This window comes from Herbaspirillum sp. Her3 (genome assembly GCF_057961275.1).
In genome coordinates this window covers 57,672-115,342 of record NZ_CM176328.1, presented here as the reverse complement: position 1 = coordinate 115,342, position 57,671 = coordinate 57,672, and the positions used below count along the sequence as shown (strand labels likewise).

The 57,671-nt window shown below is 61.5% G+C and carries 44 protein-coding genes and 1 pseudogene (2 of these 45 cut by a window edge); 17 read left to right on the top strand and 28 right to left on the bottom strand.

From position 1 onward, the window contains the following. Both ACVC5H_RS00495 and ACVC5H_RS00490 read right to left on the bottom strand, forming a co-directional pair. A protein-coding gene (locus tag ACVC5H_RS00495) for a D-amino acid aminotransferase (RefSeq protein WP_489620485.1) crosses the window boundary here: on the bottom strand, nucleotides 1–169 show its start. 680 nt of this gene lie to the left of the window's left edge; the window shows 169 of its 849 coding nt (coding positions 1–169); its start codon is at nucleotides 167–169; its stop codon lies off the left edge, out of view. A gap of 117 nt (nucleotides 170–286) precedes the next feature. Further along, nucleotides 287–2,074: an ABC transporter ATP-binding protein/permease gene (locus tag ACVC5H_RS00490; protein ID WP_489620484.1), complete on the bottom strand. Its 1,788-nt coding sequence runs from the start codon at nucleotides 2,072–2,074 to the stop codon at nucleotides 287–289. Between the two features lie 274 nt (nucleotides 2,075–2,348). On the opposite strand from ACVC5H_RS00490, the gene ACVC5H_RS00485 reads away from it, so the two are divergent. After that, nucleotides 2,349–4,028: a methyl-accepting chemotaxis protein gene (locus tag ACVC5H_RS00485; RefSeq protein ID WP_489620483.1), complete on the top strand. Its 1,680-nt coding sequence runs from the start codon at nucleotides 2,349–2,351 to the stop codon at nucleotides 4,026–4,028. A 434-nt stretch (nucleotides 4,029–4,462) separates the two neighbouring features. After that, nucleotides 4,463–6,319 carry an ABC transporter ATP-binding protein gene (locus tag ACVC5H_RS00480; RefSeq protein WP_489620482.1) on the top strand — a complete coding sequence of 619 codons (1,857 nt, stop codon included), beginning with the start codon at nucleotides 4,463–4,465 and terminating at the stop codon, nucleotides 6,317–6,319. Between the two features lie 95 nt (nucleotides 6,320–6,414). On the opposite strand, the gene bglX is transcribed toward ACVC5H_RS00480, so the two are convergent. After that, entirely contained in the window at nucleotides 6,415–8,769 is a 2,355-nt protein-coding gene (gene bglX, locus ACVC5H_RS00475) for a beta-glucosidase BglX (protein ID WP_489620481.1), read from the bottom strand. 265 nt (nucleotides 8,770–9,034) lie between these two features. Here bglX and ACVC5H_RS00470 point away from each other — a divergent pair, with 265 nt between their 5' ends. Beyond that, a complete protein-coding gene (locus ACVC5H_RS00470) occupies nucleotides 9,035–10,576 on the top strand; it encodes a glucan biosynthesis protein G (RefSeq protein ID WP_489622758.1) in 1,542 nt (513 codons plus the stop codon). Between the two features lie 179 nt (nucleotides 10,577–10,755). On the opposite strand, the gene ACVC5H_RS00465 is transcribed toward ACVC5H_RS00470, so the two are convergent. The 14 genes from ACVC5H_RS00465 to ACVC5H_RS00400 form a co-directional block, all read right to left on the bottom strand. Next, on the bottom strand, nucleotides 10,756–11,667 hold the full coding sequence (locus tag ACVC5H_RS00465) for a ParB/RepB/Spo0J family partition protein (RefSeq protein WP_489620480.1): 912 nt from the start codon (nucleotides 11,665–11,667) through the stop codon (nucleotides 10,756–10,758). A 53-nt stretch (nucleotides 11,668–11,720) separates the two neighbouring features. Then, entirely contained in the window at nucleotides 11,721–12,491 is a 771-nt protein-coding gene (locus tag ACVC5H_RS00460) for a ParA family protein (RefSeq protein ID WP_489620479.1), read from the bottom strand. Between the two features lie 18 nt (nucleotides 12,492–12,509). Further along, entirely contained in the window at nucleotides 12,510–13,142 is a 633-nt protein-coding gene (leuE, locus tag ACVC5H_RS00455; RefSeq protein WP_489620478.1) for a leucine efflux protein LeuE, read from the bottom strand. A gap of 70 nt (nucleotides 13,143–13,212) precedes the next feature. Further along, entirely contained in the window at nucleotides 13,213–13,764 is a 552-nt protein-coding gene (locus tag ACVC5H_RS00450; protein WP_489620477.1) for a lipocalin family protein, read from the bottom strand. After that, complete coding sequence (gene rsmG, locus ACVC5H_RS00445; protein ID WP_489620476.1) at nucleotides 13,764–14,426, bottom strand: 16S rRNA (guanine(527)-N(7))-methyltransferase RsmG; 663 nt, start codon at nucleotides 14,424–14,426, stop codon at nucleotides 13,764–13,766. The genes ACVC5H_RS00450 and rsmG overlap by 1 nt, the downstream gene beginning before the upstream one ends. A 52-nt stretch (nucleotides 14,427–14,478) precedes the next feature. Then, the gene (mnmG, locus tag ACVC5H_RS00440) at nucleotides 14,479–16,407 is read right to left on the bottom strand and encodes a tRNA uridine-5-carboxymethylaminomethyl(34) synthesis enzyme MnmG (protein ID WP_489620475.1); all 1,929 of its coding nucleotides are present in this window, start codon (nucleotides 16,405–16,407) and stop codon (nucleotides 14,479–14,481) included. 305 nt (nucleotides 16,408–16,712) lie between these two features. Beyond that, on the bottom strand, nucleotides 16,713–17,474 hold the full coding sequence (locus tag ACVC5H_RS00435) for a sulfite exporter TauE/SafE family protein (protein ID WP_489622757.1): 762 nt from the start codon (nucleotides 17,472–17,474) through the stop codon (nucleotides 16,713–16,715). A gap of 288 nt (nucleotides 17,475–17,762) precedes the next feature. Next, complete coding sequence (locus ACVC5H_RS00430) at nucleotides 17,763–18,743, bottom strand: branched-chain amino acid ABC transporter permease (protein WP_489620474.1); 981 nt, start codon at nucleotides 18,741–18,743, stop codon at nucleotides 17,763–17,765. A gap of 12 nt (nucleotides 18,744–18,755) precedes the next feature. Continuing rightward, entirely contained in the window at nucleotides 18,756–19,640 is an 885-nt protein-coding gene (locus ACVC5H_RS00425; RefSeq protein WP_489620473.1) for a branched-chain amino acid ABC transporter permease, read from the bottom strand. Between the two features lie 130 nt (nucleotides 19,641–19,770). After that, nucleotides 19,771–20,979, bottom strand: a complete 1,209-nt coding sequence (locus tag ACVC5H_RS00420) for an ABC transporter substrate-binding protein (protein WP_489620472.1) — start codon at nucleotides 20,977–20,979, stop codon at nucleotides 19,771–19,773. Between the two features lie 154 nt (nucleotides 20,980–21,133). Then, nucleotides 21,134–21,862 (bottom strand): ABC transporter ATP-binding protein, encoded by a 729-nt coding sequence (locus ACVC5H_RS00415; RefSeq protein ID WP_489622756.1) that lies wholly within the window; start codon nucleotides 21,860–21,862, stop codon nucleotides 21,134–21,136. Between the two features lie 29 nt (nucleotides 21,863–21,891). After that, nucleotides 21,892–22,662, bottom strand: coding sequence for an ABC transporter ATP-binding protein (locus ACVC5H_RS00410; RefSeq protein ID WP_034335283.1), 771 nt, complete (start codon nucleotides 22,660–22,662; stop codon nucleotides 21,892–21,894). Nucleotides 22,663–22,874: 212 nt separating this feature from the next. Further along, entirely contained in the window at nucleotides 22,875–24,494 is a 1,620-nt protein-coding gene (locus ACVC5H_RS00405) for a GMC family oxidoreductase (protein ID WP_489620471.1), read from the bottom strand. Between the two features lie 109 nt (nucleotides 24,495–24,603). Further along, entirely contained in the window at nucleotides 24,604–26,115 is a 1,512-nt protein-coding gene (locus tag ACVC5H_RS00400) for a CoA-acylating methylmalonate-semialdehyde dehydrogenase (RefSeq protein ID WP_489620470.1), read from the bottom strand. 271 nt (nucleotides 26,116–26,386) lie between these two features. Between ACVC5H_RS00400 and ACVC5H_RS00395 the strand changes: the two genes are divergently transcribed. After that, nucleotides 26,387–27,271, top strand: a complete 885-nt coding sequence (locus ACVC5H_RS00395; protein ID WP_489620469.1) for a LysR family transcriptional regulator — start codon at nucleotides 26,387–26,389, stop codon at nucleotides 27,269–27,271. 449 nt (nucleotides 27,272–27,720) lie between these two features. Further along, complete coding sequence (locus ACVC5H_RS00390) at nucleotides 27,721–28,023, top strand: 2Fe-2S iron-sulfur cluster-binding protein (protein WP_489620468.1); 303 nt, start codon at nucleotides 27,721–27,723, stop codon at nucleotides 28,021–28,023. Nucleotides 28,024–28,848: 825 nt separating this feature from the next. Here the strand turns inward: ACVC5H_RS00390 and ACVC5H_RS00385 are convergent. Then, nucleotides 28,849–30,918, bottom strand: coding sequence for an AsmA family protein (locus tag ACVC5H_RS00385; RefSeq protein ID WP_489620467.1), 2,070 nt, complete (start codon nucleotides 30,916–30,918; stop codon nucleotides 28,849–28,851). A 97-nt stretch (nucleotides 30,919–31,015) separates the two neighbouring features. After that, nucleotides 31,016–31,975: a LysR family transcriptional regulator gene (locus ACVC5H_RS00380; RefSeq protein ID WP_338717366.1), complete on the bottom strand. Its 960-nt coding sequence runs from the start codon at nucleotides 31,973–31,975 to the stop codon at nucleotides 31,016–31,018. Between the two features lie 168 nt (nucleotides 31,976–32,143). Between ACVC5H_RS00380 and ACVC5H_RS00375 the strand changes: the two genes are divergently transcribed. The 6 genes from ACVC5H_RS00375 (at nucleotide 32,144) to gyrB (ending at nucleotide 40,562) form a co-directional block, all read left to right on the top strand. After that, a complete protein-coding gene (locus ACVC5H_RS00375; RefSeq protein WP_489620466.1) occupies nucleotides 32,144–32,377 on the top strand; it encodes a hypothetical protein in 234 nt (77 codons plus the stop codon). Nucleotides 32,378–33,030: 653 nt separating this feature from the next. Next, on the top strand, nucleotides 33,031–33,348 hold the full coding sequence (locus ACVC5H_RS00370) for a hypothetical protein (RefSeq protein WP_338717369.1): 318 nt from the start codon (nucleotides 33,031–33,033) through the stop codon (nucleotides 33,346–33,348). A gap of 228 nt (nucleotides 33,349–33,576) precedes the next feature. Further along, nucleotides 33,577–34,344: a class II glutamine amidotransferase gene (locus tag ACVC5H_RS00365; protein WP_489620465.1), complete on the top strand. Its 768-nt coding sequence runs from the start codon at nucleotides 33,577–33,579 to the stop codon at nucleotides 34,342–34,344. A 408-nt stretch (nucleotides 34,345–34,752) separates the two neighbouring features. Next, nucleotides 34,753–36,153, top strand: coding sequence for a chromosomal replication initiator protein DnaA (dnaA, locus tag ACVC5H_RS00360; protein WP_338717371.1), 1,401 nt, complete (start codon nucleotides 34,753–34,755; stop codon nucleotides 36,151–36,153). A gap of 667 nt (nucleotides 36,154–36,820) precedes the next feature. Beyond that, nucleotides 36,821–37,927, top strand: a complete 1,107-nt coding sequence (gene dnaN, locus ACVC5H_RS00355; RefSeq protein WP_338717372.1) for a DNA polymerase III subunit beta — start codon at nucleotides 36,821–36,823, stop codon at nucleotides 37,925–37,927. Nucleotides 37,928–38,063: 136 nt separating this feature from the next. Beyond that, the gene (gyrB, locus tag ACVC5H_RS00350) at nucleotides 38,064–40,562 is read left to right on the top strand and encodes a DNA topoisomerase (ATP-hydrolyzing) subunit B (protein WP_489620464.1); all 2,499 of its coding nucleotides are present in this window, start codon (nucleotides 38,064–38,066) and stop codon (nucleotides 40,560–40,562) included. 174 nt (nucleotides 40,563–40,736) lie between these two features. Here gyrB and ACVC5H_RS00345 read toward each other — a convergent pair whose 3' ends face one another. Together ACVC5H_RS00345 and ACVC5H_RS00340 are read right to left on the bottom strand one after the other, a co-directional pair. Continuing rightward, nucleotides 40,737–40,973 (bottom strand): M48 metallopeptidase family protein, encoded by a 237-nt coding sequence (locus ACVC5H_RS00345; protein WP_489622755.1) that lies wholly within the window; start codon nucleotides 40,971–40,973, stop codon nucleotides 40,737–40,739. Beyond that, nucleotides 40,904–41,347, bottom strand: coding sequence for a winged helix-turn-helix transcriptional regulator (locus ACVC5H_RS00340; protein ID WP_489622754.1), 444 nt, complete (start codon nucleotides 41,345–41,347; stop codon nucleotides 40,904–40,906). The genes ACVC5H_RS00345 and ACVC5H_RS00340 overlap by 70 nt, the downstream gene beginning before the upstream one ends. Nucleotides 41,348–41,439: 92 nt before the next feature. Here ACVC5H_RS00340 and ACVC5H_RS00335 point away from each other — a divergent pair. Next, nucleotides 41,440–41,916, top strand: a pseudogene (locus ACVC5H_RS00335) (transposase); the annotation flags it as partial. A gap of 41 nt (nucleotides 41,917–41,957) precedes the next feature. On the opposite strand, the gene ACVC5H_RS00330 reads toward ACVC5H_RS00335, so the two are convergent. After that, entirely contained in the window at nucleotides 41,958–44,180 is a 2,223-nt protein-coding gene (locus ACVC5H_RS00330; RefSeq protein WP_489620463.1) for a TonB-dependent siderophore receptor, read from the bottom strand. Between the two features lie 395 nt (nucleotides 44,181–44,575). On the opposite strand from ACVC5H_RS00330, the gene ACVC5H_RS00325 reads away from it, so the two are divergent. Then, nucleotides 44,576–45,436, top strand: a complete 861-nt coding sequence (locus ACVC5H_RS00325) for a hypothetical protein (protein WP_489620462.1) — start codon at nucleotides 44,576–44,578, stop codon at nucleotides 45,434–45,436. Between the two features lie 48 nt (nucleotides 45,437–45,484). Further along, nucleotides 45,485–47,818, top strand: a complete 2,334-nt coding sequence (locus ACVC5H_RS00320; RefSeq protein ID WP_489620461.1) for a putative bifunctional diguanylate cyclase/phosphodiesterase — start codon at nucleotides 45,485–45,487, stop codon at nucleotides 47,816–47,818. 22 nt (nucleotides 47,819–47,840) lie between these two features. Here ACVC5H_RS00320 and ACVC5H_RS00315 read toward each other — a convergent pair whose 3' ends face one another. The 5 genes from ACVC5H_RS00315 to ACVC5H_RS00295 form a co-directional block, all read right to left on the bottom strand. Then, complete coding sequence (locus ACVC5H_RS00315; RefSeq protein WP_489620460.1) at nucleotides 47,841–51,014, bottom strand: CusA/CzcA family heavy metal efflux RND transporter; 3,174 nt, start codon at nucleotides 51,012–51,014, stop codon at nucleotides 47,841–47,843. Between the two features lie 56 nt (nucleotides 51,015–51,070). Then, the gene (locus ACVC5H_RS00310) at nucleotides 51,071–52,300 is read right to left on the bottom strand and encodes an efflux RND transporter periplasmic adaptor subunit (RefSeq protein ID WP_489620459.1); all 1,230 of its coding nucleotides are present in this window, start codon (nucleotides 52,298–52,300) and stop codon (nucleotides 51,071–51,073) included. An 8-nt stretch (nucleotides 52,301–52,308) separates the two neighbouring features. Continuing rightward, nucleotides 52,309–53,523, bottom strand: coding sequence for a TolC family protein (locus ACVC5H_RS00305; protein WP_489620458.1), 1,215 nt, complete (start codon nucleotides 53,521–53,523; stop codon nucleotides 52,309–52,311). A gap of 120 nt (nucleotides 53,524–53,643) precedes the next feature. Continuing rightward, nucleotides 53,644–54,054: a cobalt transporter gene (locus ACVC5H_RS00300; RefSeq protein ID WP_489620457.1), complete on the bottom strand. Its 411-nt coding sequence runs from the start codon at nucleotides 54,052–54,054 to the stop codon at nucleotides 53,644–53,646. Nucleotides 54,055–54,131: 77 nt separating this feature from the next. Then, a complete protein-coding gene (locus ACVC5H_RS00295; protein WP_489620456.1) occupies nucleotides 54,132–54,422 on the bottom strand; it encodes a DUF4148 domain-containing protein in 291 nt (96 codons plus the stop codon). 220 nt (nucleotides 54,423–54,642) lie between these two features. On the opposite strand from ACVC5H_RS00295, the gene ACVC5H_RS00290 reads away from it, so the two are divergent. Both ACVC5H_RS00290 and ACVC5H_RS00285 read left to right on the top strand, forming a co-directional pair. Next, entirely contained in the window at nucleotides 54,643–55,314 is a 672-nt protein-coding gene (locus ACVC5H_RS00290) for a heavy metal response regulator transcription factor (protein WP_489620455.1), read from the top strand. Then, nucleotides 55,311–56,726 carry a heavy metal sensor histidine kinase gene (locus ACVC5H_RS00285; protein ID WP_489620454.1) on the top strand — a complete coding sequence of 472 codons (1,416 nt, stop codon included), beginning with the start codon at nucleotides 55,311–55,313 and terminating at the stop codon, nucleotides 56,724–56,726. The genes ACVC5H_RS00290 and ACVC5H_RS00285 overlap by 4 nt, the downstream gene beginning before the upstream one ends. Nucleotides 56,727–56,924: 198 nt before the next feature. On the opposite strand, the gene ACVC5H_RS00280 is transcribed toward ACVC5H_RS00285, so the two are convergent. Continuing rightward, complete coding sequence (locus tag ACVC5H_RS00280) at nucleotides 56,925–57,107, bottom strand: helix-turn-helix domain-containing protein (protein WP_489620453.1); 183 nt, start codon at nucleotides 57,105–57,107, stop codon at nucleotides 56,925–56,927. A 337-nt stretch (nucleotides 57,108–57,444) separates the two neighbouring features. Here ACVC5H_RS00280 and ACVC5H_RS00275 point away from each other — a divergent pair, with 337 nt between their 5' ends. After that, a protein-coding gene (locus tag ACVC5H_RS00275; protein ID WP_489620452.1) for a DUF445 domain-containing protein crosses the window boundary here: on the top strand, nucleotides 57,445–57,671 show its 5' end (the start). 1,054 nt of this gene lie beyond the right edge of the window; the window shows 227 of its 1,281 coding nt (coding positions 1–227); it begins with the start codon at nucleotides 57,445–57,447; its stop codon lies off the right edge, out of view.

Sequence of the window (57,671 nt, the reverse complement as noted above, 5' to 3'; positions counted from 1 at the left end):
TGCGGAACAGGCGCGCCAGGTGCTGCTGGCCACGGAAAGCCTTGCGGCGATACATGGGGATCACTTCGTAGATGCCGTCGCCAAAGATGAAGCCGCGGTCCAGCACCGGGACGCGGGCTTCGGAGAGGGGCGTGAGTTCGCCGTTGAGATAGACGATGGGATCGTTCATGGTGGGCTTTCCGGTAATCGAGTGTGAGCGGGTGAAGGCGGCAACCCTGCCGCGATGAATCCATTCTGTCACGCGGGCTTCGACGCCCCTATGCAAAAACGGTATAAGGCCCTCCCCTCACGCGGCAATGGGCAGCGCCTCCACCCGATGGCCCTGGCCCTCGCCCGCAGCGGTAAATTTCCAGCGCACGTCGTGGAAGCGCGCCAGCGTTTCGCGGTGCGCGATGCTGATGACGGTCACGCCCGGCAGTTCGCGCGGCAAGGCGGCATAGAGCGCTTCCTCGGTCTCGCCATCCATGGCGCTGCTGGCCTCGTCCAGGAACACCAGGCGCGGACGGTTGAGGAATACGCGCACGAAGGCCAGGCGCTGCTGCTCACCCGGGGACAGGGCCAGGCTCCAGTTGGCCGCTACATCGAGACTAGCAGCCAGGTGCGACAGACGGCACAGGTTCAGATAGCGCGTGATGAGCGCATCATCGAAACTGCCCTCGGCCGCCGGGTACGACAGCGCCGCCCTCAGCGTGCCGATGGGCAGGTAGCTGCGCTGCGGCAGGAACATCGCCGGCGCGTCCTGCGGCAGGGCGATGCGGCCCTGGCCATACGGCCAGATATCGGCCATGGCGCGGATCAGGGTGGACTTGCCGCAACCGGAAGGACCGCTGATGAGCACGTGCTCGCCCGACTCCACGCGCGCATCCAGGCTGTCCATCATGGGCCGGCCATCAGGGAAGGACAATTGCAGGCCCTGCAGCGTGACGGCACTGCCGCCATGGGGGGCGACCTCGATGGTGCGCGGCATGTCGGCCGCACGCTGGACGTCGGCATGGAAACCCGCCAGGCGGTTGATGCTGGCCTTCCAGCTGGCCAGGGTGGTGAAGGCATTGATGAACCAGGACAGCGCATCCTGCACCTGGCCGAAGGCATCGCTGATCTGCATCAGCACGCCCAGCGAAATGGCGCCGGAGAAGTAGCGCGGCGCCGACACCAGCATGGGGAAGATCACCGCGAACTGTCCATAGAAATTGACGGCCACGTTGAGCTTCTTGGTCAGCCGCATGATGTTCCACCAGTTCTCGCGGATGTCGTCCAGCCGGGCCGTCAGCTGCGCACGTTCCTGCGGCTCGCCGCGATACAGCGCCACTGCCTCGGCATGTTCGCGCACGCGGATCAGGCCAAAGCGGAAGTTGGCCTCGAAGCGTTCCTGGTTGAAACTCAGGTCCACCAGCGGACGGCCGACCCACCACACCAGGCCCGAGCCGATGGCGGCATAGGCGATCACGAACCAGACCATGTAGCCGGGAATGATCCAGGATTGCCCGAAGGCGGAGAAGGACAGCGGCCCGCTCACCGACCAGAGGATGTGGATGAAGGAGAACAGGGTCACGCTGCTGGAGATGAAACCCAGCACCAGCGAGAGCGTGTCCGAGGTAAGCGCGTGCAGGTCTTCGGCAATGCGCTGGTCGGGGTTGTCGGAGAGGCGGCCCTCCTGGCCCTGCTCGATGCGGTAGTAGGCGCGATGCGCCAGCCAGCGGTCGAGATAGCGCGTGCTCATCCAGTAGCGCCAGCGGATCTGCAGGGCCTGCTTGAGGTAGACGCTGTAGATGGCGATGGCCACGAAGACGAAGGCCAGTCCCGAGAATTGCCACAGCAACGACTTGAACTGGGCGTAGTCGCGCGACTGCAGCACGTTGTACATGTCGCGGTTCCAGGAATTGAGCCGCACGTTGATGTAGACCATGCCCAGGTTCAGGGCCAGGATCGACAGGAGCAGGGCCCAGGCTTTCCACTTCTCTTCCGATACCCAGAAGGGCTTGATGAGGTGCCAGATGTCGCTGCGGCTGGCACGGCTGGCACGGTTGGCACGGTTGGCGCGAGTGGCCAAGGGGGCTGGGGATTGTTCTGTCATGTCGTAATCCTGATGGTGGTGTCCTCTTTGCTGCCCAGCTTGCCGCAAAAGACTTAACTCAGGCTTAACTCAGGGTAAATGAAGGATGAAGAAGCATTAAGGAAAGCTTAATGCTTTTGCAATCCAGCATTCAGCGCTATTGAATGCATCGAAACAATCAATCCCGCCCGCACGCAAACCCCGCTAGACTGCGCTTCTGATCAATATTGCCGCACATCAACCCCTGTGCGGCCTGCAAGCGTCCGCACCGATGCGCCCCCTCATGGAGAATCACATGCCCCCCCTTTCCCCCAAGCGCCGTTCGCTCAGCGTCGCGGCCCAACTGGCACTGAGTTTTGCGCTGGTACTGGCGATGATGCTGGTGCTCACGGTGGCCAGCATTTCCAAGGTCAGCGCCATCGAAGGCAGCCTGACGACCGTCAGCGAAGACAACAGCGTCAAGCAGCGCTATGCCATCAATTTCCGCGGCAGCGTTCACGACCGTGCCATCGCCCTGCGCGACCTGACCCTGGTGAGCGAGCCCGAGGTCAAGGACGTGATTGCCCTCATCAACAAGCTCGATGCCGATTACCAGCAATCGGCCCGGCCGCTCGATCACGTCTTCGCCACCATGAAGGTCAATGCCGATGAGCGCGCCAGCCTGGAGCGCATCAAGGCCATCGAATCACGCGCCATGCCGCTGGCGGCCAAGACCATCGCCGCCCGCAACGCAGGGGATGTCGACGGCGCCCGCCAGCTGCTGCTGAGCCAGGTCAAGCCGGCGTTCGTCGAATGGCTGGCCGCGATCAATCATTTCATCGACCTGGAAGAACACATGAGCCAGGTGGAGTCCGCCAAGGCGCGCAGTACCGCCCACGGTTTCCAGGCCTTCATGCTGGTGCTGCTGGGCGCGGCCCTGGTGGCCGGTGCCGTGCTGGCCACCCTGATTACCCGCAGCATCCGTGGCGCGCTGGGTGCCGAGCCCGATGAGGTCAAGCAGCTGGCGCTGGCGGTGGATCGCGGCGAGCTGTATCACGTTGCCGCAATACCGGCAGCCGGGGGCGGCAAGCGCCAGAGCATCATGGCCGCGCTCTCCGAGATGAGCGGCAACCTGCGCCATACCGTCACCCACGTGCGCGATGCGGCTGCCGGTGTGGCCACCATCAGTGCCCAGATCGCCGCCGGCAACAGCGATCTCTCGGCACGCACCGAAGACCAGGCCGCGTCACTCGAAGAAACCGCCTCGGCCATGGAGCAGCTGACCGCCACCGTCAAGCAGAATGACGGCCACGCGCGCCAGGCCAACCAGCTGGCCCGCAATGCCTCCGACATCGCAAAACAGGGCGGCGCCATCGTGGAAGAAGTGGTCGATACCATGGCCGCCATCAATACTTCCTCGCGCAAGATCGTGGATATCATCAGCGTGATCGATGGCATCGCTTTCCAGACCAACATCCTGGCCTTGAATGCCGCCGTGGAAGCAGCCCGTGCGGGCGAGCAGGGACGCGGCTTTGCGGTGGTGGCCACCGAAGTGCGCAACCTGGCCCAGCGCAGTGCGTCGGCGGCCAAGGAGGTCAAGCAGTTGATCGATGCCTCGGTGGGCAATGTGGAAGCTGGTACGCGCCTGGTGGAGCGCGCCGGCGATACCATGGAACAGATCGTGGCCAGCGTGCAGCAAGTCACCGACGTGATGGGTGAGATCTCGGCGGCCAGCCACGAGCAGAGCCTGGGGATCGAGGAAGTCAACAAGGCCATCGCGCTGATGGACCAGGTGACCCAGCACAATGCCGCGCTGGTGGAGCAGGCTAGCGCCGCCGTGGCCACGCTGCAGGATCAGGCCGTGAGCCTGAACCAGGCCGTGGGGGTGTTCCAGCTCGACGCGCCGGACGCAGTGGTCCCTGCTCCGATACTGCAGACCGTGCAGATCCCGCTGCGGGTCGTCCCTGCATTGTCAGTGGTGCGCAAGGCGGCATAAGCGGGACGCCCCGCTTGCGGATCTCCCTGGAAGTCCTCCACAAACCCCAGCACGCCTGCGCCATGACGGCCGCTCCAGCGGCCGTCTGATGGCGTCCCTGCAGGCACAAGCAGCTTGGCCGCGAAATGGTCCAATACGGACCATTCCGATTTTCCGACAAGTGTTTTTCCCCTGTCCGATACACGCAAGGCAGCCGCATATGAGATGATGCGGCTTCCATCTTTTCGCGGCCTGCCCCGGGATCACGATAGCGGCCCTGCTGCCGCAGCGATCTGCCAGCCGCGCATGAACGGCGTACCGCCTCGCGCAATATTCTCCCAGGTACGCCACATGAAATGAGTTCTAGCAACGCCCGACTGCGCCACTGCCCTGCTGGCTGTCTTTGCGCCTGCCGCACCGCCGTCGGCCCTGATCCGATTTTTGGAGTCCCTCGCATGTTCAGCTGGTTTGAAAAACTGGTCCACCCCTACCCCGACACGCATCCGCTGCCGCCGCCGCGCGGCTTCATGCGCTTCATCTGGTTCTGTACCAAGGGCGTACGCCCCTACATTGCCGCCATGACCCTGATGACGGCCATCATCGGCGTCTTCGAGGCGCTGCTCTTCGCTGCGCTGGGCCGCATCGTCGACTGGCTGGCCAAGGTGCAGCCCGCGCAATTGTGGGCGCAGGAAGGCCATACCCTGGTGTGGCTGGTGGTGATCCTGGCCGCCAGTCCGCTGCTGATCGCGCTGCAGACCATGTACAAGCACCAGACCCTGGCCGGCAACTTCCCCATGCTGCTGCGCTGGAATTTCCATCGCCTCATGTTGAGCCAGAGCATGAGCTTCTACCAGAACGAGTTCGCCGGACGGGTGGCCACCAAGGTCATGCAAAGTGCGCTGGCCGTGCGTGACTTCTGCATGATCGTGGGCGATATCCTGGTCTTCATCACCATCTACTTCGCCACCCTGGTCGGCGTGGTGGGCAGCTTCGACCTGTGGATGCTGGCCCCCTTCTTCATCTGGCTGGCCGCCTTCGCGGTGGCGCTGCGCTACTTCGTGCCGCGCCTGTCGGCGGTGGCGCGCAACCAGGCCGATGCGCGCTCGCTGATGACCGGGCGCATCACCGATGCCTACACCAACATCGCCACCGTGAAGCTGTTCTCGCACGCAGGACGCGAGGCCGATTACGCCCGTAGCGCCATGCGCGAATTCCTCACCACGGTCAATCGCCAGATGCGCCTGGTCTCGGGCTTCGAGGTGGTCAACCATCTCCTGAACATGGTGCTCATCATCGGCGCGACCGGGGTGTCGCTGTATCTCTGGACACAGGGCAAGGTGGGCGTGGGCGCAGTCGCCGCCAGCACCGCCATGGCGCTGCGCCTGAACGGTATCGCGCACTGGGTGATGTGGGAAATGTCGTCGCTGTTCGAACACGTGGGCACGGTGCAGGATGGCATCAACACCCTGGCGCGTGCGCACGAGGTCAAGGATGCGCCGGATGCCCGGCCGCTGCTGGTGCGCCAGGGCGAGCTGCGCTTTGAAGGCGTGAGCTTCAGCTATGGCGGTGCTGCGCCGCGTCCGGTGGTGGACAAGCTGGACCTGATGATCCGCCCCGGTGAAAAGATCGGGCTGGTGGGCCGCTCCGGCGCCGGCAAGTCGACCATCGTCAACCTGCTGCTGCGCTTCTACGATATCGAGGGTGGCCGCATCACCATCGATGGCCAGGACATCGCCCACGTCACGCAAGACAGCCTGCGCGCGCAGATCGGGATGGTGACCCAGGATACGTCGCTACTGCATCGTTCCGTGCGGGAGAACATCACCTATGGCCGTCCGGATGCGAGCGACGCCGAGATGATCCACGCCGCCGAACGCGCCGAGGCACACGACTTCATCGGCACCCTGGCCGATGCCAAGGGCCGCACCGGCTATGACGCGCATGTAGGCGAGCGCGGCGTGAAGCTCTCCGGCGGCCAGCGCCAGCGCATCGCGATTGCCCGCGTGATGTTGAAGGATGCCCCCATCCTGCTGCTGGACGAAGCCACCAGCGCGCTCGATTCGGAAGTGGAAGCGGCCATCCAGACCTCGCTCTACAAGCTCATGGAAGGCAAGACCGTGGTGGCGATTGCGCACCGTCTCTCGACCATCGCGGCGATGGATCGCCTGATCGTGCTGGACCAGGGACGCATCGTCGAGCAAGGCACGCATGCCGAACTGCTGGCGGCCAATGGCTTGTATGCACGGTTGTGGTCGCACCAGAGTGGCGGCTTCCTGGGTGAAGAGGAAGAGGATGCGGTGATGACGGCGTGATGCCATCCATGTATAAATGATTTATATCATTTATATCGATCCACAAACGATAAGGGCGCACCCGGCGGTGCGCCCTTTTTTCTTGGTGAACTGGCTTACTGCAGATTGAACGAAGCCGTCTTCACGTCCTTGGAATCCAGCCCGATCTGCACCTGGAATTCACCCGGCTCGGCCACGTACTCCAGCCTGGCGTTGTAGAAGGACAGCGCCTTGCGATCGATGTTGAACTGTACTTCCTTCTCTTCGCCCGGCTGCAGCATCACCTTGCGGAAGTCCTTCAATTCCTTGACCGGACGCACCACCGAGGCGGCCACGTCGCGGATGTACAACTGCACCACGGTGGCGCCGGCGCGGCGTCCGATGTTCTTGACCGTCACGCTGGCCTGCACTTGTCCATCAGCGGTCATGCTGGCTTGCGACAGGCGCACGTCGGAGAGCTTGAATTCGGTATAGCTCAGGCCGTATCCGAATGGATACAGCGGACCATTGGGCTCATCGAAGTACTGCGAAGTGTAGTTGCCCGGCTTGCCTTCGGTATAGGGACGGCCCACGCGCGGATGGTTGTAGTAGCTCGGGATCTGGCCCACCGAACGCGGGAAGGTGATGGGCAGCTTGCCGGAAGGATTGACGTCGCCGAAGAGGATGTCGGCAATCGCATTGCCGCCCTCGGTGCCGGTGTACCAGGTCTCCAGGATGGCCGAGGCATTCTCGCGCGCCCAATTGAGATCGAGCGGACGACCATTCATCAGCACCAGTACCAGCGGCTTGCCGGTGGCCTTCAGCGCCGTGAGCAGGTCCTGCTGGCTCTGCGGCAGCAACAGCGAGGTGCGGCTGGAGGACTCGTGCGACATGCCGCGCGACTCGCCCACGGCGGCCACGATCACATCCGCATGGCGGGCGGCCTTCACCGCCTCATCGATCATGGCCTTGGGGCTGCGCTTGTCCTGCACCACTTCCGGATCATCCCAGTTCAGGAAGTTGAGATAGTCGACGATGCGCTTGTCTTCGGTGATGTTGGCGCCGCGTGCATAGACCAGCTTGCCTTGCGCACCCAGGGCATTCTGCAAACCCTGGCGCAGGGTGATGGTCTGCTGGTCCTTGCCGGCAGCGGACCAGCTGCCCAGCATGTCGATGTGCGAATCGGCCAGCGGTCCGACCAGGGCGATGCGCGCGGTCTTCTTCAGCGGCAGCGCGGCGTTGCGATTTTCCAGCAGCACCATGGACTGCTGCGCCACTTCGCGCGCGTCGCGGCGATGCAGGCGGCTGTCGGCATAGACGTCGGGCGGATCATCGGCCGCGCGGCCGATGCGCACGTACGGGTCCTTGAAGAGGCCCAGGTCATACTTGGCGCCGAGGATGTCACGCACGGCATTGTCCAGCTCCTGCTGCGAGACCTTGCCCGAGCGCACCAGCTCAGGCAACTGCTTGATGTAGACCTGATCGGCCATGCTCATGTCGGTGCCGGCCCTGATCGCCAGGCGCGCGGCTTGCGCATCGTTCTGCGCCACGCCGTGATTGACCAGTTCGGTGATGGCACCGTGGTCGGAAACGGTCAGCCCCTTGAAGCCCCAATCGCGGCGCAACAGGTCCTGCAGCAGCCAGGTGTTGGAAGTGGCCGGGGTGCCATTGATGGAATTGAGCGCCACCATCACCGCACCCGCGCCGGCATCGATGGCGGCACGGTATGGCGGCAGGTAGTCGTTGTACATGCGCTGCGGGTCCATGTTGACGACGTTGTAGTCACGTCCGCCTTCGACTGCGCCATACAGCGCAAAATGCTTCACGCTGGCCATCAGGCGGTTGGCGGCGATGGGCTTGCTGTCGCCCTGCAGGGCGTGCACCGAGACTTCGGCAATGCGCGAGACCAAGTAGGGATCTTCACCAAAGCCTTCGGAGGTGCGACCCCAGCGGGGATCGCGGCTGATGTCGACCATGGGTGCGAAGGTCATGTCGATGCTGTCAGAGGCGGCTTCTTCGGCAGCGATGCGCATGGTGCGGGCCACCACGTCCATGTCCCAGCTGGAGGCCAGGCCCAGGCCGATAGGGAAAGTAGTGCGATGCCCGTGAATGACGTCATACGCAAAGAACATCGGGATCTTCAGCCGCGAGCGCATGGCACCGTCCTGCAGCGGACGGTTCTCGGGACGGGTGATGGAATTGAAGGTGCCGCCCACACGGCCGGCCGCCAGTTCCTCGGCCAGCTTCTTGGCGGGCATCTCGGGGCCGATACTGATGAGCCGCAATTGCCCGATCTTTTCTTCCAGCGTCATCTGCCGCAGCAGGTCATCAATGAAGGCGGTCTTGTCGCCCAGCAAGGCCATATTGGCTTGTGCATGGGCCGCCGGGCCGGTCAGGGCGGCGCTGCAGGCCAGCGCGCACAGGGTCATGGCCAGGGCCAGGCGGGGGCGGCGCGATCGCGCGGCTTGCCGCTCGGTAAGCTTGTGGGACACGGGTTTCCTCTCTCTTTTTTAAACTTTGGCGGCGCGCCGGCCTCTACAAGAAGGTGAGCGGCGGCCCATCGCAGGGGATGTTGCCGGCTGGAGCATGAATTGATTGTCTTCTATGATGCTTAGCCGGCGCGACGGTTCGCTATATTATTCTGTTTTGATGCCTGCCGGAGAGGCAGGCGCATGGCGGCACACAGGGTGTGCCGTTTCTTTGTGGAGAAATGCGTTGATCAAACATGGATGGAAATGGCCTGTGCTGCAAGGCCTGATGCTGTCGGCCACGCTGCTGGCCACCTCGGTGCAGGCCCAGAGCAGTCAGGGCTTCGACCTCAACCAGGCCGTGGCGCGCGCCCAGGCGCTGGCCGCCAAACCCTATCAAAAACCGGTGAGCAATCTCTCGCCGACCTTCGCGGCGATGCAGTTCGCCGATTACATGAAGATCCAGCCCAAGAGCGAGAAGTTCGAGTGGCGCAACCAACCCACGCCCTTCAAGCTGGCCTTCTATCACCAGGGCATGCAGTTCAACGCGCCGGTGGTCATCCACGAAATCGTCGATGGCCGCGTGCAGGACGTGAACTACAGCACCGACCGCTTCAACTTCGGCGACCTGGCGCTGGCCAAGGACAGCACCGCGCACCTGGGCTATGCGGGCTTCCGCGTGGTCTATCCGCTCAACCGCGATGACAAGGAAGATGAGGTCATGAGCGTGCTCGGTGCGAGCTATTTCCGCGTGATCGGCAAGGGCCAGGTGTATGGTCTGTCGGCACGCGGGCTGGCCATCGACACGGCCATGCTGAGCGGTGAGGAATTCCCGCACTTCACCGAATTCTGGATCCAGCGTCCGGCTGCGGGCGAGAAGCAGCTGACCTTCTACGCGCTGCTGGATTCGCCGCGCGCTACCGGCGCCTACAAGTTCACGCTCACGCCCGGCAAGGATGCCCTGCTGGATGTGCAGGCACGCGTCTTCCTGCGTGCTGACGTGGGTCGCCTGGGCATTGCGCCGCTGACCAGCATGTTCCTCTTCGGTCCCAACCAGCAATCCTCGCGCCGCAACTTCCGTCCGGCCATCCATGACTCCAATGGCCTGGCGATCCATACCGGCACTGGCGAGTGGCTGTGGCGCCCCTTGAACGATCCGCAGAACGTGGAAGTGAGTTCCTTCGAAGTGACCCATCCGCGCGGCTTCGGGCTGTTGCAGCGGGGCCGCGATTTCGCCTCCTATGAAGACCTGAAGGATCGCTACGACCTGCGTCCCTCGGCCTGGATCGAGCCCAAGGGTGACTGGGGCCGTGGTGCCGTGCAGCTGGTGGAGATTCCCACCGCCGACGAGACCAACGACAACATCGTGGCCTACTGGCTGCCTTCGCAACTGCCGCCGCGCGGTACGCCGCTGGCCTATGACTATCGCATCCACTGGACCATGGATGAACCGGCCATCCTCAACAATGAAGTGGGCTGGGTCAAGCAGACCTTCCATACCGATGGCGAGCTCACGCAAGCCAACCTGATCCGCGCCTTCGACGGCACCACGGCCTTGCTGGTGGACTTCACGGGCGGGCAACTGGGTACGCTGCCCGCAGGGACGGCGGTTCAGCCCCAGGTGAACGTTTCGAACAACGGCGAATTGATCGATGCCCAATTGCAGCCCAATCCGGCCATCAACGGCTGGCGCCTCACGCTGCGGGTGAAGATTCGTAACGTTTCGCAGGCAGTGGAATTGCGCGCCGCACTGACCGCCAATGGCAAGCCGCTCACCGAGACCTGGAGCTATCAGTTGCCGCCGCGTTCGGATGTGCAGCGGACTTTTTGAGGCTACGCCCTGTGCTCCACCATCGGCGTGCCTTCGATACGGCCCTGAAAGGGCCTACTCAGGTCGAACGGTAGAGTGAGTGCTGCGAAACGGCTGCCATCCTGAAAATTATTTATATAAAAAAATGGGCTGCTCTGAATCGGGCAGCCCATTTTATTTGGTGCGTCTTGCTGATGCGATCAGCTCTCCACCGACTCCCCGCGCAGACGCGCGATCACCCCATCGAGTGCATCGAGGTCATTGAAGTTGATGATGAGCTGGCCCTTGTTGCGGGCACCGGTCTTGATGCTGACCTGGGTGGCCAGCAGGTCCGAGAGTTCTTCTTCCAGGCGCGCGATGTCGCGTGACTTGTCCTTGACCTCGCGCGGCTTGGCGGCCTGCTCCGCACTGGCGCGGGTGACCAGCTTTTCGGCATCGCGCACCGACATGCGCTTGGCCACGATCTGGTTGGCCAGCTGGATCTGGGTCGCGGAATCGACGGCCAGCAGGGCACGGGCATGGCCCATGTCGATGTCGCCGGCCATGAGCATGGTCTGTACCGGCTTGGCCAGATTGAGCAGACGCAGCAGGTTGGACACCGCACTGCGCGAACGGCCCACGGCCAGTGCCGCGCGTTCGTGGGTGAAGGCGAAATCGGTGATGAGGCGGTGGATACCCTGGGCTTCTTCCAGGGGATTGAGATCCTCACGCTGCATGTTTTCGATCAGGGCCATGGCGGCCGTGGTCTGGTCATCCACGTTCTTGACCAGCACCGGTACCTCGGTCAGCCCGGCGATCTTGGCCGCGCGGAAGCGACGTTCACCGGCGATGATCTCGTAGAGATCCTTGCCATTCTTCTGGCCGATGGCGCGGATCAGGATGGGCTGCAGCAAGCCCTGTTCCTTGATCGAGGCGGCCAGCTCATTGAGCGCGCCTTCGTCCATGCGGGTACGCGGCTGGTACTTGCCGGCCTGCAGTTCGGTGACCGGCATCACCGTCGGCAAGCCCTGCGCAGCCTGCGCCTGGACTTCTTCGGTGATGTCGGACGATCCGCCCAGGAGCGCGTCCAGTCCGCGTCCCAGACCCTTGGATTTTTTCGGTAGAGTTGCCATGCGAGTGCCTGATGAAAAACGATGCGTGATGACGGAGCCGGTTACAGCGTGAATTACAGCGTCTTGATGCGCTCGACCATTTCCGCCCCGAAGGCGATGTAAGCCTGTGCGCCCTTGGACAGCGGATCGAAGGTCACGCCCGGCAAGCCATACGAGGGCGCTTCGGCCAGTCGCACGTTGCGCGGGATGACGGTCTTGAAGACCTTGTCGCCGAAGTGCTGTTCCAGCTGGTCCGAGACCTGCTGGGAGAGCGTCATGCGCGGATCGAACATCACGCGCAACAGGCCAATGACCTTCAGTTCCGGGTTCAGCTTGGCGTGCACCTTCTTGATGGTGTTGACCAGATCGGACAGCCCTTCCAGCGCGTAGTACTCGCACTGCATCGGGATGATGACGCCATGCGCCGAGCACAGGCCGTTGAGGGTCAGCATCGAGAGTGCAGGCGGGCAGTCGATGAGGATGAAGTCATAGTCGTCCGCGACCTGGGCGAAGGCCAGCTTCAGGCGTGCTTCGCGCTGTTCCAGTTCCACCATTTCCACTTCGGCGCCGGCCAGTTCGCGGTTGGCCGGCAGCACGTCGAAGCCCCCCGCGTCGGAACGCTTGCGCACGCTGCGAATGTCGGACATGCCCAGCAGCACTTCATAGATCGAGCCTTCCAGGGTCGCCTTGTTCACGCCCGAACCCATGGTGGCATTGCCCTGCGGGTCGAGGTCGGCCAGCAGCACGCGCTGGTTCAGTTGCGCCAGTCCAGCCGCGAGATTGACTGCGGTGGTGGTCTTGCCTACGCCACCTTTCTGGTTGGCGACACAAAATATTTTTGCCATATCTTTGTTATGTGAGCGTTATTGCGTGGTCAGCTTGATGCCGAACCCGATCAGGAAAATACCTGCCGCGCGCGAAGCCAGTTTGGCGATGGTGCGATTGCGGGCCATCCGGCGGGCGGCGGCATTGCCGACGAAGATCAGGAAGCTGCCATAGAGGAAAGTGCAGCAGCTGATGACCGCGCCCATCGTGACGAAGGTCAGCGCGCCCTGTTGCGTGGCGGGGTCCAGGAACAGCGGGAAGAACGCCATGTAAAACACGATGGCTTTCGGGTTGAACAGGGTCACCAGAAAGCCGCGCCGGAATTCTGCGGCGTTGGAAAAGGGTACGACTGTACCACCGCCCTGCCCTCTTGCAAACAAAAGACGTCCGCCCAGGTAGGCCAGATAGGCCGCACCCAGGTATTGCAGGCCATGGAACAACAGTGGATTGGCATGCAGCAGTGCGGCCACGCCAGCGGCGGCCAGGAACATGAGCACGATATCGCCCAGCATCAGGCCGGCTTGCGCCATGAAGCCGCCGCGCAGTCCGCCCTTGGCGGCGCAGGTCAGCACGCAGAAGGTGCCGGGGCCGGGCAGCAGCAGGAACACCATGGTGGCGGCAATCAGTTGCCAGATGTCGGTGATGCCGAGGGAATGAAAGATCGCCTGCATGGTGGGTCTCCTTGAATGTGAGCGGCCCGGGTTGCTGCCCGGGCCGCTGGCCTGATGTCAGGTTGCCGGTTTACGGCTTGCTCTTGACCACCCGCGAGGTATCGAAACCTTGCTTGGTGGCGTTGTTGATGGCGTTTTCGTATTGCTCGTCGCTGATGGTGGGCGTGCGCGAGAGGATCCACAGGTATTCGCGCGAGGGGCTGCCCACGGTGGCCAGGGTGTAGTGCTCGTCCAGGTCCATGATCCAGTAGTCACCCCACACCATCGGGATCCAGGACAGCCAGGCCGGTGCAAAGCGCACTTCCAGCTTGCTGTTGTTGCTGCCCGGGACCACCCGCGCCACGCCCTTGGCTTCATCGATGCCTTCGGCCGTCTTGCAGCGGTTGACGACATCGATCATGCCATCATCGCGCGCAGAATACTCGGCGCTGGTGCCGGAAATGCATTTTTTCTGGAAGCTGTTGGGGATCTTGGCGATTTCGTACCACTTGCCGGCATAGCGCTTGAGGTCCACCGAGGGCACGGTCTTGACTTCCTGGGCGTGGAGCGACGCCATGCCCAGGGCGCCATAAGCCGCCATCGAGACCATGGTGGCCACCAGGGCCCGTTTCAGTTTGTTCATCAGGTCGTTCTTTCCATGAAGATGAGATGCCGTTCGGCATCCAGGCCCGGTACCTGCAAGGGCTGCACCTGCTGCACCTGCCACCCCGCCGGCAACCGGTCGATTTCATCCTGCGGCAGCACGCCCTTGAGGGCGATGTACTTGCCACCTTGTTGCAGGAGGTGATTCGACCAGGTAACGAAGTCCTTCAGTTCCGCAAAAGCGCGCGAAGTGATGACATCGTATTGTTGCTCTACAGGCAACTGCTCCACGCGCGCATGCAGCACGGTGACATTGCCCAACTGCAATTGCGCCTTGACCTGGTTGAGGAAGGCGGTCTTCTTCTGCACCGTATCAACCAGGGTGATCCGCATCTGCGGCTGCGCCTCGGCTGCCCAGATGGCCAGCACGATGCCCGGCAGGCCGCCACCCGCGCCCACGTCCAGCACGCGCCGGGCACCGGTGAAGGCCGACACCGCCGACAGCGAATCCAGAAGGTGGTGCGTCACCATCTGCGCCGGGTCGCGCAAGGCGGTCAGGTTGTAGACCTTGTTCCACTTGGCCAGCAGGGCCTGGTATGCCATCAGCTTGTCGATCTGGGCATCGGAAAGCGCCAGGCCCATGGCCTTGGCGCCTTCCTTCAGGCTGCGGGTCAAATTGTTCAGGTCTGCAGTGTTGCTCATCCGTGATGCCTTGGTATTGATCTGGTTCGAGGGCGGTGCCCGGAATTTTTCTTCATGCAGCCTGGTTACCGGCGCTGGCCGGCTGTTTCAGGCCGCCCTTCTTCAGGTGCACCAGCAGCAGCGACAATGCCGCCGGGGTCACGCCGGAAATGCGGGAAGCCTGGCCCAGGGTTTCCGGACGATGCTTGTTCAGCTTCTGGCGGACTTCGATGGACAGTGCCTTCACATCCATGTAGTCGAGATCGGCCGGCAGCTTCAGGTTTTCATTGTGATCCTGGCGGCTGATCTCGTTGGCCTGGCGGGCGATGTAGCCGGCGTACTTGACCTGGATCTCGACCTGTTCGCGCACCGGACCATCTTCGATGCCGGGGCCGGCCAGGGCTTGGCCTTCGGTGCCGGTCAAGCCCATCAGGCTGTCATAGCTCACGTTGGGACGGCGCAGCAGGTCCAGCAGGTTGTATTCACGCTCAATGGCCTTGCCCAGCACGCGCTCGGCTTCGGCAGCGGCCAGGATGCGGGGATTGACCCAGGTCGACTTGAGGCGTTCCATTTCACGTGAAACAGCTTCACGCTTCTTGTCGAAGGCTTCCCACTGCGCATCGCCGACGCAGCCGAGTTCACGGCCGATTTCAGTCAGGCGCAGGTCGGCATTGTCTTCGCGCAGCGAGAGACGGTACTCGGCGCGGCTGGTAAACATGCGGTACGGTTCCTGCACGCCTTGCGTGACCAGATCATCGACCAGCACGCCCAGGTAGGCTTCATCGCGGCGCGGGGTCCAGGCTTCGCGGCCCTGGGTCTGCAGGGCGGCGTTGATGCCGGCCAGCATGCCCTGGGCGGCGGCTTCTTCATAGCCGGTGGTGCCATTGATCTGGCCGGCGAAGAACAGGCCTTGGACCTGGCGGGTTTCCAGCGAGGACTTCAGGCCACGCGGGTCGTAATAGTCATATTCGATGGCATAGCCGGGACGCAGGATGTGGGCGTTTTCCATGCCCTTCATCGAGCGCACCAGTTCCAGCTGCACGTCGAAGGGCAGGCTGGTGGAGATGCCATTGGGGTAGAACTCGTGGGTGGTCAGGCCCTCGGGTTCCAGGTAGATCTGGTGCGAATCCTTGCTGGCGAAGCGGTGGATCTTGTCTTCGATGGAGGGGCAATAACGCGGGCCCACGCCTTCGATGACGCCGGTGTACATGGGGCTGCGATCCAAACCGCCACGGATGATGTCGTGGGTGCGGCTGTTGGTATGGGTGATCCAGCACGGCATCTGGCGCGGGTGCATGGCGGCATTGCCCATGACCGAGAACACCGGGACCGGGTCCAGGTCGCCGGGTTGCTCTTCCAGGATGGCCAGGTTGATGGTGCGGCCATCGATGCGCGGCGGCGTACCCGTCTTCAGGCGGCCTTGCGGCAATTTCAATTCCTTCAGGCGCGCCGACAGCGACACCGCGGGCGGATCACCGGCACGGCCACCGGAATAATTGTTCAGGCCCACGTGGATCTTCCCATCCAGGAAAGTCCCGGCGGTCAGCACCACGGCGCGGCCGGCAAAGCGGATACCGGCCTGGGTGATGGCACCGACCACGCGATCGCCTTCCAGCATCAGGTCGTCCACGGCCTGCTGGAACAGCCACAGGTTGGGCTGGTTTTCCAGGCGCGAGCGGATTGCTGCCTTGTAGAGGATGCGGTCGGCCTGGGCGCGGGTCGCGCGCACGGCCGGACCCTTGGAGGAATTCAGGATGCGGAACTGGATGCCCGCCTCGTCGGTGGCAATCGCCATCGCCCCACCCATGGCATCGACTTCCTTGACCAGGTGGCCCTTGCCGATCCCGCCAATGGAGGGATTGCAGGACATCTGGCCCAGGGTTTCGATGTTGTGCGTCAGGAGCAGGGTTTTCTGGCCCATGCGTGCTGCGGCCAGTGCAGCTTCGGTGCCGGCGTGACCGCCGCCAACGACGATGACGTCAAATTGTGTGGGGAATAGCATGATGCGGGCCTCGCGTAGAGGTGAGAACAGAGGCGAGATTATAAAACCTTTTATCCGGCGGGGTCGGCAGCAGGGTCCTGGCCTGTTGGTTTACCGCACTTCCCTGCCCTGCCGGACACTATCACGGGGTGGTTTCGATAGCAGGAGCTGATCAATGAAACATTCGCTGGGGATGTTTCACGTGAAACAGGGGCCGGTTTGTGTCCTTTGGAAGATGATATGAATAAAAAAGCGGAGCATCGCGCTCCGCCTTTCTGGGCGGGGGCCGGTTGTTTCACGTGAAACACCGGGTGAAGTTTTCTGCGTTATTTGAGGAAAGCGTCGTACCCCGACTTCAGGATCAGGGCCCCAACCACGACCAGGAACAGCTTGCGCACGAACACGCTGCCATGTTTCATCGCCAGACGCGTACCCACCAGCGAACCGCCAATGTTGAACACGGCCATCAGCAAACCCAATTGCCAGATCACATGGCCGCTGTACCCAAACCAGCACAAGGCTGCCAGGTTGGTGGCGATGTTGACGAACTTGGAGACGGCCGAAGCCGAAAGAAAGTCGTAGCTGAACACGCGCACAAACAGGAAAACCAGGAAGCTCCCCGTGCCCGGACCGAAGACGCCATCGTAGAAACCCACCGCCGCACCGATCAGCGCGGCGTAGATCATTTCACGGCTGCCGGTCAGCGTAGGTGCATGGGTCGTGCCGAAATTCTTTTTCTTCCATGTGTAGAGCGCCACCGCAATCAACACGAAGGGCAAGGCCTTGCGGATCAGCTCGGTCGGAATATGCGTGACGACGTAGGCACCAAAGAAGGAAAAGGCAAAAGCGGCCATCGCGGCCGGTGTCACGGTGCTCCAGCGCACGGCCACCTTGCGGGCGAAATTGATGGCTGCCGCACTGGTGCCCATCACCCCGGCCACCTTGTTCGTTCCCAGCAAGGTGGCGGGTGCGGTATTGGGAAAGACCGAGAACAAGGTCGGCACCAGCACCAGGCCCCCTCCCCCGACCACGGCATCGATCAAACCGGCAACGAAGGCTGCACCGCAAAGGATCAGGTAATCCAGCATCACGCGCCCTCCTTTGCCGACCAGCGTAAATGGAGAAGGAAACCTGGGAGAGATGAAACTGGGCTATGCATGAGAGATAAAGGCGAAGGCGCGGTTAAGTGATCAGATTGAGCGGCCCACATTCTACCGCTCAGCCCGACCCGGCATCAGCCACAGATCAACCCGCTCCCTGGCTGTTCCGAAACAAGAGCTGCCTGTTACGCTTCCCGTTCCGACAAAAAATTACCGCCGGGAAATCACCCAAAGGTGACTTGCCGGCGGCAGAGGGAAAGCGGATTGCCGTGACCGCTAATGCGATCCCTTGGCCTGCCCCTTTCCGGCCAGAGCCAGGATCTCTCCCACGATGCCCTTGCGGAAAGCCAGCACGCAGACGATGAAGATGAAGCCCGTCACCACCGTCACCGAATCGCCCAGCGTATTGAACCAGTCGATGTTGGTGGCATTGGCCAGCCAGGAGCCGATGTCGCCCAGCTTGTTCTCCAGCATGATGATGATGACCGCGCCCACGATGGGGCCAACGATGGTACCCAGGCCACCCACCAGCGTCATCAGCACCACCAGCCCGGACATGCTCCAGTGCACGTCGGTCAGGGTCTCGAAGCCCAGCACCAGGGTCTTGGTCGCCCCTGCCAGCCCGGACAGGCCAGCCGACAGCACGAAGGCCAGCAGCTTGTAGCGCGCCACGTCATAGCCCAGCGAGATGGCACGCGGCTCGTTCTCCTTGATCGCCTTCAAGACTTGCCCGAAGGGCGAATGGATGGTGCGCACGATCAGCGCAAACCCCGCCACCGCAATGGCCAGCACCACGTAGTACAGGGTCATGTCGTTTTCCAGGCTGATGAAGCCCAGCAGCTTGCCGCGCGGTACACCCTGCAAGCCATCCTCGCCTCCCGTGAACGGCGCCTGCAAGGCCACGAAGAACAGCATCTGCGCCAGCGCCAGGGTGATCATGGTGAAGTAGATGCCCTGGCGGCGGATCGCCAGCAGCCCCATCACCAGCCCGATCAGGGCACCGGTCAAGGTGCCGATGACCAGGCCAAGCTCGGTCGGCAAACCCCACACCTTCAGCGATTGCCCGCACAGGTAGCCGGCCCAGCCGAGGAAGGCGGCATGCCCGAAGGACAGCAAGCCGGTATAGCCGATCAGCAGATTGAAGGCGCAGGCAAAGAGCGCAAAGCACAACATCTTCATCAGGAACACCGGATAGATCCCGAACGGTGCCGCCAGCAACAGTATTAACAAAACAGCAATTCCGATTTTCTTGTTCATGCCGGTCTCCGATTATTTCTCTTTGCCGAACAGGCCGGCCGGACGGACCATCAGGACGACGGCCATGATGATGAAGACCACGGTGGCCGACAGTTCCGGATAGAACACCCGGGTCAGCCCTTCGATCAGTCCCAGCACCAGGCCGGTGATGATGGAGCCCAGGATGGAGCCCATGCCGCCGATCACCACCACCGCGAAGACGGTGATGATGAGGTTGGAACCCATCAGCGGCGACACCTGGATCACGGGTGCCGCCAGCACACCCGCAAAGGCCGCCAGCGCCACGCCGAAGCCATAGGTGAGGGTCACCATCAGGGGCACGTTGATGCCGAAGGCTTCGACCAGCTTGGGGTTCTCGGTGCCGGCACGGAGATAAGCGCCCAGGCGGGTCTTCTCGATCACGAACCAGGTAGCGAAGCAGACGATGAGCGACGCCGCCACGACCCAGGCGCGATAGTTGGGCAGCACCATGAAGCCGAGGTTGGTCGCCCCCTGCAGCAGGTCAGGCACCGAATACGGCTGGCCGGAAACGCCATAGATGGAGCGGAAGATGCCCTCGATCATCAGCGTGATGCCGAAGGTCAGCAAGAGGCCATAGAGGTGGTCCAGCTTGTAGAGCCAGCGCAGCATGGTCTTTTCGATCACGATGCCGAACAGCCCCACCAGGATGGGCGCCACGATGAGCATGACCCAATAGTTCAGTCCCAGATAGCTCAATCCCATCCAGGCCAGGAAAGCGCCCAGCATGTAGAGCGTGCCGTGGGCGAAGTTGATCACGTTGAGCAAGCCGAAGATCACCGCCAGGCCCAGCGAGAGCATGGCGTAGAAGGAGCCGTTGACCAGGCCCAGCAGCAGCTGGCTCAACAAGGCTTGCAGGGGTATGCCGAATAGTTCCATAAAAACCCGTTCATCCAGGGGGTAAAGAACGCCACCGCTTACAGCAAAAATCTGTCATCCCCGCGTGAACAGAAATGACAGATTTTGCTGGGCTGTGCGATGGCCTTACTGCTACGTTGCTACGCCGTGCTTACTTCCAGGCCGCGCACTTGGATTCGGCCTTGGTGGTCCAGGCCTGCTCGGCAGGAATGGTCTGCACCAGCTTGTAGTAGTCCCACGGATACTTCGATTCCGACTGGGCCTTGACCTGGTACAGGTACATGTCGTGCACCACGCGGCCATCGGCGCGCAGGTAGCCGTTCTTCTGGAACATGTCGTTGAACTTGGCCTTGTGCAGGGCGGCCATCACCTTGTCCGAATCATCGGTACCGATTTCCTTGACGATCTTCAGATACTGCAGCGCGGCCGAGTAGTCGCCAGCCTGCAGCGACGACGGCATTTTCTTGCGCACGGCGAAGTAGCGCTTGGCGAAGGCACGGGTTTCTTCGTTGGCGTCCCAATACCAGCTGTCGGTCAGGTACAGGCCTTCAGTGTTCTTCAGGGTCAGCGAGTGGACGTCGTTGATGAACACCAGCAGACCCGCCAGCTTGGCAGTCTTGGTGATGCCGAATTCATTGGCGGCCTTCACCGAGTTGATGAAGTCGCCCCCGGCATTGGCCAGGCCGATGATCTGGGCCTTGGAGCTCTGCGCCTGCAGCAGGAAGGAAGAGAAGTCCGACGCGCCCAGCGGGTGCTTGACCGAACCCACCACGGTACCGCCCGACGCCTTCACGACGTTGGCGGTGTCGGCCTCCAGCGAGTGGCCGAAGGCATAGTCGGCGGTCAGGAAGAACCAGCTCTTGCCGCCCTGCTTCACCACCGCCGAACCGGTGCCCTTGGCCAGGGCCACGGTGTCGTAGGCATAGTGCACGGTATAGGGCGAGCACTCTTCATTGGTCAGGCGCGCCGTGCCGGCACCGACGGCGAAATAGACCTTCTTCTTTTCGGCGGCGACCTTGGCGCTGGCCAGGGCCGTGCCGGAATTGGTGCCGCCGATCAGCACGTCCACCCCCTGCTGGTCGAACCATTCACGGGCCTTGCTGGCAGCCACGTCGGCCTTGTTCTGGTGGTCGGCCACGACCAGTTCGATCTTCTTGCCGTTGATGGCGCCGCCCATGTCGGCAATGGCCATCTTGATGGCTTCAGCGCCACCCTGGCCGTCGATGTCCGAATACACGCCCGAGATATCGGTGATGAAACCGATCTTGATCACATCCCCCGAAATCTGTGCCGAAGCCGGCACGGTCGCAAATGCCGCAGCCGCTGCAGTGACGGCCAGTGCCATTGCCTTGAGTTTCATTTTCATCTCCTCTGTTTTTGAAGCCCGCTCATTGGTTTCGATGCGAGGCAACTGGTGGAACGGGGAGAGGATCACTCACCCCGCGGACGTACTTGTTGGCAGTACTTCTTCTAGTGGTGAAGCTGGTGATAACGGAAAAAATCTGGATGGCGGCTCAGACGCCCAGCAGTTCGTTCAAGGTCTGCATCTTCGCTTCCAGCTGCGCGGCGGCGAAGGACTCGACGATCTGGCCGTGCTCCATCACATAGAAGCGATCGGCCAGGGGCGCCGCGAAACGGAAGTTCTGCTCGACCATCACGATGGTGTAGCCCTTGGCCTTCAGGGTCGTGATCATGCGCGCCAAGGCCTGCACGATGACCGGGGCCAGGCCTTCGGAGATCTCGTCCAGCAGCAGCAGGCGCGCGCCGGTGCGCAGGATGCGCGCCACCGCCAGCATCTGCTGTTCACCCCCGGAGAGGCGCGTACCCTGGCTGTTGCGGCGCTCCTTCAGGTTGGGGAACATCTCGTAGATCTCGTCGATGGACATGCCCTTGTCGGTCTTGGAGACGAAAGGCGGCAGCATCAGGTTTTCTTCAGCCGACAGCGAAGAGAAGATGCCCCGCTCTTCCGGACAATATCCAACGCCGTAATGGGCGATCTTGTGCGTGGCCAGGTGGATGGTTTCCTGGCCGTTGATCTTGATCGATCCCTTGCGGGTGCCAACCAGGCCCATGATGGAACGCAGCGTGGTGGTACGGCCGGCGCCATTGCGGCCCAGGAGCGTCACCACCTCGCCCTGGTGGACGTTGAGATTGACGTTGTGCAGGATGTGCGATTCACCGTACCAGGATTGCAGATCGCTGATCTGCAGCACCAGCGGTGCGGAGGAAGAAGACGTCGTCATGGCATCAGCATTCAAGGTCGCGGTGCTCATCAGTGGGCCCCTTGCAGTTCGGCCGAGGTGCTGCCCATGTAGGCTTCCATCACCTGCGGATTGCGCGAGACTTCTTCATAGCTGCCTTCGGCCAGCAGCGCGCCGCGCTGCAAGACGCTGATGCGGTCGCAGATGCCGGAGATCACGCTCATGTTGTGCTCCACCATCAGGATGGTCCGCCCGGCCGAGACCTTCTTGATCAGCGCAGTGACCCGATCCACGTCCTCATGGCCCATGCCCTGGGTCGGTTCGTCCAGCAGCATCAGTTCCGGCTCCATGGCCAGGGTCGTGGCGATCTCCAGCGCGCGCTTGCGGCCGTAGGGCAGGTCCACCGTGGTGGTGCGGGCGAAGCTGGTGAGATCGACTTCTTCCAGCAACTGCATGGCGCGCTCATCGAGCTGTTTCAGGCTCTCGCCGTTCTTCCAGAAATGGAAGGAAGTGCCGAGCTTGCGTTGCAGGCCGATGCGCACGTTTTCCAGCACGCTCATGTGCGGGAAGACAGCGGAAATCTGGAAGGAGCGGATGATGCCCTGGCGCGCGATCTGCGCGGGCGCGTCCATGGTGATGTCTTTGCCGTTGAACAGGATCTGGCCCGAGGTCGGCACCAGGAACTTGGTCAGCAAGTTGAAGCAAGTGGTCTTGCCGGCGCCGTTGGGGCCGATCAAGGCATGAATGTGACCGCGCTCAATTTGCAGGTTGACCGCGCTTACTGCCGTGAAACCCTTGAATTCCTTCGTCAGGTTTCTTGTCTCCAGAATGACGTCTGTCATGGTCTCTTCTTTCCCTTTGATGCCCGCGCCGGTGGGTCCGGTCGTCAAGGCCTGCCTGCTGCGGATGACCTGAATCTTTTGGATGCAGGCACCACCGTTTCATACTGGCGAATCGAGAAGCTGCTTTTAATATTTGGCGCATGGTAGCCGGTTCGTACCATTCATACAATACGTATAAGTACCGTATGATTCAGCGCCTGAGAATTGCCCTTTTATGCCCGCGAAAGCAGCCTGGAAGCGACTTTCTCGGCAATCATGACAGTCGGCGAATTGGTATTGCCCGAAGTGATGGAGGGCATCACCGAGGCATCGGCCACGCTCAGTCCGGCCACGCCACGCACCCGGCATTGCGCATCCACCACGGCCATCGCATCGTCGCTGCGGCCCATGCGGCAGGTGCCCACCGGATGGAAGATGGTGGTGCCCACGTCGCCGGCTGCGCGATACAAATCCGCTTCAGTTTCATACTGCGTACCGGGCTTGTATTCCTCGGGACGATAGCGTGCCAGTGCCGGCGAGGCGGCGATACGGCGCGTCAGGCGCAGCGCATTGGCGGCCACCTTGAGGTCCTCTTCGGTGGAAAGATAGTTGGTGGTGATTTTGGGTGCGAGCGCGTGATCGGTCGAGGCCAGGCGCACGTGCCCGCGCGAGGTCGGACGCAGGTTGCACACGCTGGCGGTGAAGGCCGGGAAGGCATGCAGCGGATCGCCGAATTTTTCCAGCGACAGCGGCTGCACGTGGTATTGCAGGTTGGCGCTGGCCTGCTGCGCATCGGACTTCGCAAAAGCGCCCAGCTGCGAGGGCGCCATCGACATCGGGCCGCTCTGGTTGATCAGGTATTCCAGCCCGATCTTCATCTTGCCGAACAGGGTCGAAGCCATGGCATTGAGCGTTTTGGCGCCATCGACCTTGAAGACCATGCGCATCTGCAGATGGTCCTGCAGGTTCTCGCCTACCCCCGGCAGCGCATGGACCACCGGGATCTGATGTTGCTGCAGCAGCGCCGGATCGGCGATGCCCGACATCTGCAGAATATGCGGCGAACCGATCGCGCCCGCGCAGAGGATGGTTTCACCAGCCTCGGCAAACCAGGCGCTGCCACCGCCGGTAAATTCGACGCCGGTACACACCGGCCCCTGCTCGCCCTGCTCCATGCGCAGGCGGCTCACGTGGGAGCCGGTCATGATGGTGAGGTTGCCATCCTTCATGGCAGGCCGCAGGAAGGCCTTGGAAGCGTTCCAGCGCACGCCGCGCTTCTGGTTGACGTCGAAGTAGCCACAGCCCTCGTTGTCGCCGCAGTTGAAGTCCTCGACCTTGGGAATGCCATTCTCGGCAGCGGCATCGCGGAAGGCGTCGAGGATGTCCCAGCGCAGGCGCTGTTTCTCCACCCGCCATTCGCCACCTGCACCGTGGAACTCGCTGGCACCGAGGTGATAGTCCTCGCTCTTCCTGAACAGCGGCAGCACATTCTCCCAGCGCCAGCTGTCCTCGCCCGTGACCTCGGCCCAATGATCGTAATCGCGCGCCTGGCCGCGCATGTAGATCATGCCGTTGATGGAGGAAGAACCGCCCAGCACCTTGCCGCGCGGATAGATGAGGCTGCGTCCGTTCAGGCCCGCATCGGCCTCGGTGCGGAACATCCAGTCGGTGCGCGGATTGTTGATGCAATAGAGATAGCCGACCGGGATGTGGATCCAGAGATAGTCGTCCTTGGCGCCGGCTTCGATGAGCAGCACCTTCTTGCCGGTCCCGCGCGAGAGCCGGTTGGCCATGACGCAGCCGGCCGTGCCGGCGCCGATGATGATGTAGTCGTATTGCCCTGCCGATTGCATGGTGTCTCCGCTGTGCGCTTGTTCTTGGTCTATCAAAGGCCCGTTCGGACTGAGTAGCGCCGAAGGTGCGACTACTCAGGTCGAACGGTAGTCATCCAACTACCCTGCCTTACTTCGCCACCGGCATGGTGAACTCCGCCCCCTTGCCGATGGTGGCTGACCAACGCTGCATGATGGACTTGTAGCGCGTATAGAAGCGGATCCCCTCTTCGCCATAGGCATGGGTATCGCCGAAGAGCGAACGCTTCCAGCCGCCGAAGGAGTGCCAGGCCATCGGCACCGGAATGGGCACGTTGATGCCCACCATGCCGACCTGGATGCGGCGCGAGAATTCATGCGCGGTATTGCCGTCAGCGGTGAAGAGCGAGACGCCATTGCCGTATTCATGGGCATTGATCAGCTGCACGGCCGAGGCAAAGTCCGGCACACGTACCACGCACAGCACCGGACCGAAGATTTCTTCCTGATAGATCTTCATCTCGGTCGTCACGTTGTCGAAGAGCGTGCCGCCGATGAAGAATCCTTCCTCATGGCCCGGCACCTTCAGGCCGCGGCCATCGACCAGCAGCCTGGCGCCGGCATCGACACCGCTCTGGATGTAGCCCTCCACCTTGGCCTTGTGGGCGGCGGTGACCAGCGGGCCCATCTCGGCGTCGTCTTCCATGCCGTTCTTGACCTTCAGGGCCTTCACGCGCGGGATCAGGGCTTCCACCAGCTGGTCGGCCACGCTGCCCACGGCCACCGCCACCGAGATCGCCATGCAGCGCTCGCCGGCCGACCCGTAGGCCGCGCCGATCAGGGCATCGACGGCCTGGTCCAGGTTGGCGTCGGGCATCACCACCAGGTGGTTCTTGGCACCGCCCAGGGCCTGGGCCCGCAGGGGGAAGGTGCCGGCGCGCTCGGTGGCCTTGCGGTAGATGTATTCGGCAATCGGGGTCGAGCCGACGAAGGACACGGCCTGCACCTCCCGATGTTCCAGCAGCGCATCCACGGCAACCTTGTCGCCCTGCACGACGTTGAAGACGCCATCCGGCAGCCCGGCGCGCTTGAACAGTTCAGCCAGCATCAGCGAGGGGGAAGGATCGCGCTCGGAAGGCTTCAGCACGAAGCTGTTACCGGTGGCAATGGCGATGGGCGCCATCCACAAGGGCACCATCACCGGGAAGTTGAACGGCGTGATGCCGGCCGTCACGCCCAGCGGCTGGCGCAGGTTCCAGTTGTCGATGCCGCCGCCGATGTTGTCGGTGAACTGGGTCTTGAGCAGTTGCGGAATGCCGGTGGCGAATTCGACGATCTCCAGGCCGCGCGTGACCTCCCCTTTCGCATCCGAAAATACCTTGCCATGTTCCAGCGTGATGGCCTTGGCCAGGGCATCGTGATTCTGCTCGATCAGTTCCTTGAACTTGAAGAGCACCCGCGCACGCTTCAACGGTGCCGTCTCGGCCCAGGCCGGCGCAGCTGCACTGGCCGCCGCGACCGCCGCATTGACTTCCTGCACCGAGGCCAGCGACACCTTCGCGGTGGCAGCACCCGTAGCCGGATTGAAGACATCCTGGCTGCGTCCACTTTCGGAGCGGGCCAGCTGGCCATTGATGAAGTGATCGATGTGCGGGAGGCTCATAAGGTTTCCTTTGGTGTTTTGGATGAAGGAGGAAGGCGCTGTCTCCTGCTCCCTCCCGCAAATGGACAAATGGCATGGATGAGCAAGAATAGCCCTCCCCCCTCGGCACATCCAATGAGGAATTATCAAGAGCAATATAAAGAATGCTTATAATCCGATTTTCTTGTTCACACGCTACCCACACGATTTTCACAGCCTGTTCACCGGGATATCCACGGGTTTATCCACATCCCGATGAATGAAGAAGAGGAGTGAATCGCGGAAGAAGACGATGGATCTCACCCAGTTACGCGCATTTATTGCAGTCGCCCACGAAGGCAACCTGACCCGGGCCGCTGAAAAGCTGCACCTGACCCAGCCGGCCGTGAGCCTGCAGATCAAGGCACTGCAGGAAAGTCTGGGCCTGTCCTTGTTCAATCGGAGTGCATCCGGCATGGTCCTCACCACCGAGGGCAACACCTTGCTGCCGCTGGCCGAGCGTGTGATGGCCGATGTCCGGGAATTGCGGCGCCATGCGACGGGGCTGCGGTCCAGCGACAACATTCTTTCGGGCAGCCTGGCCATCGGCACCATTCTTGATCCGGAATTCATCCGGCTCGGCGCTTTTCTGAAGTTGCTGGTCGAGCGCCATCCGCAGCTGTCGACCCAGCTTGCGCACCACATGTCCGGTTCGGTCCTCAATGAAGTGCGGGCCGGCAAGCTGGACGTGGGCTTTTTCCTCGGAGATCCTGGCAAGGGTTTCCATGCCATGACGCTGACCTCCTTCAGCTACAACGTCATCGCCCCGGCCGGCTGGAAGAACCGTGTTTCCGGCAAGGGCTGGAAGGAACTGGCCCGCCTGCCCTGGATCTGGACACCGCCAGAATCTGCACATCATCGGTTATTAAGCAAGATCTTCGCGCAACATCAGGTAAAACCGCAGACGGTTGCCTTGGTGGATCAGGAGTCTTCGATGCTGGATCTGGTCAAGTCGGGGGTTGGATTGTCGCTGGCACGGGAGTCCATCGCTCTCAATCAGGCACATGCTCACGGTCTGGTGATTGCCGATGCAGTCGATCTGTCGACCGAACTTAGCTTCATTGCATTAGAAAAACGACAACATGAAGAAGCGATCAAGGCCGTTTTTCAATTGCTGCAACAAGTCTGGCAGTCGTGAAATCATCAAGATCCTTGCCTTAAAGACATCACCTTCGCTTGCATTCAAGAAATACTGTTCAGATATCTCCGCTTTCCTGCCGAACCTAACGGCCCGTTGGGCTGTTTCAGAGGCTTGCCAAGGGCTTTTCAGCGGGTTTTGGTGTTTGAAAGCTAATTTTTTGGAAAGATGTCCACTGCGCACGCGCTTTCGGTTCTTTAATTTAGATGTGGATATATATAAGTAGTAGTAGTAGTTAACGTCGCCGAAAACTGTGGATAACTTGGTTTACATGAAAAAAATCAAGACTTTAGCTTTCTGATAAACGCTTGGTAAGCTTCTGCATTGCCGAGGCACAGATTCTGGACAATTTTTCGGCCGTGGATAAATCAGCGAGATATACCCAAAACGCCCAGCGGATATGCAAAGACTTATCCACAGGCGACCCTCAAACCCCGGAAAATGGGACCATGAGCAGCGAAAAACCTCTTCTCGTCCAGATTCACCCCTCGGGTTTGCAATTCGAACAAGTTCCGGGGCAGTCCCTGTTGCAATCCGGCCTGCGCGCCGGCATTCGCCTGCCCAATTCTTGCCGGAATGGCACTTGTCGCACCTGCATGTGCAAATTGTTCACAGGCGAAATCGCTTACCAGATTGAATGGCCGGGTTTGACGCGCGAAGAAAAGGCCGAAGGCTGGATCCTCCCGTGCGTCGCCGAGGCCAGAACCGACCTGATACTGGACGTGCCGGATGCCGTCGATCTCAACAAATGATGTTTTATCCACCGCGCATGCCGGGCGAGCCGTTTTTCAGCCGCTGAATCCAGCCTCCGGGGCCAGCTGTGGATAAAAAAAGCCGCCCAGACCCACCGCAAGGCCCCAAGGCGACATTTCTTTTCCACAGCGCACCGCACCCCCTGCGTCCTTTCTGGCCGGCTTCCGTGGCGGGCTATCCAGGCCCTTTGCCTGAGATGTCCACTGCTCAACGACTGGCTGACCGGCCGTTTCCTTCATTTTCATTGCCGGTCAAACAAGGTCTCACGTCTTTTTGCCGCTGAGCCAGGGGTGCTGCCCTGCTGGCAGCCAAAGCCGCGTCGCGGGCGAAAGCTCGCGCGCTTAGGCTTTAAATCTAAGCTGTTTATAAAATTAGTAGTGATAGTTAACGTCCGGCATGCACTGTGGATAAGTTGGTTTACCTCAGTAAAAACAGCCGTTTGCGAAAAGGACAAGGCCTTGGGCAAGGTCTGTATGACCCGATCACGGATCTTGGATAAAAATCCGCCTTTGGATAACTTTTCGACTTTTCCCCAATCCATGAAAAAGTTATTCAGAACTTTATCCACAGGCGGGAACGAAATTGATGGATTCGTTGTGTGGAAGCTTGAATTTTCGAGAAGTCACCGATTTCGGTCATTGCGTCGCTGATTTCCCCCTTTTGCGGCAAGGAAATGGGGTCCTTGGGCATCGTTTTCAGGTAATTTCCCCACAGGCTCTCAAAGCAAGCGATCACTGCCTCAAGGGACAGGGGCCGGAAATGACGCCGGGCCAGGAAAGTTATCCCCTGGCCCGGCGGCAAGAATCTTCAGCTTTTTTGGCTGCCTATTTTTTAGGCGTGCGCTTCTGCACCGCGGTTTTGCCTGGCGGCGGTGCCTGTGGCGCTTTCTTCACTTCTTCCAGTAACTGGCCACATTCGGCCTTCTGGTCGCCGTCGATGTTGATGAGGGGGAGGATGGCCGTCACCGGGGCCAGCAACCCCAGTGCTACGGCTCCCCCGGCCCGCAAGGCCAGCACGCCCTTGTCTACGCCAACATCGGGATCCTTGAAACTACCCTTCACATACAGCGGCGAACGCAGTGAAATGATGCGCAAGCCCTTGCTGCGCGGATGCACGTTCAGGTCCAGCTGCTCTCGCTTCATGTCGATGCTGCCATCGACCACGATCAGGGCATCTTCCGTATCGAGCAGCAGGGTCTTCACGTTCATCACGCCCTCATGCACCGGCAGGTCGCCGGCCAGGCAATTGAGCTTGACCTCCTTGTCGCCAAAGAGCTTGCTGATGACCACGTTGCCCACATTGAGGCCCGCCGCCTCCAGCAGGAATTTGCTGATCGCTCCCTGGTTGACCAGAACCTTCACTTCGCCATTGGACGAGCCCAGCATCGCGGCCACCGAATTGCCGGTCGAGGTGAGCCGGGCATCGCCATTGATCTCGCCGAAGCTGGTGCGGGAGGCATCGAGCTTGGGATAAAGCTGCTGGATCTTCAGTTTGCGCGCAGAAAGCTTCATATCGGCCTGCATCCGCGCCGCCTGGCCATCCAGGCGGATGGTGGAAGTGAGATTGCCACCGGCCACGCCGAAATTGAGCGGGTCCAGCGTCAGCACCTTGTCCTTCAAGATCAGATGCGCCTGCAAGTCGCTGATGGGCAGGCCTTGCTGGCGGATGATGCGCTTGCCGGTGAAGCGCACGTCGGCATCCAACGCACCCCAGGCGTCGGTGCTGAAGGTCTTGACCGGCAATACCTTGTCCCCGGGCTGGCGCTCCTCGGCACCGCGCTGCGCCTTCTCGGCATTGGAATCGGCACCGATCAGCGGCGCCAGGTCGTCAAAGCGCAGCACGTTGGAGGTCAGCGCCCCGGTCAGCTGCGGGCGCGCGCCCCCGGTCAGGTAATCGAGGCTGCCATTGAGGTCGCTGTCGCCGACCTTGCCGCTGAAGTCCTGGTAATGCCATTGGCTGCCGCCGCTACCGATCTTGCCGATCAGGCGGCCCTCGGTCGCAAAGGGGGGCGTTTCCGGCAGCAGCACGCCGGTCAGCGGATAGAGGTTGCCCATGCTGGCGCCGGCGACGGACAGGCGCAGATCCAGTGCCGCCAGCTCGGCCGGTTTGGTCAGGGTGCCGCGGATGCCGATGGCGGTCTTGCCGACCTTGACCTGGGCTTGCAGCGGATAGGGTTGCTGCTGGTCCTGCAGCGACAGCACGCCGCCCGCCTTGCCCTGGCCCGAGACCGGTGCGCCATTGAAGCTGCCGGCCAGCTTCCAGCCCAGGCCGTAGATTCTCTCCTTGTCCGGATCGAGGGTATCGATGTCGGCCTTGACGTTGATCTTTTGCACAGCGTCGTCCAGCACCAGCTTGCCCTGGCGCAGGCTGATGCGGCCCAGCTGCAGCTGCCAGGCCGAAGGGCCGCTGCTGTCGCTCTTGAACGTCCAGTTGTTCACAGCCTCGCGGTTGCGCAGCAGGGACACGGAAGGATCCTGCACCTCCAGCGAGGGCAATGAAATCTTATGCACAAGCAAAGGCAGCGGATTCAGGGTGAAAGTCACCTGGCGCACTGTGGCCATCTGCCCCGACGAAGCGAATGCAGCCGGATTGCCCAGCCGCAGGTTCTCGGCCTGCAGCCTGGGCCACGGCACCCAGCGTGCCCAGAAGCCGGCTGGTGGCGTGGTTGGCTCGGGCCGTTGCCAGTGCAGCGAGAGATTGCCGTCGATGGCGAACTCGCGCCCCGTGGCGGCGGAGACGCGCGCATTGATCCAGGGTTTGGCCCGGTTCCAGTCGAAGGTGAGGAAGAAGATGATCGCAGTCGCGATCACGACAAACAGGCTGGCGAGCAGCCAAAGGAGGATTCTGGTCAGGCGCGGCATCGGATCGGCTTCCCTGGTTGGGGTGTTCAACATGCGCCGATGTCCGCGCGGCGGCGGCTTTCCGGGCGCCTGTCTCCGCGACGCCTGTGGATGAATCAGTTCGGGGAAGCCGTCTACCGCACGCGTTGCATCAGCGCTTCATGTTGATACGACCGAATTCGTCATGGGTTGTTGCAGACAAGTGCGCGCGCAGCCACTTGTGGGCCGGATTGCGGGCGTCGCGTTCGTGCCAGAGCATGTCCACGTGCTCTTCCGGGGTCTGGAAGGGCAATTCCTTCACCACCAGCGCCTCGGCCATGCCGGTGGCCGCCACCAGGTGGCGCGGCAATACCGTGATGAGTTCGCAACTGGCCACGATGCGCCCGGCGGTGAAGAACTGGTTCACCGTCAGCAGGATCTTGCGCTCGCGGTTCATGCCCGCCAGCACGTCATCGATCACCGCGTGGGGCTTGCCCGACAGGCTCACCAGCAGGTGGTCGGCGCTGCAATAGCTGTCCAGCGTCAGCGGCTGGTTGGCCAGCGGATGGTTCTTGTGCATCACGCAGACATACTGGCCGGTGTAGAGCCGGGCATGGCTGATCTGGGTCTTGGCCATGCCCTGGCCATCGGCCAGCTGCGCGGTCACGCCCGGGAAGAAGCCCACCGCCAGGTCGATGTCGCCGCGCAGGAGCATGGCGCGCGGGTCGCGGGTGGTCAGCGGCATCATGCGGATCTTGATGCGCGGGGCGTCGCGCATGATGGTGCGCACCAGCGAGGGCAGCCACAGGGCGGCGGTGGCATCCACCATGGCCATGCGGAAGGTGTTCTGGGCGCGCGAGATGTCGAAGCTTTCCGGCGCGATCACCGCTTCCAGCTCGGAGAGCGCACGGCGCACGGTCGGCCACAGCTCTTCGGCGCGCGGGGTGGGCTTGACGCCGTGGGCGGTACGGATCACCAGGTCGTCGTTGAGCGTGTCGCGCAGGCGGCGTAGCGCATTGGAGACAGCCGGCTGCGTCATGGCCAGCAGGTTGGCCGCGCGCGTCAAGTTCTGCTCGGTCATCACGGCGTCGAATACACGCAACAGATTCAGGTCCAGGGTCAGAAAGCTCATAGGGCGGGCCTTTGCGGCGGTAAGGAGAGGCAGGATGCACGCCGGTGATCGCCGGCAAAAAGCTTATTCACAGATTATATAACTGATATCCGAAACGGAAAGTGGGCAAACAAATGTGAGTTCACTACACTGCAATGCAACATAACACACAACGTCAAGGATCGAATCATGGCAACCATCGCACAAAGCACCAACACCACTTTCAAGAGCAAGTTCGCCGCCGTCATGCGCAACATCTTCATCCACTTCGTGAAGGCCCACGAGCTGCAAGCCGTTGCTCTGGTCGCCGCCGAACAGGATCGCGCTACCGGTGCCCGTCAGCTGAACCGCATGGCCGACAAGTTCGAAGCCACCCAGCCGAACCTGGCTGCTGAACTGCGCTTCATCGCTTCGCGCGGCTAATTGAAGGTTTCTGCTTCACCTGATTCAAGTTTTACCGGTCGCGCATGACTTCTGCGTGACCTTGGCGCCAGGCCCGGAGCGGCTGGCGCGGTAGTGAAGGATTTCGGTAGTTCCCGGCGCGTACGGCGCTTATGTTGACGCTGATTCGATCAACGCGTCAGGACACCGATCCGTTGTCTCCTCCTCCCTCTTTAGGAAGGATTAACCCCGCAGGCTATGCCTGTGGGGTTTTTTTTCGTGGATCGGCCCGGAGGCCGCACCCAGCGGCTTTCCTGCCTTTGCAGCCTTCATCCAGCGCTGCCCGGATGTGAGCATTTCTGCCAATTTCCGGAATTGAGATATTCACCGTGACAGCAGGCGGCGTCAAACGCTGTTGTAAAACGGCATCAGCTACCTCAAGGAAACGGCTTCTTCTCCACACAGCTGACCTTGGACGAGGACTCCGACACCCGTTTGAAGCGGCTTTCACGCGAGTTTCCGCGAGGGTTGAGGGGTTTGGCGTGGCGCAGCCCCGTTTATTCACAAACGCTATAACTGATATGAGAACTCTAAAGTAGTCATACATCAAGCGAACCCTCATACTGCGACGCAACAACAGTGAACTTGAATACCGCGCGTTGTGCCGCGGTCCAATTATCAGAGGTAGAAATATCATGTCCTTCCTGAACCTGGCCTTCCCCGCAGAAGCTGCTCTGCCCTTCGCGCAGTCCTTCTTGGGTATGGTGGCGGCCTATGTCCGTCCGGCGCTGGGTCTGGGTGCCCTGGTGACGCTGATGATGGTGTTCAAGCCGCTGATCCTGGGTCTGGCGCAAGCCGCCGTGCTGCTGGTCAAGCCGCGCAAGTCGCTGGAGCAACGCATCCTGGCGCACAAGTTCAGCGGCAAGATGATGCTGAACCGCATGGCCAACGAATACAGCCTGTCCCAACCGAGTTTCGCCGCCGAACTGCGCAACATGGCCGCGCGTGACTGAACAAGTCCCCGCCTGATCGTCGTTCGAGGCCCAACGGCTTCTGGTCGTGTAGTTGAAGTTTTGTAGTACGTACTGTGTCTCCTCCTCCCTCTTTAGGAAGGATTAGCCCCGCCAGCGCAAGCTCGCGGGGCTTTTTTTATCCACAGCCCGCGTCATCGCCCGTCATGTCCGGGGCAATCGTGATAACTTGTCCACCCGTCAATCATCACAGCCCCACCGCAAGACATCATGTGCCAGCTCCTCGGGATGAACTGCAACACCCCCACCGATATCGTCTTCAGCTTCACCGGCTTCGCCACCCGCGGCGGACTGACCGACCATCACCGTGACGGCTGGGGCATCGCCTTCTTCGAGGGTTCCGGGGTGCGGACCTTCGTGGACCACCAGGCGGCCGTGGATTCCCCCGTGGCCGAGCTGATCAAGCGCTATCCGATCAAGTCGCAGCACGTCATCGCCCACATCCGCAAGGCTACCCAGGGCCGCGTGACGCTGGCCAATTGCCATCCCTTCGTACGCGAGCTGTGGGGGCGCTATTGGGTGTTTGCCCACAATGGTGACCTGAAAAACTTCACCCCCGCGCTGGACGGCCCTTTCCGCCCGGTCGGCACCACCGATAGTGAACTGGCCTTCTGCTTCATCCTGCAGGAGCTGCGCAGGCGCTTCGGCGATACCCTGCCCCTGCTGGCCGAGTTGCGCACGGCACTGCGCGAGATCGTGGATGGCATCGCCAGCCATGGCACCTTCAACATGCTGCTCTCGGATGGTTCGGCGCTTTATACCCACTGCTCCACCCACCTCTATTACATCGTCCGCCAGCATCCCTTCACGAAGGCCAAGCTCTCCGACGAAGACCTGTCGGTGGACTTTGCCGAAGTCACCACCACCAACGACCGGGTGGCCGTGATCGTCACCCAGCCACTGACCGACAATGAAGTCTGGACGCAATACCAGGCGGGTGAAATGAAGGTCTTTGTCGACGGGGCGGTGGTCGATTGAGCCGGGCGCTTCAGCTCCCCGAGTTATCTTATCCACAGCCGGATTTTTCCGTCACTTGACTTGTTCACAGGGAAAATCAGGGACAGGATCCGGCGCACATTCGTGTTTTGCACAGGCTGTTACAAAAAATCCTGGCCCCATGGATGAGCTTGTCTTTTCCATAAGTCCTTCACTCTGTCCCCCTATCATCCGCCCCTCAAGCGCCTTTGCGTGCAACTCGGTAAGACGGTTGCTGCGCAGCCTGTGGATAGATGAAGTTTTTCAGGGATTTTTGCGGATTCGCCTGTGGATAACTTGGGTTTACCAGAGTAAAATGCGTCCCTTCTTTCGCGCCCGGACACGTTGTCCACAAGGCCCGTCTACAAGACGCGGCAGGCGGGCGCCGCAATCATTGGACAAGAAAGCTTCATGGAAAACTTCTGGCAGGCCTGCTCCCACAAACTTGAGCAGGAGCTGACGCCTCAGCAATACAGCGCCTGGATCAAGCCGCTGGTGCCGCTCGACTTCGAAGACGGGCTGCTGCGCATCGCCGCGCCCAATCGCTTCAAGCTCGATTGGGTCAAGACGCAGTTCGCCAACCGCATCACCGCACTGGCCTGCGAATACTGGGACGCGCCCACCGAAGTGCAGTTCGTCCTGGACCCGCGCGGCAACCAGGGCCGCCGTCCGGCCGCCAATGCGCAGGCCAACGGCGGTGGCGCCAACGGACTGGGTTTGCCCAACCACGAACAGTTGCACCTGGACCCCGAGCCGGCCCAGCCGGTGCGCGCGGTTGCCCCGCGCCAGGAACAGTCGCGCATCAACCCGGTACTGACCTTCGACAATCTGGTCACCGGTAAGGCCAACCAGCTGGCGCGCGCAGCGGCCACCCAGGTGGCCAACAACCCCGGCACCTCGTACAACCCGCTGTTCCTGTACGGCGGCGTCGGTCTGGGCAAGACCCACATCATCCACGCCATCGGCAACCAGGTGCTTGTGGATAACCCGGGCGCCAAGATCCGCTACATCCACGCCGAACAATACGTGCGCGACGTGGTGACGGCCTACCAGCGCAAGGGTTTTGACGACTTCAAGCGCTATTACCACTCGCTGGACCTGCTGCTGATCGACGATATCCAGTTCTTCGGCGGCAAGAGCCGTACCCAGGAAGAATTCTTCTACGCCTTCGAAGCCCTGATCGCGGCCAAGAAGCAGATCATCATCACCAGTGATACCTACCCCAAGGAAATCAGCGGCATGGATGACCGCCTGATCTCCCGCTTCGACTCCGGCCTCACCGTGGCCATCGAACCGCCCGAGCTGGAAATGCGGGTGGCGATCCTGATGAAGAAGGCTTCCGCCGAAGACGTGGTGCTGTCCGACGACGTGGCCTTCTTCGTGGCCAAGCACCTGCGTTCCAACGTGCGCGAGCTGGAAGGCGCGCTGCGCAAGATCCTGGCTTACTCGCGTTTCCACGGCAAGGACATCACCATCGATGTGGTCAAGGAAGCCCTGAAGGACCTGCTGTCAGTGCAGAACCGCCAGATCTCGGTGGAAAACATCCAGAAGACGGTGGCCGATTTCTTCAACATCAAGGTCGCGGATATGTACTCCAAGAAGCGCCCGGCCAACATCGCCCGTCCGCGCCAGATCGCCATGTATCTGGCCAAGGAACTGACCCAGAAGAGCCTGCCGGAAATCGGCGACCTCTTTGGCGGGCGCGACCACACGACCGTGCTGCATGCGGTGCGCAAGATCGCCGCCGACCGCGCCAAGAGCCCGGAATGCAACCACGAGCTGCACGTGCTGGAACAGACCTTGAAGGGTTGATCCGGCCAGCCCGGGCGCGAAAACGCCTGTGGATAAAACGACATGCCGCCCGCTTCCAGCGTGAACCGGGCGGCATTTCTTTTCCACAGGGTAGCGCCGCAAAATGACGGTGAATTTCGCCAAAATCGCCTGTGGATAATTGAAAAAAGCCGCCTTTGGCGGCATATGAAAGAAAAGACAATATCCGCGCCCGACCCGCCCCTTTTTCCCGTCCGGCGGCCCTCGCCGCACCCCTGCCGCACTGTTACGAAGAGGGGATGATTGGTACAATGGAAGGCGTTATTTCGCAGGCGGACGCAAGGGCCGGCCATGGAGCAGGAAATCCGCGAAGTATCACGGAAACTTCGAATAAATACCCGGCAAGATCCGGCAAAAGTATTCAAATGTTCCAAACGTATAGCCAAGTGGTTCTGGCTGCCCGGGTTTGTCAGGCGCAGATGGACAATGCCGGGTCGCTGTATCACCAGCTTTTCGGGAACGGGTTTCGGTCCGGCAGCGACCGGTCATGCACGAGCAGGAGCGTTGCGTATTTCAAGAAGTGCGTCGGGCAGGTTGCACTGCCTGCAGCAGCTGTTTTTCACCAGAGGAGGAACACGCGCGACATGGGCATGACTGAACGCCGGCCAACGGCGCCCTTTAAACCACTATTAGCAAGGACAAACTGACTATGCAATTGGTTAAAACCCAACGAGACACGCTCCTGCGTCCTCTGCAGATCGTGAGTGGTATTGTCGAGCGTCGGCACACATTGCCGATTCTGGCCAATATTCTCATTCGCAAGGACGGTGAGAAGGTGTCTTTCCTGTCCACCGACATCGAAGTGCAGATCACCACGCACGCCGACGTCGGTTCGGGTAGCGAGGCTACCGCCACCACGGTGGCGGCCCGCAAGCTGCTCGACATCCTGCGCGCCCTGCCGGATTCCGGCGAAGTCTCGATTTCGCTCTCCAACAAGCGCCTGACCGTGCAATCGGGCAAGTCCCGCTTCGCCTTGCAGACGCTGGCCGCCGAGGAATTCCCCACCGTCGCCCAGGCCGAGCACTACAACGCCCAGGTCAACCTGCCGCAGAAGACCCTGAAGCACCTCTTCAACATGGTCCACTTCGCCATGGCCCAGCAGGATATCCGTTACTACCTGAACGGCCTGCTGCTGGTGGTGGAAGGCAAGAACGTCATCGCTGTGGCCACCGACGGCCACCGCCTGGCCTTCTGCCAGGTCGAGACCGAAGAGGACTTCCCGCGCCAGGAAGTCATCATCCCGCGCAAGACCATCATCGAGCTGCAACGCCTGCTCGACGACAGCGACGATGAAGTCCAGCTGCAGATCGCCAACAACCAGGTCAAGCTGACCTTTGCCGACATCGAGCTGATCTCCAAGCTGGTCGAAGGCAAGTTCCCCGACTACACCCGCGTGGTGCCCAAGGGTTACAAGAACAGCTTCACCATCAGCCGCGACCAGCTGCTGCGCTCTCTGCAACGCGCGGCCATCATGACCAGCGACAAGTTCAAGGGTGTGCGCTGGGTGATTGCACCGGGCAGCCTCAAGATCAGCTCCACCAATGCCGACCAGGAAGAAGCGGTCGAAGAACTGGAAATCGACTACGGCGGCGACACCGTGGACATCGGTTTCAACGTCAGCTACCTGTTGGACGTCCTCAACAACCTCAAGAACGACTACGTGAACATCGCCCTGGGCGATGCCAACTCGTCGGCCCTGATCACCATCCCTGACAACGCCGACTTCAAGTACGTCGTCATGCCGATGCGGATCTGAGTACCACCGCTCCACGCGCACGAGGGGCCGTCCCAGACGGCCCCTCGGTTGCTTTTAAGAATTCCAAAGATTCGTCCTCCGAATTCCGTTTTTTGCAGCTCCCTAGTCGTTTGGCTAGCATTTTCAGAAGGTAACCATGTCCTCCAGCCCCGCAGACAACACCAATTCCGCGCAACAAAGCTATGGCGCTTCTTCCATCCAGATCCTGGAAGGCCTGGAGGCGGTGCGCAAGCGTCCCGGCATGTACATTGGCGACACCTCTGACGGCACCGGCCTGCACCACCTGGTGTTCGAAGTGCTGGACAACTCCATCGACGAAGCCCTGGCCGGCTATTGCAGCGAGATCCACGTCACCATCCACGCCGACAACTCCATCTCGATCACCGACAACGGCCGCGGCATCCCCACGGGCCTGAAGATGGACGACAAGCACGAACCCAAGCGTTCGGCGGCCGAAATCGTGATGACCGAACTGCACGCCGGCGGCAAGTTCGACCAGAACTCCTACAAGGTCTCCGGCGGCCTGCACGGCGTGGGCGTGTCCTGCGTGAACGCGCTGTCCAAGAAACTGAAGCTCACCATCCGCCGCGACGGCAAGGTCCACGCGATGGAATTCGCCAAGGGCATCGTGCAGAACCGCGAGCTGGAAATGGTCGATGGCGTGCAGGTCTCGCCGATCAAGGTCGTGGGCGAATCCGACAAGCGCGGTACCGAAGTGCATTTCTGGGCCGACGAAGAGATCTTCACCCACGTCGAATTCCACTACGAGATCTTGGCCAAGCGTATCCGCGAATTGTCCTTCCTGAACAATGGCGTTCATATCAAGTTGACCGACCAGCGTACCGGCAAGGAAGAAGACTTCGCCTTCGAAGGTGGCACCCGCGGCTTCGTGGAATACATCAACAAGAACAAGAGCATCCTCAACCCGACCATTTTCCAGGCCACGGGCGAGAAGCAATCCGACCAGGGCACGCTGGTGTCGGTGGACGTGTCGATGCAATGGAACGACGCCTTCAACGAGCAGGTGCTCTGCTTCACCAACAACATCCCGCAGCGTGACGGCGGCACTCACCTGACCGGCCTGCGCGCCGCGATGACCCGCGTCATCAACAAGTACATCGAAGAAAACGATCTCGCCAAGAAGGCCAAGGTCGAGATCTCCGGCGACGACATGCGCGAAGGCCTGACCTGCGTGCTGTCGGTGAAGGTCCCGGAGCCGAAGTTCAGCTCGCAGACCAAGGACAAGCTGGTTTCCAGCGAAGTGCGCGGCCCGGTGGAAGAAATCGTCGCCAAGACCCTGACCGATTTCCTGGCCGAGAAACCCAACGACGCCAAGATCATCTGCGGCAAGATCGTCGAAGCCGCCCGTGCCCGCGAAGCCGCCCGCAAGGCACGCGAACTGACGCGCCGCAAGGGCGTGATGGATGGCTTGGGTTTGTCGTCCAAGCTGGCCGACTGCCAGGAACGCGACCCGGCCCTGTGCGAGCTGTACATCGTCGAGGGTGACTCCGCAGGCGGCTCGGCCAAGCAAGGCCGCGACCGCAAGTTCCAGGCCATCCTGCCGCTGCGCGGCAAGGTGCTGAACGTCGAGAAGGCGCGCTTCGAGAAGATGCTCTCTTCCGAACAGATCACGACCTTGATTGCAACGCTGGGCACCAGCATCGGCGCGGACGAATTCAACCCGGACAAGCTGCGCTATCACCGCATCATCATCATGACCGACGCGGACGTCGACGGTGCGCACATCCGCACCCTGCTGCTGACGCTCTTCTATCGCCAGATGCCGGCGCTGGTCGAACGCGGCCATATCTACATCGCCCAACCGCCGCTGTACAAGGTCAAGGCCGGCAAGGACGAGCGTTACCTGAAGGATGACTTCGAGGAAGCGCAGTACATGATGCAGATTGCGCTGAACGATGCCGAGATCAAGCCGGCTGAAGATGCAGCACCGATCAGCGGCGAGGCGCTGGTGGAACTGGCACGCCAGTATAACACCGCCAACGCGATCATCATGCGCCTGTCGCGCGCCATCGATGAATCGGCCTTGAATGCCATCATGACCGGTGGTGTGGCGCTGAAGCTGGAGAACATCGAAGAGGCCACCGCCACTGCCGAAGAACTGAAGAAGGCCATCAACGACATCAACATCGACGTGCAGGCGCGCGTGGATGAGCACAGCGAGAAGGTGGCGCTGCATATCCATCGTCGTCAGCATGGCAACATCAAGGCGACTGTGATCGATGCAGATTTTGTGAGTGGTCCGGATTACCAGGTGTTGTCGACGGCTGCCGAGACCTTCAAGGGCTTGATTCGCAAGGGCGCTGTCGTGGCGCGTGGCCAGGGTGAGAAGCGCAAGGAGTCGGTCATTACCGAATTCCGCCAGGCCATGGCGTGGCTGCGTGATGAGGCCGAGCGTGGCGTCAACAAGCAGCGTTATAAAGGTCTGGGTGAGATGAATCCTGAGCAGCTTTGGGAAACCACCATGGATCCGACGGTGCGTCGTTTGTTGAAGGTGCAGATCGAGGATGCGATTGCTGCGGATCAGATCTTCATGACGCTGATGGGGGATGATGTGGAGCCGCGTCGGGCGTTTATTGAATCTAATGCTTTGCAGGCTGGGAATATTGATGTTTGATTTTTTTGTAGCAGGACCTATAACCTGAGATTTTGAGAGGCATCCATTGAGATTTTTATCAAACGGTGCCGCTTGATAGCTCAGTTCGATGGTTCACTTTTCAAAGTTGCTTCGAAAAGTACAACGGCCACTTCTTGGAAGTGGCCGTTTGTTTTTGCCGATTAAGCAAAGCAACTAAATTGTATTTCCAAATGCCGCTCGCTCCAGTACCTCGTGGTCATGCCGCCACCCCGGCATGACCTGACCGACTAGGCTCCAGAAGGCCTTGGTGTGATTCTTCTCGATGGTATGGCATAGCTCATGGACTATGATGTAGTCCTGCACACTGCCGGCCAGTTCCATTACTCTTGGGTGAAACTGCAAGACGTTCCTGGCGTCGCAGCTTGCCCATCGACTTTGAAAAAGTCGGATATTGGCCCCTGCCGTGTTGATTTGCTCGCAGAATTGACCCTCTCCATTTGACCCACCTTCCATTGCCTTCCAAAGGCTGCCACGCGGTCATAAGACCCTTCATATCCCAGCTCTCGTAAGTCCAGGAACATCTGTTTCAGGGTTCGTCTCTGCTTGCGCGATTTGACTGCCTCAGCGCTGAGCCAGGCTGAAAGTCGAGGCGCGAATTCATCTAGGGCACTGGATGAATGCCTTGAGGGGTAGGAAGGCTCGATCGCTCCGGATCGGATATAGCGACGAACCGTGTTTCGAGAGATGTCCAGCCGGCGGGAGATTTCCCTGATCGAGATGTGATCGCGGATGTACCAGCGTCGAATAATTCCAAGTAGGGCCACGTCTATCACTCCGTTCTCCTGCTCGCTGTGATGAGCAGGATTGTGGTCTAAACATGGGTCAACTTAGGATGCAAATTTCCGGGGAAAGTGGGTCAGTTTTCGATGCAACTCAACAGCTGTGTATCGTCCACATGGTCCGGCACAGCTTGAATTACGTCTCATGGAAACGACGTCCGGAGGTGGCGGCTGACCTACGATTGATTTACCAGTCGGCAACCGCCGAAGAAGCCGAACTCCGACTCGGTGAATTCGAAGAGAAATGGGATGCAGAGTATCTGCCTATCGGCCAATCCTGGCGGCGCAACTGGCCCCGTCTGATTCCGTTCTTCGACTTCCCACCAGAGATTCGAAAGGTCATCTATACGACCAATGCCATCGAGTCGGTCAACATGAGTTTGCGCAAGCTGACTAAGAACCGGGGCTCGTTCCCCAGCGATGAGGCGCTGATTAAACTCTTCTTCCTGGCCCTGCGCAACATCAGTAAAAAGTGGACGCTGCCCATCCGAGATTGGAAAGCTGCACTGACTCGGTTTACTATCCAGTTCGGTGAACGTATCTCTATGAATTAAACGAAATCCCGTTTACACAAAAAATCGGACACGCCCATCCCTCAATACCTCCAGTTAACAGAAATACTCCCATTAACCGGCGCCGCATAATAAGACTGACTCCAATAAACGCTAGTCAAATATTTCTTATTAAATAAATTATTCAGATTAGCCGACACGCTAAGATTTTTGCTGATGTCATAAGAGGCCATCAGGTTAACCACAGAGTACCCCCCCTGATAAGCCGCATTGGTACTGTCATAGCTGGTCTTGCTCTGATAATTCAAACTCGCCCCCACCTTGACCTGCTCCATCTGCGGCAGACGATAGGTGGTAGACAAGCGCAGCTGATGTCGCGGCACATACAGCCTGACCGAGCTGCCATCATCGCCAGTGATTCGCTGTACCACCAGCCCCGCACTGGCCTGCCAGTTCTTGGCCAGTTCCCCCGAGAGGTCATATTCGATGCCTTCAGATTTCGCATTGATACCGCGATAGTAAGCCGTCGCCCCGATAGTCCCCGCCTGCTCCGCAATATTGCTCTGCTCGACACGGAACAATGCCAGCGAGGTGTTCAGCCTGCGCTGGAAGAATTCCCCTTTCAGACCCACCTCATACGCCTTGCCCTTGGCCGCCGCCAGTACCGCCCCGCTCGCATCGGTGCTGCTCTGCGGATTGAAGATGCGCGTATAGCTGCCGTAAGCCGAGATGTGCTGCGTGAGATCAAACACCACACCGGTATAAGGCGATAAGGCCGACTGGCTCAGCTGATGCGCCACGCCGTAAGCCTGGCCGGTCGAATCCGCCTGCGTGTAATTGGCACCGATCAGCCATTTCAGGCGGTCACTGAGATTGAGCCGCGTGGCGCCATAGATCGTCTTGCGGCGGTCGTCATAGCTGCTGCCATCGATCAGGTAATCAAACGTCGGCTCGACATACGAACCATCGAAAGCCTGCGACGTGGAGATCGCACTATTGAGCCCCTGCCCATAATGGCTGATGTCATAGAGCTTCGAATCAGAAATATTGATCCCCACGTTGGCATCATGTTCGCGCCCGAACAAGGTGTACTTGCCCGTCAGGTTGCTGTCCACATAGCTCTGCTTGTTTGCGCTGTCATACAGGGAGGGATAGGAGTAGAGCCCGGTGCCGGTGGCCTTGTCCGGCGTGCCGTAGACATACAGCAGCGCCGCATCGCTGCGGATCTCGTTGTAACCCACGGTGGTCTTCCACTGCCATCCATCGCCCACGGCCTTTTGCAGTTCGGCGAAGCTGCGTTCCTGGGTGGAATCCAGATACGACCAGTCCGCCGACGTGCTGGTCCCCACACCATAGTTGGTCGCGCTGCCGTCCGTGTAGGTCAGCGGCAATGCGCCCCACATCGCGCCCTTGCCATGCACCTTCTGGTAGCTGTAACCGGCCGTCAACAGGGTGTCGTTGCCCAGCTCGGCTTCAATGACGCCATAGAACACATCCCTGGTCGGACGATAGCGGTCGAGGTAGGAATTGCCTTCCTGATGGGAGGCCACCACGCGTGCGGTCAGCGTGCCGGCGGCATTGATGGGACCGGACAGGTCGGCATCGACCCGGCGCGTATCCCAGGAACCCAGCTTCACGCTCGCCGAGGCCTGGAAGTCCTTGGTCGGACGCTTGCGGATGAAGTTGACCGTGGCCGAAGGATTGCCGGTGGATGAGGTCAGGCCATTGGCGCCGCGTACGATCTCCACGCGGTCATACATGGCCATGTCCATGTCGCCGTATTGCACGCCAAAGGTCATCGGGATGCCGACGCCGTCGAACATGAAATTGGTCACGTCAAAACCGCGCGCGGTGTAATACGTGCGATCGGTCTCGACCTTCTCGACGGTCACGCCCGTGGTGCTGGCCAGGACATCGTTGATGGTGTTGAGCTGGAAGTCATCCATCTTGGCGCGCGTGACCACCGAGATCGATTGCGGTGTCTCGCGCGGCGACAGCGGCAGGTTGGTCGCGGAACTGCTCTGTTTGATGGTGTAGGTGTCGGAGCCTTCCGTGGGTGCCTGCGCGGCGCGGTCAGCCGTCACGCTCACCTCCGGCAGGGCCTGCACCGTACTCGCCGTCTGCTCCTGGGCATGCGCAGGCAACGCGGCCACGGAAGCACAGGCCAGGGCCACGGCAGAGCAAAGGCGGGTGAGTCGGAACGGTGGTGGAACAAAAGAGGCAGGAGCGTGCGAAGCGTAGGCAGACATGGACAGGATCAGATCATCAGAGGGAGAAAATAAAAATCGGCAGACTGCGCCGATCATAAATAGTAATGATAATAATTATTATTCATATATTCTCCTAGAGCAACCCGTTTGTCTTTGCGGGTATTTGCATTTCCGGCATAAGGCGACATTGCCGATGAGCTTGAGCATGCGGGTCCGGCACCGTCGATCTTGCCCTGCCCGCATCAAAAAGTGCAGCAATACGGCCAGGGAAAGTCGCCATTCCTCATCCTGAAACCCGCTGCAGATCCCTGTTTGCGTCCCATCAAGCCACGCTGTGCAGGCGCACCACAACAATATCCACGACTCCGCACAAATCCTTGCGATTGCCCATCCGCTTGCATACCATCAGACCAACAATTCGAGCTCCCAACGCCATGAGTAGAGACAAGTCGAGCGCCCGAAGCGTAGCTGCGGTTGTGCTCGTCCTGGCGATGAGCCTGCTCTGCGCCGCCTCCACCCGCGCCCAAACCACCGCCGCGAACGCGCCCGTCATCGAGATCAAGCTCGCCGATCTCAATGACGACAATCCCGTGATCCACTATCGCAAGGCCCTGCTGGAACTGGCCATGCGCGCCAGCGGCCGCCCCTTTGTCATCAAGGGCTGCCAGGTGGCCAACGTGGCGACCTCGGACCAGCGCTACGTGCAGCTGATCCAGGCCGGCCAGTATTGCAACCTGTTGGCCACCTCCGCCGGCAGCGGCATGACCCGGACACTGGAAGCCATCCCCTTCCCCATCTATCTTGGCGGCGGCGGCTATCGCGTGCTGCTGGCCAATCGTCAGAGCCTGGAACGCGCCGCCAGCATCCGCACCCTGGATGATCTGCGCGCCTTCACTATCGGTTCCGGCATCGGTTGGCTCGATACCAGCATCATGCAAGCCAATCACCTCAAGGTGGCGCAGGGCAATTACATGAACCTGTTCGAGATGCTCAAGGCAGGGCGTTTCGATTTCTACAACCGATCCATCTTCGAGGCCGCCAGCGAACTGGAGACCTACGATCCGAAACACCAGCTGGCCGTCGTGCCGGACCTGGTGCTGTATTACCCGACGGACCTGTTCTTCTACACCACACCGGGACGCGACGATATCCGCGAGGCCCTGCTCGACGGTCTCAGGAAGATCCATCGCAACGGCGCCCTGCTGGACCTGATCCAGAGGCACCACTCCACCCGTCACGTGCGCCAGGCCCTGCGGGGCACGCATCCACGCGTGATCGTGCTGCAGAACGACCGCCTGACCCCCTCCGAACGCCTGGCCATCGAGACCTACAAGATGGACTGGTTCAAGTAGCCCCGCACGCTTGCCCTTCTTTTCAACCTCCGACCCGCACGGCCCGCCATGATCACGAAGACCACCAGCCTCGGCCTCTACATCGCCTGTGCCCTGCTGGTGGCCTTGAGCCTGCCGGTGGTGGTGGCGCTGACCGTGCTCAACAGCACGCGCGAACAACAGATCAGCCAGGAGATGACCGCCCTGGTCGATGAAAAGAGCCAGACCCTGGCGCACAGCCTGGTGCTGCCGGTATGGAGCCTCAATCAATCCGACATGACCGCCCTGCTGCAGGCAAGCATGCTCGATACCCAGGTGGTCTCGGTCGACATCCGCGACCCCGAAGAGCGCACCCTCGCGCGTCTGGAAGAGCCGCTGCGCCGCAGTGGCAACCTGCTCACGCGCACCCTGCCCCTGACCATGCAGCAGCAGGACCGCACCGTCACCCTGGGCAGCGTGCAGCTCGTGGTGTCCGATGCCCAGCTCCAGCGCAAGCTGGCCGGCGACAAGCGCTTCCATACATGCGTGCTGCTGGCCCAGGGCGTGGTGGCGCTGCTCATCATCGGACTCCTGGTCTACCGCCGCATCCTGGCGCCCATCCGCAAGCTCACCGTGGCCACGGCGCGCATCGAGCGCGGCAATTTCACCACCCGCATCGCGCTGCCGCAAAAGGATGAGATCGGCCTGCTGGCGCACCGCATGGACGCCATGCAGACCAGCCTGAAAACCCTCTTCGACGAGCAGGCGGCGATCCTCGGCAATATCCCGGCCGGCGTGCTGTTCGTGCGCAATGGCCGCATCGCCTTCGCCAATGACGCAGCCCAGTCCATGCTGGGCATGAGCGACACCGGGCTAACCGCGCTATCGAGCGCGCAGATCTTCGAAGAGCCGGAGCAACAGGCCGCTTACCTGGACAGCAAGCTGGCGCACCATCACGGCAGGGTGGGCGAGATCGTCATGCTCAAGCGCGCCGATGGCCGCACCTTGCCGGCCGAACTGCGCACTTCGCTCATCGACGCGGCGTGCCCGCAGGATCAGATCTGGGTGCTCATCGATGTCTCCGAACGGCTGGAAGCCGAGAGCAGCATCGCCCGGCTGAGCTACTACGATCCGGTCACCCAGCTGCCCAACCGGCAGCTTTCCCTTGACCGGCTGCGGCGTGCACTCATACGCCAGCAGTCACATGGCATGCCGCTGATCGTGTTCTACATGGAGATCCATCGCGCCGATCTCTCCCATGGCCTGGTCAAGGCCGATGATGCGGATCGCTTCCTGGGGGAGTGCGCGCGCCGCATGGCCGCCTGCGTTGGCGGCGACTACCTGCTGGTACGGATCGATGGCGAACGGTTCGCTTTAGGCGGCCAGCTCGGCAGCAAAGAGCTGGCCGAGGGCATCAAGTCATGCGAGGCACTGGCCAACCGTCTCATCGCCGCGCTGGCACCGCCGCCGGGTACGCTGGAGACCTTCCCCTGCTCCCTCAACATCGGCATCAATATCCTGCGCGGGGAGGTGCAATCGGCCGAGGAAGCGGTGATGCAAGCCAAGCTGGCCATGGTGCAGTCGCTGGCGGCAGGCCGCAACGTATTCCGCTTCTTCGATCCGGCCATGCAGGCCCTGGCCGCCCAGCGCAGTGCGCTCGAAGTGGAACTGCGCGCCGCCGTGATGCAGCGCCAGTTCGTGGTTCACTATCAGCCGCAGGTCACCTATGACGGCAAGGTCGTGGGCGCCGAGGCCTTGGTGCGCTGGCGGCATCCGGGCAAGGGCATGGTCTCGCCGGCGCTCTTCATTCCGGTGGCCGAAGACCTGGGTCTGATGGAAGAGATCGGCCATCAGGTGCTCGAAGCCATCTGCAGCGACCTGGAAGCCTGGCAGAGTGAAGGGCTGGCGCAGGATCTGGTGATTGCGGTCAATGTCTCGGCACAGGAATTCAAGGTCGATCATTTCGTGGCGCGCTTCCACGAGACCATCCGCCAGCACCGCATCAGCTCCAAGGCGGTCAAGGTGGAACTGACCGAAAGCATGATGATCGACAGTATCGATGAGGTCATCGGAAAAATGAATGACCTCAAATCGCATGATGTGTCGATCTCGCTGGACGATTTTGGAACCGGCTATTCCTCCTTGTCTTATCTCGGACGTTTCCCCATCGACCAGCTCAAGATCGACCAGAGCTTCGTGCGCCAGATGCAGAAGGATGCGGCCACCGCCAGCATCATCCGCAGCATCATCATGCTGGGCCAGAGCCTGGGGCTGTCCATCATCGCCGAAGGGGTGGAGACGATGGAACAGCGAGACCTGCTGCATGCCCAGGGTTGCACGCTGTACCAGGGTTTCTGGTACGGCCGCCCGATGTCCGGCGAACACTTCACGGCGCTGCTCGAAGGACGGCAGCGCGTGGCCTGAGCGGACACCGGCGGGTCTTGGATCAGCGGCGCGCCCGGAACTTCCGGCGCGGCGCGGTCACCGCCGCGTCCTCATCGCGCCCATGCGCCATCCGATACAGCAGTGGCAGCACCAGCAGCGTCAGTGCCGTGGACGAAAGGACGCCGCCAATGACCACCGTCGCCAGCGGCCGCTGTACCTCGGCCCCGGTGCCGGTGGCCAGCGCCATCGGCACGAAGCCCAGCGACGCCACCAGCGCCGTCATCAGCACTGGACGCAGACGCGTCATGGCGCCCTCAAGGATGGCGTCCTCCAGCGAGCGCCCCTCTTCGCGCAGGCTGCGGATGAAGGAGATCATCACCAGCCCGTTCAACACCGCCACACCCGAGAGCGCAATGAAACCCACTGCCGCCGAGATCGACATCGGAATGCCGCGCGCGGCCAGTGCCAGGATGCAGCCGGTCAGTGCAAAGGGAATGCCGGTAAACACCAGCAAGCCATCCTTGACGTTGTTGAACATCGCAAACAGCAGCACGAACACCATCAGCAGCGCCACCGGGATGACGATCTGCAGGCGTCTCGTCGCCGATTGCAGGTTCTCGAACTGGCCGCCCCAGGTGGTCCAGTAGCCCGTGGGAATCCTGACCTGGGCCTGCAGCGCAGCTTCGGCATCGGCCACGAAGGAACCGAGATCGCGTCCGCGCACGTTGGCGCTGACCACGATGCGGCGCTTGCCGTCTTCACGGCTGACCTGGTTGGGACCGGGCGCGATATTGAGTGCAGCCACTTCGCCCAGGGGCACATAGCTGGTACGGCTGGCGCCTTCCTGCGGCGGCAGCGCAATGGGCAGCCGGCGCAGCGCCTCCAGATCCGCGCGTGCGGCTTCCGGCAGGCGTACCACGATGGCAGAGCGCCGGTCGCCCCGGAACAGCGTACCGGCCTGGGTGCCGCCGATGGCGGTGGCCAGCGTGTCCTGGATGTCGGCCACGTTCAAACCGTAGCGCGCGATTTTTTCTCGGTCGATGTCGATGGAGAGCATGGGCAATCCCGTGGTCTGCTCCACCTTCACCTCGGTGGCACCGGGCGTCTTCTGCAGCACGGCGGCCACCTTGGCGGCGGTGTCGTTGAGCACGGCCATGTCATCGCCGAAGATCTTGACCGCCACGTCGCTGCGCACACCGGAAATCAGTTCGTTGAAGCGCAGCTGGATGGGTTGCGAGAACTCATAGCTGTTGCCCGGGATGCGGGATACCGCCTGTTGTATCGCCGCCCGAAGTTCATCGTGCGTCTTGCGCGGTTGCGGCCATTGCGATTCGGGTTTCAGCATGATGTAGCCATCGGAGATGTTGGGCGGCATCGGGTCCGAGGCCACTTCGGCCGTGCCGGTGCGGGCGAAGACGCGTTCGATCTCGGGGAACTGCTGCTTGAGCGCCCGCTCGATCTGCTGCTGCATCTGCACCGATTGCGACAGGCTGGTGCCGGGGATGCGCAGCGCCTGGATGGCCATGTCACCCTCGTTGAGGCTGGGAACGAATTCCGTACCCAGGCGCGTGGCCAGCACGCCGCAGACCACGATCAGCGCCGCCGCGAAGCTGAGCACCACCGGCTTGTTGTCCATGATGCGCACCAGCAGCGGGGCATAGAGCTGCTTGGCCCAGGCCATCAGGGGGGTCTCCTTTTCCGCGACCTTCTCCCCGATAAACAGGGCGATTGCGGCCGGTATGAAGGTAACCGACAAAATCATCGCGCCCAGCAGCGCAGTCACCACGGTGAAGGCCATGGGGGTGAACATCTTTCCTTCCACGCCGGTCAGCGCAAACATGGGCAGGTAGACGATCATGATGATGAACTGTCCGAACAGCAGCGGACGACGCGCCTCCTTTGCCGCCGCAAAGACTTCATGGAAGCGCTCGCTGCGGGTGAGCGCGCGGCCGAGGTGCTGCTGGGCATGGGCCAGGCGGCGCACGCAATTTTCCACGATCACCACGGCGCCATCGATGATGATGCCGAAATCCAGCGCGCCCAGGCTCAGCAGGTTGGCGCTGACCTTGTTGGAGACCATGCCGGTGAAGGTGAAGAGCATCGCCAGCGGAATCACCATGGCCGTGATGATGGCCGCACGGATGTTGCCGAGGAAGACGAAGAGCACCGCAATGACCAGCAGCGCGCCTTCGACCAGGTTCTTCTTGACCGTGGAAATCGCCTTGTCCACCAGCACGGTGCGGTCATAGACGGTGATGGCTTGCACGCCCTCCGGCAGGCTGCGATTGATTTCGCGCATCTTCTTGTCCACCGCTTGCGAGACCGTGCGGCTGTTCTCGCCGATCAGCATGAAGACCGTGCCGAGCACCACTTCGCGCCCGTTCTCGGTCGCCGCACCCGTGCGCAGTTCGCGCCCCTGCCCGACCTCAGCCACATCACGAATATGAATGGGCACGCTCCGCACATTGGCCAGGACAATATTGCCGATGTCCTCCGCCGACCCGACCTGGCCCGGCACGCGGATCAGGGTTTGCTCGCCGCGCCGTTCGATGTAGCCGGCGCCGACATTGCCGTTGTTCTTCTCCAGCGCCTTGAGGAGATGATCCATGCTCAGGCCGTAGGAGGCCAGCCGCTCCACCGAAGGGGCCACCTGGTATTCGCGCGCGTCACCGCCGATGGTATTGATGTCGGTCACGCCCGGTACCAGCCGCAGTTGCGGCTTGATGATCCAATCCTGGATCTCGCGCAGGTCGGCGGCGCTGTAGGGGCTGCCATCGGGTTTGCGGGCATCGTCGCGGGCTCCCACGGTCCACAGGTAGATTTCGCCAAGACCGGTGGAGATCGGTCCCATGGCCGGATCGATGCCGGACGGCAGCTGGCTCCTGGCCTGCTGGATGCGCTCGTTGACCAGCTGGCGCGCGAAGTAGATGTCGGTGCCCTCCTTGAAGATCACCGTGACCTGCGACAGCCCGTAACGCGAGAGCGAGCGCACCTGTTCCAGGTGCGGCAGGCCCGACATCGCGGTCTCCATCGGGTAGCTGATGCGCTGCTCGGTCTCCAGCGGCGAGTAGCCGGGCGCGGCGGTATTGATCTGGACCTGCACGTTGGTAATGTCGGGCACGGCGTCGATGGGCAGCTTCTGGTAGCTGTACACGCCACAGGCGGCCATGCCCAGCACCGCCAGCAGGACCAGCCACCGGTGCTCGATGGCAAAGCGGATGATACGTTCGAACATGATTTTTCTCTCAGGGGTTCTTCATGAATGGTCAGCAGTGCGCGCAGTGAGGCGCATCAGTGGCTGTGCTCGGCCGAACCCTTGCCCAGCTCGGCCTTGATGGCGAAGCTGCCGGTGGACGCGTATGGCTGGCCCGGCTGCAGGCCGGAGAGGATTTCCACGGTCTTGCCGTCGCTCTGTCCCACGCGCACCGGCTGCGCCCTGAAGCCATCGTCCACGCGTACGAAGACCACCGGCTTGTCGTCGACCGTCTGCACGGCTTCCGCCTGAACGGCCACGGGCACGTCGCGGGTGTCATTGATCACGTCCACCGAGACGAACAGGCCGGGGCGCCAGCGTTCTTCAGGATTGGGCAGCACCACGTGGGCGCGCGCCGTGCGCGTCTGCTCGCCGATCAGCGCGCCGATGAAGGACACCTTGCCGGTGGCCGACGCATCAAAGGCTGTGGCACGCACCACGGCGCGCGTGCCTACACGCAGCGTCTGCAAGTCCTTGGGAGAGACGATGATCTCGGCCCACACGGTAGAGAGATCGGCGATGAGGAAGGCATTGGCATCCTCGCGCACGGCCTCGCCCAGGCCCAGGTGTTTTTCCACGACGGTGCCGTCGAAGGGCGCGCGGATTTCATATCGGTTCAGGCTGCCGCTATTGCCCGCTGTCGCGGTGGCGCCGATGGCCCGCAATTTCTGGCGTGCGTTGCGCGCGGCGACTTCGGCTTCCTGCAGCGCGACCTGGGCCTGCTGGTAATCCTGTTCGGCCGAAATCTTCTGCTCCCACAGCTGCTTCTCGCGTTGCCAGGTGCTGCGCGCCAGTGCCAGCCGCTGTTCGGCATTGAGCAGTTCGGCACGCTGTTCCGACACCGTGCTGCTGATGATGACGGCCAGCACCTGGCCCTTCCGCACCTTCTGTCCCAGGTTGGCCGAGACCGATTCCACGATGCCCGCCACCTGCGGTACCACGTGCGCGGTGCGGTCTTCGTTGAAGCGGATTTCGCCGGGCAATTGCAGTCCGGTTTCCATGCGGGCAGGGCCGGCCTCCTGCAAGACGATACCGGCAGCGCTGATCTGCTCCTGGCTCAGGGCGATGGTGCCTTCTTCATCCTGATGTGCTGATTCGCTCTCGTCATGGTCGCCGTGATTGTCCTTGGCTTGCTTCTCGTGGCCGCCTTCTTCCTGATGCGTGGCCGCTGCGGTGGTGCTGCCATTGCCCTTCATCAGGGTCCATCCGGACAGCAGCGCTGCCATGGCGATGATCGCCGCGATGGCGAGTTTCTGTTTACGGGTCATGGGCGTTCTCATGGTTGTTGGGGGATGTTGCCGACCAGACGGTCCAGTTCGGTGGCAGCCTGCCAGGCGGTGGAGAATGCTTTCCAGTACTGCGCACGCGACTGGAAGTAAGTGCGCTGCGCATCGAGCACGTCGAGGAAGCCGAACTTGCCCAGCGCAAAGCCGGTGCGCGCGGCGTCATAGGCGCTCTGCGCGCCGGGCAGGATGTCGTCTCGGAGGGCCTCTGCCTCGGCGCGTGCATTGCGCAGGCGCTCATAGGCTTGTGCCGCCTCACCCTGCATCTGCAGCTGCGTCAGCGCCAGTTCATCGCGTGCCTTGTCGGTGCGCCTGATCGCTTCCAGCTCGTTGCCGCGATTGCTGTCGAAGACCGGGATCGGCATCGACACGCCGACCACCCACATGTTGCGTGCGGCCTCTTGGTCACGTTTGTTACCAAATGAGAGGGTGAGGTCAGGCACGCGCTTGCTGCTTTCGATGCGCGCCAGGGCGCTGCGGCGCTCGACTTCCAGCCGGGCCAGTTGCACCGCCGGTCCTTCGGCCACGCGCGCGGTGAGCTCGGCGATGGCGGGCAGTGGCGGCAGTTTGTCCGCGCCGCCCTCGGCCAGCGTGAAGGCCAGATCCTGGCTGCCCCACAGACTGGCCAGATAGCGCCGGGCCAGCAGTGCTTCGCTGTCGGCCTGCTGCGCCTCCAGCCTCGCGCTGGACAAGGCCAGCTGCGCCTTGGTTTGCTCCAGCGGCGAGACCTTGCCGGCCTGCACGCGGCGTGCGGTCATGTCGGCGGCGGTCTGCGCCAGGCCGACCAGTTCGGTCGCCAGGCGCTGGCGTTCGCCGGCCAGCAGCGCATCGTGATAGGCCGCGGTAACGCGCGTGCGCAGGGCATATTGCTGGGTGGCGTAGTCCAACCGGGCCATGTCGAGCTGCCGCTGCGCTGCCTCCATGCGCGCACTGCGCTTGCCACCCAGTTCGATGGGCTGGTTGATCTGGTAGGTGGTGGTGCGGGTGGCCTTGCGGGTGTCTTCCATCAATGCCGAAAACTCCGGATTGGGCCGCGCACCGGCTTGCATCAGGCTGCCTTCGACCGCCTCGATTTCAAGGCGGGCAGCCGAGAGCGACTTGCTGCGCGTGGCCGCCAGTTCCTGCGCGGCCGACAGGGTGAGGGCGTCGGCTTGGGGTGCCGATGATGTTGTCGTGACGGATGGGATGGGCGCCGTGGCCTGTGCCATGGCGAATGCAGGCGCAAGCAGGACGAGCGCCAGCAAAGAGCTGTGCCGGTACATCGAATTCTCCAGGTTGAATGAGGGGAATCCGGCGAGAGCAAAAAGAGGGGAAACGTTCTCGCCGGCTCAGGCGGCGAGCAGCCAGTTGGGCTTGTCGGGCCCGTCGGCGATGTGGGAGTTGGGGGCGGGGGTGATGGTGCAGAAAACGTCAAGGCATGTGCAAATTCGTTCAGCCATTGTGGAGCCGCTCCATTGCACCGATTTCAGGCTGGAGAAGTGGCAGACGCCGCAGGCGAGGTCCTTGTCACCTTTGCCGGTGTCATCGTTGCCGCTGTTGTCGGCATCGTCCTGTGCGGAATTCGACGCGGAGTGCGTATGGTGGCCGGGATGGCTGGCGCTTTCCTTTTCCTGCTGGCAATAGCTGGCCACGGCTGCCCAGGAGAGCTGCAGCGGCAACAACAAGGCCAGGAAAAGAACCAGTACGCGCATGGAGTAAAGGGTGAGCGAAACAGGGTGAGCGAAACGTGAGACGGTCATGACAACGGCTACCGGCGCGAGGCGGGTAGCCGTGGCGTGTCACTGTTGCCAGCGTGGCAGCAGCGCAACGGGGGCGATCATGCGCCGTTGTAGAGCGACGAATCCAGGGCCTGGCCCTGGGTGCTGCTGTCGGAGACCGAAGGCTTGGCGCCGGTATTTTGCATCGGCTCACCCAGGCGCGCGGCTTGCAGTTCGGCCACCACGTCGGCGCGGGTCTTGCTGCCCTGGTACTGCACCACCGGATAGTTTTCACCGATGTTCAGGTTGGCCTGGTCGCGCGCGGCTTCGGTGGTCACGGTGGATTGGGCGAAGGCGGACAGGGAAAAAACGGTGGCCAGTGTGCCGAGGATGAGGTGCGAGGTTTTCATGATGAGGCTCCTTTGAAATTGCTGTTTCACAAGACCGCCGGTTCTGCACCAGAGGTGCAATGCCAGGCGGGGCGCGGTCGCCGTGCTGTGGTGGCGAATCGTTGGAATGGATTCTAGGAGCCCGCTCCGCACAGAAAGATTGCCCAGTCATTACAGATTTGTAATGAATGCCGCATCCGGCTCGTTCACAATATCGGCTTATCCGTCAGGAATTCCGATCATGCACATCTTGTTGGTAGAGGACGAACCCAAATCGGGCGAATACCTGCGCCGTGGCCTTACCGAGTCCGGTTTCGTGGTGGACTGGGTGCAGACCGGCGTGGATGGCCTGCACAACGCGCGCACACTGGATTACAAGCTGATCATCCTGGACGTGATGCTGCCCGGCATGAATGGCTGGGACATCCTGCGCGAACTGCGCCGCACGCATGACACGCCGGTGCTGTTCCTGACCGCGCGCGACGAGGTGGATGATCGCGTCAAGGGCCTGGAGCTGGGCGCCGATGATTACCTGGTCAAGCCCTTCGCCTTCACCGAACTGCTGGCGCGCGTGCGCACCCTGCTGCGGCGCGGCCCGAGCCGCGAGGCGGACCTGATCGACTATGAGGACGTGGTGGTGGACGTGATCCGCCGCAAGGTCACCCGTGCCGGCCAGCGCATCGACCTCACCGCCAAGGAATTCGCGCTCCTGCACATGCTGATCCGTCGCCCCGGTGAAGTGCTGTCGCGACCGCAGATTGCCTCCCAGGTATGGGATATGAATTTCGACAGCGATACCAACGTGGTCGACGTGGCCGTACGCCGCCTGCGGGCCAAACTGGATGAAGGGTTTGACCGCAAACTGCTGCACACGGTGTGGGGCATGGGCTACGTGTTCGAGGTGCGTCCGTGAGCCGCAACACCGCCTCGATGAGCCTGCGGCTGGTGGTGCTGTTTGGCCTGCTGGCGCTGGTGCTCTTCACGGCGGTGGGCAGCTATCTCTCGCACTCGCTGCACGTGCAGCTGGAGCGGCGCGATGACGAGGAGCTGGCCGGCAAGTGCCGTTCCATCAATCACCTGGTCGAGCATGCGGCCTCCTTGGAGGACATCCTCGCGCGCCGTCACCTGGTGCTCGATACCCTCTCCGGCCACGACCAGCTGCTGGTGCGCATCGCCCGCGCCGATGGCAGCACCCTCATGGAAAGCCACGATCCCACGCGCACCGCGCCGGGCATCGATCTGTCGACCGTCAGGATCGCCGGCTGGGATCGCATCGAAACGCTGCGCATGGGCGAACTGCGGGCGCGCTACATCGCCAGCATGCCTGCCACGCGCTCCGGTGAAAAAGCCATCGTGCTGGTAGTGCGCACCGCCTCGGACCGCATGCTGCTGCTGGCCGACTATCGTGCCGACGTGTGGTGGGCAGCGGGGATCGGCACCGTGCTGGCGACGCTGCTGAGTTATTTCCTGGTGCGCAGCGGCTTGCGTCCCTTGCGCATGATGGCCGCGCAGACGGGCGCGATCTCGGCCAACAAGCTCGATACCCGGCTCGACCTGCAAGCGGCCCCGCGCGAACTGCACGAGATCGTGCAATCCTTCAACGACATGCTGGACCGCCTGCATCGCAGCTTCCAGCAACTGAGCCAGTTCTCCGCCGATCTGGCGCATGACGTGCGCACGCCCCTCAACAACCTCATGGTGCAGACCCAGGTGGCGCTGGGCAAGCCGCGCAGCCTGGATGAATACCAGGCCCTGCTCAGCTCCAACATCGAGGAATATGAACGGCTCTCGCGCATGATGGAGAGCATGCTGTTCCTGGCCCGCGCCGACAATGCCCACGTGGTCCTGCAGATCCAGCCGCTGGAGGTGAGCGAGGAGCTCAATCGCATCGCCGAGTATTTCGAAGGCATCGCCGAGGAAGCGCAGGTGCGCATTGCGGTCAGTGGCAGCGGCACCCTGCACGCCGATGCCACCCTGCTGCGCCGCGCGGTGGGCAACCTGGTGGCCAATGCGATCCGCTATACCCCGGCGCACGGCGTCATCAGCCTGCAGGCCACGGCGCTGGCCGGGGCTACGTTGATCGAGGTCGGCAATCCCGGGACGGGCATCGCACCGGCCCAGATTGAGCGTATCTTCGACCGTTTCTACCGCGCCGATCCGGCGCGCAGCAGTGCCAGCGGTTCCAGCGGCCTGGGCCTGGCTATCGTGCGCACCATCATGGCCCTGCATGGCGGGCAAGCCAGCGCCTGCAGTGAACCCGGGAAGCACACGGTATTCACGCTGCGGTTTCCGCAGGCGCCTGTGAGCTTGCCGGGCAAAGGGTGAGAGAAGTCGTGCGGCTGGCTGAAACCTGACGCTGGCGTTGGAACGTGGGCGGCGTCAGGGGGATTGACGAAGGAACGATGTAGGCCGAAGACGTATCGAAAAGCGTAAAAAATATCGGCAAGAAAACTTAAAAAAAAGCGCAGGAAAATGGTGTGGGTCGCGAAGACGTGCAAGGCCTTCAAGAAGAACCGGGAGCGCTCAGCGCGAATCCTCACTGGGCAAGGACAACAGCCTCACGCGCATCAGGTCGGGCAATTCCATCTCCAGCGCGAAGGCCAGGGCCTCCATGTTGTCGACGGAAATATTCCTTTCCCCGCGTTCGACTTCGCTCAGGTAGGTGCGACTGATGTCAGCACGGAAGGCCAGTTCTTCTTGTGACATCTCTTTCAGCCGGCGTACCCTGCGGACGTTCTGTCCGAAGATGACGCGGGCGCTCGGTGGAGTCTCTGAATTTTTCATGAGCGCAAGGATCGGGCGGCTAGGGGTGACGGTCGATTAGCTACAATTACAAAGGCACAAACTATCGGTGACAATCCACTTATACCCTCGAATCTCTTGCTGAATAATCGAAATTTATCGAGATTCCCGGCGTAATTTGAACGTGTATTTTTCGAAAATCTTCTAGTGATCTTTCGAATAAGTTCAGAACTTCGCCCCTGGTTTACACTCATCGTCTCATGCCGCGAGTAAGGCATCCGGTCACTTCTCATCAGCTGCCATGGATAAATCATTTGCTTTGCGTCGTGCCAAGCGTCTGGCCCTTGCTTGCCTGCTGGGATCGGCTGCGCTCTTCGTGGCGGCTTCGCTCGCACCGTCTTCGATCTGGGCCGCGCTGCTGCGCGCCATGGCCGAGGCTGCGATGGTCGGTGCGCTGGCCGACTGGTTTGCGGTGACGGCGCTGTTTCGCCGCATTCCCTTGCCGCTGCTGGCGCGCCACACGGCCAT

Bases quoted from the DNA above. Each gene is read 5' to 3' on its own strand.
- ACVC5H_RS00490 (WP_489620484.1), bottom strand. From the start codon at position 2,074: ATGACAGAACAATCCCCAGCCCCCTTGGCCACTCGCGCCAACCGTGCC.
- ACVC5H_RS00485 (WP_489620483.1), top strand. From the start codon at position 2,349: ATGCCCCCCCTTTCCCCCAAGCGCCGTTCGCTCAGCGTCGCGGCCCAA.
- ACVC5H_RS00480 (WP_489620482.1), top strand. From the start codon at position 4,463: ATGTTCAGCTGGTTTGAAAAACTGGTCCACCCCTACCCCGACACGCAT.
- ACVC5H_RS00470 (WP_489622758.1), top strand. From the start codon at position 9,035: ATGCTGTCGGCCACGCTGCTGGCCACCTCGGTGCAGGCCCAGAGCAGT.
- ACVC5H_RS00465 (WP_489620480.1), bottom strand. From the start codon at position 11,667: ATGGCAACTCTACCGAAAAAATCCAAGGGTCTGGGACGCGGACTGGAC.
- ACVC5H_RS00460 (WP_489620479.1), bottom strand. From the start codon at position 12,491: ATGGCAAAAATATTTTGTGTCGCCAACCAGAAAGGTGGCGTAGGCAAG.
- leuE (WP_489620478.1), bottom strand. From the start codon at position 13,142: ATGCAGGCGATCTTTCATTCCCTCGGCATCACCGACATCTGGCAACTG.
- ACVC5H_RS00450 (WP_489620477.1), bottom strand. From the start codon at position 13,764: ATGAACAAACTGAAACGGGCCCTGGTGGCCACCATGGTCTCGATGGCG.
- rsmG (WP_489620476.1), bottom strand. From the start codon at position 14,426: ATGAGCAACACTGCAGACCTGAACAATTTGACCCGCAGCCTGAAGGAA.
- mnmG (WP_489620475.1), bottom strand. From the start codon at position 16,407: ATGCTATTCCCCACACAATTTGACGTCATCGTCGTTGGCGGCGGTCAC.
- ACVC5H_RS00435 (WP_489622757.1), bottom strand. From the start codon at position 17,474: ATGCTGGATTACCTGATCCTTTGCGGTGCAGCCTTCGTTGCCGGTTTG.
- ACVC5H_RS00430 (WP_489620474.1), bottom strand. From the start codon at position 18,743: ATGAACAAGAAAATCGGAATTGCTGTTTTGTTAATACTGTTGCTGGCG.
- ACVC5H_RS00425 (WP_489620473.1), bottom strand. From the start codon at position 19,640: ATGGAACTATTCGGCATACCCCTGCAAGCCTTGTTGAGCCAGCTGCTG.
- ACVC5H_RS00420 (WP_489620472.1), bottom strand. From the start codon at position 20,979: ATGAAACTCAAGGCAATGGCACTGGCCGTCACTGCAGCGGCTGCGGCA.
- ACVC5H_RS00415 (WP_489622756.1), bottom strand. From the start codon at position 21,862: ATGACGACGTCTTCTTCCTCCGCACCGCTGGTGCTGCAGATCAGCGAT.
- ACVC5H_RS00410 (WP_034335283.1), bottom strand. From the start codon at position 22,662: ATGACAGACGTCATTCTGGAGACAAGAAACCTGACGAAGGAATTCAAG.
- ACVC5H_RS00405 (WP_489620471.1), bottom strand. From the start codon at position 24,494: ATGCAATCGGCAGGGCAATACGACTACATCATCATCGGCGCCGGCACG.
- ACVC5H_RS00400 (WP_489620470.1), bottom strand. From the start codon at position 26,115: ATGAGCCTCCCGCACATCGATCACTTCATCAATGGCCAGCTGGCCCGC.
- ACVC5H_RS00395 (WP_489620469.1), top strand. From the start codon at position 26,387: ATGGATCTCACCCAGTTACGCGCATTTATTGCAGTCGCCCACGAAGGC.
- ACVC5H_RS00390 (WP_489620468.1), top strand. From the start codon at position 27,721: ATGAGCAGCGAAAAACCTCTTCTCGTCCAGATTCACCCCTCGGGTTTG.
- ACVC5H_RS00385 (WP_489620467.1), bottom strand. From the start codon at position 30,918: ATGTTGAACACCCCAACCAGGGAAGCCGATCCGATGCCGCGCCTGACC.
- ACVC5H_RS00380 (WP_338717366.1), bottom strand. From the start codon at position 31,975: ATGAGCTTTCTGACCCTGGACCTGAATCTGTTGCGTGTATTCGACGCC.
- ACVC5H_RS00375 (WP_489620466.1), top strand. From the start codon at position 32,144: ATGGCAACCATCGCACAAAGCACCAACACCACTTTCAAGAGCAAGTTC.
- ACVC5H_RS00370 (WP_338717369.1), top strand. From the start codon at position 33,031: ATGTCCTTCCTGAACCTGGCCTTCCCCGCAGAAGCTGCTCTGCCCTTC.
- ACVC5H_RS00365 (WP_489620465.1), top strand. From the start codon at position 33,577: ATGTGCCAGCTCCTCGGGATGAACTGCAACACCCCCACCGATATCGTC.
- dnaA (WP_338717371.1), top strand. From the start codon at position 34,753: ATGGAAAACTTCTGGCAGGCCTGCTCCCACAAACTTGAGCAGGAGCTG.
- dnaN (WP_338717372.1), top strand. From the start codon at position 36,821: ATGCAATTGGTTAAAACCCAACGAGACACGCTCCTGCGTCCTCTGCAG.
- gyrB (WP_489620464.1), top strand. From the start codon at position 38,064: ATGTCCTCCAGCCCCGCAGACAACACCAATTCCGCGCAACAAAGCTAT.
- ACVC5H_RS00330 (WP_489620463.1), bottom strand. From the start codon at position 44,180: ATGATCGGCGCAGTCTGCCGATTTTTATTTTCTCCCTCTGATGATCTG.
- ACVC5H_RS00325 (WP_489620462.1), top strand. From the start codon at position 44,576: ATGAGCCTGCTCTGCGCCGCCTCCACCCGCGCCCAAACCACCGCCGCG.
- ACVC5H_RS00320 (WP_489620461.1), top strand. From the start codon at position 45,485: ATGATCACGAAGACCACCAGCCTCGGCCTCTACATCGCCTGTGCCCTG.
- ACVC5H_RS00315 (WP_489620460.1), bottom strand. From the start codon at position 51,014: ATGTTCGAACGTATCATCCGCTTTGCCATCGAGCACCGGTGGCTGGTC.
- ACVC5H_RS00310 (WP_489620459.1), bottom strand. From the start codon at position 52,300: ATGACCCGTAAACAGAAACTCGCCATCGCGGCGATCATCGCCATGGCA.
- ACVC5H_RS00305 (WP_489620458.1), bottom strand. From the start codon at position 53,523: ATGGCACAGGCCACGGCGCCCATCCCATCCGTCACGACAACATCATCG.
- ACVC5H_RS00300 (WP_489620457.1), bottom strand. From the start codon at position 54,054: ATGACCGTCTCACGTTTCGCTCACCCTGTTTCGCTCACCCTTTACTCC.
- ACVC5H_RS00295 (WP_489620456.1), bottom strand. From the start codon at position 54,422: ATGAAAACCTCGCACCTCATCCTCGGCACACTGGCCACCGTTTTTTCC.
- ACVC5H_RS00290 (WP_489620455.1), top strand. From the start codon at position 54,643: ATGCACATCTTGTTGGTAGAGGACGAACCCAAATCGGGCGAATACCTG.
- ACVC5H_RS00280 (WP_489620453.1), bottom strand. From the start codon at position 57,107: ATGTCACAAGAAGAACTGGCCTTCCGTGCTGACATCAGTCGCACCTAC.